This is a genomic window from Actinomadura hibisca NBRC 15177, from assembly GCF_001552635.1.
Taxonomy (GTDB): Bacteria; Actinomycetota; Actinomycetes; order Streptosporangiales; family Streptosporangiaceae; genus Spirillospora; species Spirillospora hibisca.
Genome location: NZ_BCRO01000011.1, coordinates 278,711 through 332,951, shown reverse-complemented (window position 1 = coordinate 332,951; position 54,241 = coordinate 278,711). Strand labels below are relative to the sequence as shown.

Genomic DNA, 54,241 nt, shown 5'->3' with positions numbered 1-54,241 from the left:
CTGGGCCGCGAGTCGTTCTTCAGCGGCATGTCGTCCAAGGACCTCACCCGGCTCGCCAGCGCCGCGCGCCGCGTCGAGTGGGCGGAGGGGCATCGCATCTTCGGCAAGGGGGAGCCCGCGGAGCGCTTCTGGCTCATCGGCTCAGGAGAGGTGTCGCTCGACCTGCGCGTGCCGGGGCGCGGCGACCTGGTGGTGGAGACGCTCGGGCCGGGGACGGTGCTGGGCTGGTCCTGGATGGTTCCGCCGCACCGGTGGCGTTACCGGGCGCTGGTCTCGCAGCCGGGTGGCGCGCTGGAGTTCGACGGCCGGTTGGTGCGCACGCTGTGCGCGGCCGACCCGTCGTTCGGTTACCGGCTGACGACGCGACTCATGTCGGTGCTGCTGGACCGCATGGAGAACGCCCGGGAGCATGCCGTGCCTGGGGTCCTGCGCTGACGTCCCGGCAGCACAGGCTCAAGCCGGGGCCCGGTCACCCCAGGGCGGCGCGGTCGCCGACCGTGATGCGGCCGGGTCGGATGACCTCGGCGTAGGCTCCCGCGCACGCGCTGCGGCCCATGCCGGGGACGGCCTCCACCAGGTTCTCCTTCGCCGGGACGCGCAGCGTCTGCGGCAGCCGGGGCAGGTCGCCATGCTCCAGGGTGGGGACGGCGCACCGTGGTGTCGGGATGATCACCCGGAGCACGGCCGAGCCGACGGTCAGGGTGCGGCCCGCCCAGCCGTTCTCCTCGTACGCCTCGCCACCGGTCTCCAGGACTAGGTTCGGGCGGTAGCGGACGGCCTCGGCCCCGGTGGCGCGCAGCGTCGCGGCGCTGATCAGGTGGACGGGGGCGAAGTCCACGAAGGCACCGGGAGGCGCGCCCTGCCCGAGCACGACCGGTTCGACGGCGACGGTGGCGGTGACGCCCGCGTCGAGGACCTCCTCGGGGACGGCCCGGTCCAGGGTCGCGCCCTCGGGCGGGACGCCGGTGAGCGTGACGGTCCTGCCCAGCCAGTCCGACAGGGAGCGGTCGCCGGTGGCGGCGGTGCCGTCCGGGAGCGTCACCCGGACGCCGTCGCCGTCCCAGGTGGCGCGGGCTTTGAGCAGGTCGCGCCACAGGCGCGGGTTCTTGTCGCTGGCGACCTTCCCGGTCTCGTGGTCGACCAGGGCCCACGCCCGGTCGCCCCGCACACCGCCCGCCGCGATCTCGGTGGTGTCCAGCTCCTCGCCCAGCATCGACTTGACGGGGTAGCGGTACAGGGCCGCCACGGTGCCCAGCGTGTCGTCCATCAGGGGGTCCGGCCCTTCGTCGGTCGTGCGTCCGGGACCGAACCTAGCCGCTGAGATGATCTTCTGGAACGGGCAGGCCGTCAGGTCACATGACATGGTCGGCATCGCTCGCCTGCACAACCTCGCCGTTGCCGAGCGGATGAGCAGAAGCAGAGGTCATACGAGGACACCTCAGGGGATGTCCTGCTCGGAATCAGTTCCCGTTTCAGCGGCCTCCAGATCGGGCTCGTTGAGGATCTCCAGAGCCCGCTTCACGACCTCGGGGTCTCCACGGAAGGGGTGCGCCGCCGTCGGCAGGTTCAGCATCAGCGCGTCGTACGCCGCGAGCTTGCGCGCAAGCTGCTTCCCCTTGGCGCGCTCCGGATCGTCGCTCATGGAAACTCCCGACGGTGGTGGCGCACGGCCGGGACGTCCGAGGGCCACGCGTCAGCCTTATCGGGCCGGTTGAGTCGTGCCTTGGCCGCGCGTCCGCCGGAACCTGGCCAGTCGTGCCACGCCTCCACTTCGCGCATCGCCGCGACCAGTTCGTCCGGGCGGGCCCGTTCGATCAGCGGCACGGCCGCGCCCCGGGCGGGCATCGCCCAGAAGTGCCCGGTCGCCGGTCCCCACCAGATCGTCCAGCCCGGACGTTCGGCGTCGAGACGGCGGGCGATCGCGCGCTGATCCGTCGCGCTCGTCTGCGTCATGCGTCACAGGGTCGCTCTGGAGCGCAACCGAAGGAGACACGAATCGTGTCCCCCTCACACCAGCAGGCCGACCCGCCCGGCAAGGTCGTTGGCCGCCCGTCGCAACGAGCCCGGCCTCTCCGCCAGGTCGAACACCATGTGCCGCGCGTGGCTGTTGTACCGGATCGTCTCCGGGGCGGTGCTGTAGGCGTTGTCGAGCGCGCCGAGTTCGGCCGAGGTGTCGCCGCTGAGCTGCCAGGCTCGTGCGACCTCGATCAGGTGTCGACCGCGCCGGGGTCGTGAGGGGATCGCCGAGGCGCTCGCGCGCCGGGCCTGCCGGGCGCTCTCCCCGCCCTTGCGCAACTCCACCGCGACCGTGACCGCGTGCGCGGGCATGATCGCCTGCGAGAACGACGTCATCGGGTCGTAGTGCGACCGCGGCAGCGACCGGGCGATCGTGTCGGCCTGGTCCCACCAACGCCACGCCACCCCCTCCTGGCCGGTGCGCGCCGCGGTGTAGGCCGCCTCGAAATGCAGGGCGCCCCACATCGCGCGCAGGTCGTCGCCGGCGTCGGCGACGGCCGGACGCAACACGTCCATGCCCTGCCGGTTGACCGACTCGGCGGCGTCGAAATCCCCGGCGTCCCGGTGCGCTTGGGCCAGCAGCCACAGCGACGCCCCGAACGCCTGCGGGTCCTCGGACTCCTCGGCGGCCATGATCGCCCGCTCGGCGACGCGCCACAGCAGGCCCGCGTCGGGCTGGTAGGCCACGAAGAACTGGCACAGGTTGTAGGTCTCGGCGAGCAGCGCCAGCGCTCGCCGCCGCTCGGCGCCCTCGTAGGCGCGCGCCGCGCGCTTGGCGTCGCGGATCAGGTCCGGCAGCAGCCCGCCCAGCACGGTCCGGTGATCGGGGGCCGCATGCCGTGCCCGCCAGGCCGCGGCCAGCCGCGCCTGCAAGTGCGGCAGGGGGGACGGCTCGGCGTCGGTCGCCACCGTCACGACGTTGATGGCGTCCCGGACGGCGGGCAGGGCAGGATGGCCGGGGCCCCTGAACATCGTGGTCGGCATCGCCTGCCCGCCGGTGAGCTGCCCGAGGTCCCGCACCCTGAGGGCCTCGGCGATGCCGATGAGGGCGGTCAGCTTGGGATGCTGGATCTGCCCGTTCTCGACCGCCTTGATCCAGCGCTCGTTCGACCCGATCAGCTCGCCGAGCACCGCTCGGGACATCCCTTGCCGCTGCCGGTAGAACTTGATGCGTTGCCCGGTGGTCAGGGTCGGGTCGGCTGGATCGGTGTGAGCTCCGGACATAGGCCCTGCCCCTTCCGTGGAAGCCTCGACAACTCCCACGGTAGGCGCAGGGCCTCACGCATGGCAGGGCACACGCAAAAGGCGGGGAGACGGGACGCCGGCTCGTCCGGGGTGGGGGTCATGCTGGAGGTATCCGGCTGGTGCCGGGGTGCACGGTGGGGCGGTCGGGCAGGATCGGTTCGATCCGGTAGAGGGACGGCATGCCCGAACGGTGTGCGCCTCGCCTGCGCGGTTCGCCTGCCAGGGCGCCGACCAGGTCGCGGCCGGTGATCAGGCCGCGCAGCGCACCATCCTCCCCCGCGACCGCGACGCTGTCGGTGCCGGACTCCAGCATGGCGCGGGCGGCGTCCGGGATCGGTGTCTCCGGGGCGACCGTCGCCGGTGCCCGGCCGCGCAGCAGGACCGTGACGGGTTTGCGCGCCCGGCCGGGGCCGGTCGTGTCCCACGCCATGGTGATCGTCTGTGCGTCCAGCACGCCCAGGCATCGCCCCCGGTCATCGACGACCGGCAGGTGGTGCATCTCCGCCCGGCACATGAGCTCCCAGGCCAGACGCCGAGCGCGGGCTGACCCCGGCCGAGGCGGGGAAGCGGCTGGCGCGGTACGGACCGAACGCCCTCCCCGCAGCTCGCAGGCGAGGGCCCTTCCTGCGGTTCCTCCTCCAGTTCCACAGCCCGCTGATCTACGTGCTGCTGGCCGCCGCGGTGATCACCGCCGTCCTCGGCGAGTTCGTGGACGCGGCGCTGGCCGACCGCCGCAACATGGCCTACTCCGGCACGTTCGCCCCCTACGGCCAGGGCGCGGGCCTGGTCACCGCCACCGGCGCGGACACCGAGATCGGCCTGGTCCACCGGCTGGTGGACCAGGCGACCGACGTGCAGACGCCGCTCACTAAGAAGATCGCCCACTTCAGCAAGCTGGTCACCGTCGCGATCCTGGGCCTGGCCGCCGTCACGTTCGCCGTCGGGGTGCTGCGCGGGCAGCCCGTCGCGGAGATGTTGACCGCCGCCGTGGCGCCGGCGGTCGGCGCCATCCCCGAGGGACTGCACGCCGTGGTGGCCATCACCCTGGCGTTCGGCGTGGCCCGCATGGTGCGGCGCAACGTCATCATCCGCCGCCTGCCCGCCGTCGAGACCCTCGGCAGCACCACCGTCATCTGCACCGACAAGACCGGCACACCGACCCGGAACCAGATGACGGTCACCGACATCGCCGCCGGAGGCCGCCGCTACGAGGTGACCGGCACCGGCTACGCGCCGCACGGCGACCTGCGCCTGGACGGCCGCCCCGAACCCCTCGACCGGCGGCGGATCGACGAGCTGGTGGAGGGCTACGGCCGCTGCGCCCTGCGCGTCCTCGCCTTCGCCCGCGCCGACCTCGCCCCCGGCACCACCCGCCTCGACGGGCTGCCCCGCCTCACCCTGCTCGGCCTCCAGGCCATGCACGACCCGCCCCGCGACCAGGCCGCCCCGGCCGTCCGCGCCTGCCGGGCCGCCGGAATCCAGGTCAAGATGATCACCGGCGACCATGTCGCCACCGCGCGCGCCGTCGGCGAGCAGATCGGCCTGGAGGGGGCCGTGCTGACGGGGACGGAGCTGGCCGCCTGCTCCGACGACGAGCTGCCCGACGCCGTCGAGCGCACCGCCGTGTTCGCCCGCGTCTCGCCCGAGCAGAAGTTGCGGCTGGTCCGAGCGTTGCAGAGCCGCTCGCACGTGATCGCCATGACCGGGGACGGCGTCAACGACGCGCCCGCCCTCAAGCAGGCCGACATCGGCATCGCCATGGGGCGCGGCGGCACCGAGGTCGCCAAGGAGTCCGCCGACATGATCCTCACCGACGACGACTTCGCCTCCATCAAGGCCGCCGTCGAGGAGGGCCGCGGCGTCTTCGACAACCTGGTCAAGTTCATCGTCTGGGCGCTGCCCGCCAACATCGGCCTGGGCCTGGTGCTGATGGCGGCCGTCCTGGGCGGCGGCGAGCTGCCGATCCTGCCGGTGCAGGTGTTGTGGCTGAACATGACCGCCGTGCTGATCCTCGGCCTGCCCTTCGCCGTCGAGCCCCGCGACGACGACATCATGCGCCGTCCGCCCCGCGACCCGTCCCTGCCGCTGCTGACCCGGGCGCTGACCGCCCGCGTCCTGCTGGTCGCGGCGATCCTGCTCGCGGGCGCGTTCGGCCTGTTCCACTGGGAGCAGGACCACGGCGCGTCCCTGGCCGAGGCCCGGACCGTCGTGGTGAACGTCTTCGCGGTGACACTGCTGGCCTACCTGTTCAACTGCCTGTCCATCGACCGGCCGATGGTGTGGCGCGGCGTGCGCCGCAACCCCTGGGTCGGCGTCGGGGCCCTCGCGCTGCTCGCCGTGCAGGCGCTCTACACCTACGCGCCGTTCATGAACGAGCTGTTCCACTCCGCCCCGCTCGGCACCGACGCCTGGACGCGCGTCGTGGCGGTGGCCGTACTGACCTACGGCGTCATCGAGCTGGCGAAATGGGCACCGCGCCTCCGCCAATAGAGGGGGAAGATGCCAGCGGCCAAGGCTTTAGACGACCTTGGCCGCCGCTGCTGGATCGCCTCCGAACGGCCCGCCTAGCATCGCCGGGATGATCAACGAGCAGGTGCGCACGCCGGACGCACGGGGAGCCGACTGCGCGCTCCACCACCCCGACGGTGAACGGCACCGGCTCCGGCACCTCCTGCTGGTCGGTATGCCCGCGCCCTGCGCGCCGCACGATCGGGCGTCCGATGGAGGGGCCGCTCCCGTCGGGCTGCTAAGTACTTCGCCGTTCCTGGCCTTCGGCGAGGAACTCGCGACCGTCGACCGCTTCATCTCCTACTGGCTGCACCGCTGAGGAACTGATGAGGTTTCCAGGTAGCGGCTCGCGCACCGGGAATGGCGTTCCCGTCGCCGTCGTCACCGGCGGGGCGTCCGGGATCGGGGCCGCGATCGCCGCCCGGCTGGTGCGGCGCGGCTGCGCGGTGACCCTCGCCGACATCGACGCGGACGGCGTCCAGGCCACCGCCGACGAGCTGGGAGCGGCCGCGGCCGTGCTGGACGTCGCCGACGCCGAAGCCGTACGAGCCCTGATCCACGGCGTGCGGGACCGGCAGGGTCGGCTGGACTACGTCGTCAACAACGCCGGGATCTTCGTGGCGGGACGGGCCGAGACGTTGTCGCCCGAGCACTGGGACCGGACCCTGGCGGTGAACCTGCACGGCGTCGTCCACGGGGTGCACGCCGCCTACCCGATCATGATCGAGCAGGGGCACGGGCACATCGTCAACGTCGCGTCCATGGCCGGGCTCGCGCCGGTGCCGTTCATGCTGCCGTACGTGACCGCCAAGCACGCGGTGGTCGGGCTGTCGCTGGCGCTCCGCGCCGAAGCCGCCCGGCACGGGGTGCGGGTCACCGTGGCCTGTCCCGGGTTCATCGACACCCCGCTGCTCGAACGCGTCAATCCCGGGCTGCCCCGCACCGGCATGGAGAACGGCTGGCGGCAGATCGCCCGGCGTTTCCAGCTCGGCCTGTACCCGGTCGACCGGCTCGCCGACGCGGTCCTGGCCGGTGTCGACCGCAACCGGCCCATCATCATCGCTCCGGCGCAGATGCGGCTGCTGTGGCGGCTGAACCGGCTGGCTCCGAGGACGGCGGTGCGCGTCACCGCCCAGAGCCGCCACCTGATGCCTTCCGGAGGACCGCGAGAACACGTCAGGCGATCGCCTTCCTGAGCCCGTCCACCGCTAGACCATCCGGATCATCCGGCGGAACCTGCCCGAGGGCCGCTTCCTGGCCAAGCTTGGCTTCGCGTCACGCAGCCCGGCCGCTGACGGCGGTGTCCCTCACCAACACCGTTGATCTGCTTCTATTCTAGTACTAGAATAGAAGCATGGCCGCCGACCTGACGCCCGCCGAGCTGACTCTGCTCGGCCTGCTCGTGGAACAGCCGCGACACGGCTACGAACTGGACGAAGTCATCACCGCGCGCGGCATGCGCGAGTGGACCGAGATCGGCTTCAGCTCGATCTACTACCTGCTGACCCGGCTCCGCGATCGCGGCCTGATCGCCGAGATCGACCGGTCGCGGCCCGCGCGCGGCAAGGCCCGCCGGGTGTACGGGCCTACCGCCGAGGGGCGCCGGGTGTGCGCGCAGTCGGCCGAGGCGGCGGTGGCCGAACTCCGGCCGGTGTTCCCGCCCCTCCTGGTCGGCCTCGCCAACCAGCCGGTCATCGCGCCCGAGCACCTCCGGGCCGCGCTCGACCAGCGGGCCGAGGCCCTGGCCGAGAAGATCGCCGCCCTCGGCGCGACCCGCGACGCCCAGCCCGGGTTGCCCGGCTTCGTCCGCGCCATCTTCGACTACACGCTGAGCCAGCTGACCGCCGAACAGCGGTGGCTGGCCGACTACCGGGCGGCACTGGCCGAGCCCGGCGACCGACCCCCCGCGAGCCACCCCACCGGAAAGGACGACGGGTCATGACCCGCTACGACATCAAGCGAGAGCTCAAGCCGTACTACGCGCCGAAGAACGCCGACTGGGCGCTGGTCGACGTGCCCGAGCAGCAGTTCCTCGCCATCGACGGCCACGGCGACCCCAACACCAGCACCGACTACGCCCGCGCCGTCGAGGCGCTCTACGCCGTCGCCTACACGGTCAAGTTCGCCAGCAAGCGCGACCTCGACCGGGACTTCGTCGTCGGCCCGCTCGAAGGGTTGTGGTGGTCCGACCGCCCGGAGGTGTTCACCGCCCGCGCCAAGGACGAGTGGTCCTGGCGCATGCTCATCAGCCAGCCCGACTGGATCACCGAGGAGCACATCGACGACGCCAGGAAGACCGCACTGGCGAAGAAGGGCCTCCCCGCGATCGCCGACGTCCGCCGCGAGGTCCTGCACGAGGGGACCAGCGCCCAGCTCCTGCACGTCGGACCGTACGACGACGAGGGCCCCGCGCTGGCCAGGCTGCACGACGAGTACCTCGCCGCCAACAAGTTGCGGATGAGCGGGCTCCACCACGAGATCTACCTCAGCGACCAGCGCCGGACCGAGCCCGCCAAGCTCAAGACCGTCCTCCGGCAACCGGTCCGGACGGCGGACTGATCAGCCGACCAGCAGGACGAGCTTCCCGCGCACGTGACCGTCCTCGCCCGTGCGGTGCGCCTCCGCGACCTCGGTGAGCGGGAAGGTCCGCACGGCAGGAGGCGTGAAGCGTCCGGTCTCGACCAGCTCGCCGATCTCGCCGAGCACGTAGAGCGCACGACCGGCGTCCCCACGGCTGAACAACACCCCGTGCTCCTGCGCGCCACCGAAGTCGGCGAGCGTGACGACGTGTTCCGCGCCCCCGGCAAGCTCGATGAGCTCAGGCAGCACCCCGCTCCCGGCGACGTCGAGCGCCAGGTCGACGCCGCCGGGAGCGAGCGCGCGGACCCGCTCCACGAGGCCCGGCCCGTAGGCGACGGGCTCGGCCCCCAGCGAGCGCAGGTACTCGTGGTTCGCCGGACTCGCGGTACCGATCACCCGCGCGCCGCGCGCCACGGCGAGCTGGACGGCCGCGCTGCCGACGCTGCCTGAGGCCCCGTTGACGAGCAGCGCGCTGCCCTTCCCGACGCCGAGCTGGTCGAGTGCGCGCGTGGCCGTCTCGACGGCGGCGGGCAGCGCGGCGGCCTCGGCGAAGTCAAGCGACGGCGGGACCGGCGCATAGTGGGACAACACCGCCAGCTCTGCCTGAGCCATCCCTTCGGTGGAGAGGCCGAACACACGATCGCCGACGGCCACGTCCGCGACGCCCTCGCCGATCTCGTCGACGACGCCCGCCGCTTCATAGCCCAGCGTCTGCGGAAGGCCCTCGTCCATCAGCCCCCGGCGCTTCTTCCAGTCGCTCGCGTTGACACCGGCCGCGCGCACCGCGATCCGGACCTGGCCGGGACCCGGCTGCGGATCGGGGAGATCCACGATCTCAAGGACCTCCGGGCCGCCGAACTGCTGGAAACGGACTGCCTTCACCCTGTGCTCCGATGCCGAATCAGGACGCCTACCTGCGCCGATGGAACGTCGACGTTCTCGTGGTCCAGCGTAGGGAACGCGCCCGCAGCCCCAGCGGGAAGGGCAGCCGACCGATGCCGGCGGCGGCCTGACCGCCCGATCCGGCGCCGCTAGGAGGCGGCGGCCTTTGCCAGGACGGCGGCGAGTTCGCGGGGACGCGTGACCATCGGCCAGTGACCCGAGTCGAGGTCCGCGTACTCAAGGTGGGCGGCGCGGGCGAGTTCGGGGCTCTCGCCGGCGGCGATCCACTCCGCGGCCTGGGCGGGGGTGAACTCGGGGCAGACGACCACCACGGGAACGTCGAAGCGGCGCTCGTCGGTCAGGCGGACGATCCCCCGGGCGACCCCCTCGGGGACCGGCAGCGCGGCGGCCGCGAAGCGGTCCCGGGCCTGCCGGTCCAGGTCGGCGGCGTCCGCGTCCTCGAAGAGGTCCCAGCCCGGGAAGGGCACGACGCCGTCCTCGATCGCGAAGTGATCGGCGTAGGCCCGCCCGTCAGGGGCGGGGAAGCCGCCGACCAGGGCGACCTTGGCCACCTTCCCCGGTCGCGCGTCGGCGGCCTGCCAGGCCAGGGTCGACGCTGCGGAGTGCCCCACCACCAGTGGCTTCGCGGGCGCCGCATCGATCGCGGCGAGCACCGCTTCCACCTGGTCGTCAAGGGTCGCTGAGGCGGAGCCGACGCCCTGGCCCGGAAGGGTCAGCGGCACGGGACGGTGGCCGAGCGCGGTGAGTTCGGGCACGACGTCGTCCCAGACAGATCCGTCGAGCCACAAGCCGGCGATGAGCAGGATGTCCACGGTGGTTCTCCCGCAGCGGAGTCGGTTCGGGTCGTCGGCACGCTATCGGAAGGCTCTGACACCGGGCTCCGCCCAGAGCACGATCGTCGGAACCGGCCCGACGAACCCGCGCGCTCACAGCACTAGCGGACACGCAATCTGAGGGACTTCGACTTGGCGACGATGGTGTCCTCGTCGCGGCACAGGACGTAGAAGACCTCCGCACCTCCCCGGTACGCGGCAGCGTAGGCCGCGTCCATGTCGAGGGTCCATTCGATCGGCGTGTCCGGTTCGGAGATCGGAGTCCATCGGATGGTGGAAGAGCCGTCGACGACCCACTCCATCTGGACGGTATAGCCCACCACCAGGTCCGGGTGGGCCGGAATCCGGAGGGTGAAACCGTCGATGAGGTCGGTGTCGAGCAGGTCGCCGACGGCCTCCGGTACGACGGGCGCGGGCAGCGTCCCTTGCTCGGCTTCTTGGACGGGAGCCGGAGCGCCGTAGGGATCCGCCATGGAGGAGCCGTCTTCCGTGAGGGCCGTGCAGATCTCCCGGACCTCCCGAAGAAACGCCGGGTAGTCCTCACCAAAGGCGTGCACCGCGTCCCACACCGCACTGAGCGCGGCTTCAAGAGCATCGGGCTGTGCCGCATGAGGCACCGCCGGCAGGGCCATGTGAGGTTGCGAGTACCGCAGGGGCCCCGAGGGGCGTTCGGACTTCGGTGGTACCGCCTCGCCGACCGTGCGGTCCGGAACGTTCGGGTCGGAGCCCAGGGCTTGCGACATGCGGTCCCGGTCGTCGAAGGGGGCCGGGAGCGGACGCCCCTGAGCGAGCGCCGCGAGGGCGGGGGCGACCCAGTCGAGATCGGCGATACCGGCCGCCGTGGCGGCGCTCCGGGCGGCGAACACGGCCACCCCGCGCTGGACGCCGGGCCCTGCGGCGTCGAGCGCGCGCACGAGGTCGGCGTCATAGCGGATCAAGCTCTGCGCGCTCGGCGCCGCACGCAGGGCTTCGGTCGGCGACCGGCCGCCCCACTCGCGCAGTTCACTCTTGCGCCGCTCCTCCTGGTCGGCGCGCTTCCGCTCGGCGCGGGCCTGCCGCTTGGCCTCGGCGCGCTCGGCCGCGGCGCGCTCGGCCGCCGTGGGAGGCGGCGGCAGTTCGCGGGCGTGCCGGTGCCAGTAGGCGGCTGCATCGGACGTCTGCCGGACGACCCGGTCCGGCTCGGGCGGGGCGGGCCAGAACTGGAGCAGGTAGTGGTCCGCCTGCGGTTCGTCCATGCGCGTGTCCAGGTCCCTGGCCTCGTCCATCCCCTGCGCGCAGTAGCGCACCCGGTGGTCGGTCTCTTCGAGACCCAGATCCCAAAACCCTTCTCCGCCCCAGAGTTCGAGGAAGGTGGTGGAGGTCTGCGGCCGGAAGGACACCTCCACGACGTCCTCCCAGGCCGGGTCCAGTTCCGGCGCGTGTTCATGGACTTCGACGGTGAACCCCACGGCCCCGGTGTGGAGCCCGGTCATCAGCCACAGGAAGCCCGGCACCGCGGCCCCGCAGAGCCCTGACGTCTGCCCTGCGAAGGCGGCACTCAGCCCGTGGACGCCACCATCGTTCCCCACGACGTAGAGCTGCCCGTAGTGAACACGCACCTCGCCCTCGACCGGCCTGCGCATCGATCCTCCTCAAATCAACTACCACGGATGCTAGAGCGGACCACTGACAGTGACCGGGCTCCCGCGTCCTTACCGGTCCGGTTGACGGCGGGTGCTGTCGGCGGTCCGCTCCAGGGCGCGTCCGCACGGCGGTGCGGGCACCGATCCGCCGGTGCCGCGCCGGTGTGACGAGCGGCACGGCGAGCCCTTGACCTGCGCACGATCACCCTGTTAGCTTGACCGCATTCTGGAATGTATTTCCGTATTGCGGAAATCATGGCGGAACACCGGAAGGATCCTCCATGAAGAAGATCGTGCCTTTGCTGGCGGCGCTGCTGCTCGCCGTGCCCGCCTGCTCCTCCGGCGGCGACGACGCCGGAACCGGGCCCGTCGAGCTGGTCATGTGGCACGGCCAGGAGCAGGCCGCCGCCAAGTCCCTGGAAGGGCTGGTGGACGAGTTCAACAGGACCCATCCGGGCGTCCGGGTCAAGGCGTCGTCGGCGGGGGTCACCGCCGACGCCATGCTGCCCAAGGTCACCGCCGCCATGGCGGGCAGCGCCTATCCCGACATCGCCTACATGTACGGCTCCTGGTCGGCCAACATCGCGCGCAGCCCCAAGGTCGCCGACCTCACCAAGCTCGTCACCGCCCCCGAGGTGGGCTGGGGCGACTTCTGGCCCAACGCCACCGCGACCGCGACCGTGAAGGGCAAGGTCATCGGCTTTCCCGCCGTGGTCGACAACCTGGTGGTGCTCTACAACGGCAAGCTGCTCGACAAGGCCGGCGCGCCCCGGCCCAAGTCCGACTGGACCTGGGACGACTTCCGCGCGACCGCCGCCAAGGTCAACGACCCCAAGGCCAAGACCTACGGCACGTCCTGGCCGATCAGCGGCGGTGAGGAGACCACCTGGGCCCTGTGGCCGCTGCTGTGGCAGGGCGGCGGCACGATCCTGTCGCCGGACGGCCGCAAGGCGGCGTTCAACGCGCCCGCCGGAGTGCAGGCCCTCACCCGCGTGCAGCAGATGGCCGTCCAGGACAAGTCGGTCTACCTGGACTCCACGCCGGGGGAGAAGGGCCAGAAGCTCTTCGAGTCCGGACGGCTCGGGCTGTTCCTCGCCGGGCCCTGGCTGCTCGGTGACCTGAAGGCGGCGGGCCTCGACTACGGCGTGGCCATGCTCCCGGGCACCAACGGCGACCACCAGACGGTCTCGGGCCCCGACTCCTGGGTCGTGCTGGACCACGGCAAGCGCCGCGTCAAGGCGTCCGCCGAGTTCCTGACCTGGCTCACCGCGCCCGAGCAGCAGCTCAGGTTCATGAACGACACCGGCTCGTTGCCCACCCGCCGCTCCATCTCCTCCCTGCCGGGCTACGCGGGCTACGCGCGCCGCTACCCGGGCATCGAGACGATCACCGAGAACCTGGCCAACGCCAAGCAGATCCGCCCGGTGTCCACCAAGTACGCGCGGGTCTCCGCCTTCGTCGCCGAGGGCATCACCTCGGTGCTGCTGGGGCGGGCGCAGCCGCAGCAGGCGCTGGACGCGGCGGCGGGCAAGTCCGACGCCATCCTCAAGGTGCCCGGCGAGTGAGCGCGCCGACCGCGACCGGCGGGCGCGCCGGACGCCGCGCGGACGGGACCGCCTCCCGCACGCGCGGCGGCCCCGCGCCCGGCGGCGGACCCCGCCGCCGCAGGCTGGCCGAGCACGTGGCGGGCTGGTCGTTCGCCGGCCCGTCCACGCTGCTGGTCCTCGGCTTCTCGTTCCTGCCGATGGCCTGGGCGCTGCGGCTGTCGTTCACCGACTCGGACCTGATGACGGGCGGCCAGAACGTCGGGCTGGCCAACTACCGCACGCTCGCCGAAGACCCGGTGTTCTGGACGTCGTTGCGCAACACCCTCACCCTCGTCGCGATGTACGTGCCCGCCTCGCTGGTCCTCGGGCTGCTGGCGGCGATGTTGCTGAACAAGCCGCTGCGCGGCATCGGGTTCTACCGCGTCTGCTTCCTGGTGCCGTTCGTCGCCTCGGCCGCCGCCGAGGGCCTGCTGATGGGCTACATCTTCGACAGGGACTTCGGCGTGGTGAACGGCGCGCTGTCCATGGCGGGCCTGCCCACCCAAGGGTTCCTCGCGGACCCCGGGCAGGCGATGTACGTGCTCGGCGCGATCTTCATCTGGAAGCAGTTCGGCTTCAACGTGATCATCTATCTGGCGGCCCTCCAGGAGATCCCCGCCGAGACGATGGAGGCCGCCGCGATCGACGGCGCCGGGCCGTGGGCGCGGTTCCGGCACATCGTGGTGCCGTCGGTGAAGCCGATCACGTTGTTCCTGGCGGTGTGGGGACTGATCGACAGCCTCCAGTTCTTCGACCTGATCGTCACCACCACCAAGGGCGGCCCGGTCAATTCCACCGTCACCGTCGTCTACTACGTCTGGCAGCTCGCCTTCGACATGTTCACCGCCGGGTACGGCGCGGCGGTCGCCTACACGCTGTTCGCCGCGAGCCTGGCCGTCATCGTCCTCGCGCTGGCCCTCGGCCGCCGGAAGGGATCGCTCCAGTGACGCTGGCCCAAGACCACCCGACCCGCCGCCCGTCCCGCCCGGTCCGCCGCCGGGCGGGACGGTGGCGGCTCCCCAGCGCCCGGCACGCGGTGCTGCTGCCGCTGTCGTTGTTCATGGTCGCGCCGTTCGTGTACATGCTGGCGGCGTCGGTGATGTCGGAGACCGAGCTGCACCGCTTCCCGCCCGCGATCATCCCGAGCGGCGTCGACCTCGGCGGCTACCGCAAGGTGCTGGCCGAGTCGGACTTCCAGCGCTGGTTCCTCAACAGCGTCATCGTGTCGACCACCGTCGTGGTGTCGCAGGTGGTGTTGTGCAGCATGGCCGGGTACGCGTTCGCGCGGATGCGGTTCTTCGGCGGCCGGACGGTGCTGACGCTGATCCTGGCGACCACGCTGGTGCCGTTCCAGCTCACCGTGATCCCGACCTTCCTGGTGTTCAGCAAGGTCCACCTGGTCGACACGCTGCCCGCGCTGATCGTGCCGCAGCTCGCCTCGGCGCTCGGCGTCTACCTGATGACCTCGTTCTTCCGCGGCTTCCCCCGGGAGCTGGAGGAGGCCGCGCGGATGGACGGCTGCTCGCGCTGGGGCGTGTTCTTCCGGGTGGTGCTGCCGGTCGCGCGGCCCGCCATCGCCGCCCTCGCGGTGATCATGTTCATCTACTCGTGGAACGACCTGTTCTGGCCGCTGGTGGCGATCACCTCGGAGGACAAGTACACGGTGCAGGTCGGGCTGGCGACCTTCCAGGGGCAGCACAAGGCCGACTGGTCGCAGATCATGGCGGGCACGGTGCTGGCGACGGTGCCGGTACTGGTGATCTTCCTGGTCGGGCAGCGCCGGTTCGTGCAGGCCTTGTCCGGAGCCGTCAAGGGCTGACACGACGACGGAAGAGCCGGTCACCGCCTCGCGGTGACCGGCTCTTCCGGTTGTGCCAGGGCTTAGCGGATCCCCTCCGGCATCAGGTCCCCGTGCGCGGCGATCATCTCGTCCACCAGCTCGCCGATGCGCTCCAGCGGCAGCGTCGCCGAGGCGTTCGGGTCGAGCATCGCGGCGTGGTAGACGTGGTCGCGCCGGCCCTCCAGCGCGGCCCGCACCGTCAGCTCGCCCACGTTGAGGAACGTGCGGTTCAGCGCGGCGAGCTGCGGCGGCATCGCCCCGATCCGGGTCGGCTGCACGCCCGCCCGGTCCACCACGCAGGGCACCTCCACGCAGGCGTCCTCGGGCAGGTTGGTGATCAGGCCGCCGTTGCGCACGTTGCCGTGCAGCACGCGCCGGGTGCCCGTCTCGATCGAGTGGATGATCTCCGACGCCAGCTCGTTCTCCGGCTTGACCTCCACGCCCTCCCCGGCGGCCAGGCGGCGGCGCGTCTCCTCGTAGGTGTCCAGGTTCTCCGCCGACCACTCCAGGTAGACGCCGACCGGGATGCGGAACTTCTCCACCTGGTCGTCGTGGCGCAGGAACCACGGCAGATACTCCGAGCCGTGCTCGCTGGACTCGGTGGGGAAGCGCCCGAACCGGCGGTACAGCTCGACCCGCACGGTCCGCTGGAGCTCGGGGTCCTTCTCGATCACCTCGTCCAGCACCGGGTACAGGTCCCGGCCCCGGTGCGAGAACTCCAGCACGAACGCCTGGTGGTTGGCCCCGGCGGTGACGAACGCGACCTCGTCGGCCGGGACGCCGACCAGGCCCGCCAGCCGCGCCTGGGTGTCGCGCACCGAGTGGCAGACGCCGACGACGTTGCGGAACGGCGTGCCCTCGTAGACGGCACGCGGGATCATCGCCATCGGGTTGGTGTAGTTGAGCAGCAGCGCGTCCGGCGCGAGCTCGGCCAGGTCGTTGCCCAGCGCCACCATCACCGGGATGGTGCGCAGCGCGCGGAAGATGCCGCCGACGCCGAGCGTGTCGGCGATGGTCTGGCGCAGCCCGTACCGGGCGGGGATCTCGAAGTCGGTGCGGGTGGCGGCGAACCCGCCGACCGCGACCTCGTTGATGACGTAGTCCGCGCCGTCCACCGCGGCCCGCCGGTCGGTGTGCGCCTCCACCCGGGCGGGCAGCCCGAGGTGGTCGACCATCCAGCGGGCCATCGCCTCGGCCGTCGCCAGCCGCTCGGCGTCGATGTCGTGCAGGACCAGCGTCGACTCCTCCAGTCCCGGCAGGGTGAGCAGGTCCGACAGGATGTTCTTGGTGAACTCGACGCTGCCCGCGCCGATGAACACGATGCGTGCCATGGGGGTTCGCTCCAGATCGTGTGATGCGCTTACATGCGGGCGAGCTGGCCGCCGTCGACGACCAGCTCGGCCCCGTTGACGAACGAGGCGTCGTCGGAGGCGAGGAAGGCGTAGGCCCCGGCGACCTCGTCGGCCAGCCCCGCCCGGCCCAGCGGGATCTGCTCCCGCTCGTAGCCGGACACGAAGCCGGGGTCCAGGTCCGCGGCGATCGCGGAGTTCAGCGGCGTGCGGATGTAGCCGGGGCAGACCGCGTTGACGCGCACCCCGAGCGGGCCCAGCTCGACGGCCATGGTCCGGGTGAGCAGCAGCACGCCGCCCTTGGAGGAGTTGTAGTGGGCGTAGTCGGCCTCGCCGCCGAGCCCGTTGGTGGACGACATGTTGACGATCGCGCCGCCGCCGCGCTCCACCATGTGCCGCGCGGCGGCCTGGCCGACCAGGAACATGCCGCGCAGGTTCACCGCCATGATGGTGTCCCAGTGCGCGGGGGTGATCTCCAGGAACGGTTCGCGCCAGGCGGTCCCGGCGTTGTTGATCAGCACGTCCACCCGGCCGAGCACGGCCACCGCGTGCTCCATCAGCGCGGCCACCTGGCCGGGGTCGCTGACGTCGCAGGCGAGGCCGTCCACCGCGCCGAGCCCGGACAGCTCCGCGACGGCCGCGGCGACCTCGTCCTCGCCGAGCCCGCACAGCACCACGCGCGCGCCCTCGGTCAGGAAGCGCCGCGCGGTCGCCGCGCCGATGCCGCTGCTGCCGCCCGTGATCAGGACGCCCTTGCCCGCGAGCCCGCGCATCAGCGCACCTTCCCGCGCGCCGCGACGGCGATCTCGTGGTCCAGCGCGCCGCCGCGCACGCCGTGCGCGACGTCGAACAGGTTGGACACCGGGCAGACGTGGTGCGGGATCAGTTCGAGGCGCTCGCCGATGGCCGGGCCCGCGCCGGGCTCGCAACCGCCGACGCCGTGCTCCTCGCTGAGGAACCGCATCGCCAGCTCAGGCCGTCCCGCGACGCGGATCCACCCGGGTGTGCCGACGCCGTCGGAGGTGAGCGCCTTGCTCCCGGCGTCCACCACGAAGCGGTCGGGCGCGGGACGGGCGACCACGGTGGTCAGCACGCGCGCCGCGGCGGTCGCCTCGGTGGCCACGCCCAGCCGGATCATGGTGGCGTCGTTGAAGACGTAGGTGCCGGGCCGGATCTCGGTGACGCCCGGCACGGCCGCGACGCGCCGGGCCGTCGGCGTGGAACCGACGCTGATCTCCAGCTCGCGGCCGAGCAGCGCGGCGGTCTCGACCAGCTCGGCGCCTTCGCGCTCGGCGACGGCGTCGCGCTCGGCCGGGGTGGCGGCCTTGTAGGAGTGCCCCGCGTGGGTGAGCAGCCCCACCACCTCGACGCCGGGGACCCCGGCGATCCGCTCGACCAGCTCGACGGTCGGCGCGCCGGGCGGGCGGCCCAGCCGGCCGAGGCCGGTGTCCACCTCGACCAGCACCTCGACGGGCCGCGCCGGGTCGGCCAGCCCGCGCGCCACCTCGACCGAGTCGAGGCTGACGCGCACGCGGGCCCGCTCGCGCAGCGCGCGCAGCCGCGCCACCTTGGCCTCCCCCAGGATGGGGTAGGCCAGCAGGATGTCGGCGCACCCGGCGTCCGCCATGACCTCGGCCTCGCCGGGCTTGGCGCAGGTGACGCCCGTCGCGCCCGCCTTGAGCTGGAGCCGGGCCAGCTCGGGCATCTTGTGCGTCTTGATGTGCGGGCGCAGCGCGACGCCGTGCGCGGCGGCGACCTCGGCCATCTCGGCGATGTTGGCCTCGACGGCGTCCAGGTCGATGATCAGGGCAGGGGTCTCGATCTCGGGGTAGCTCATGCCGGATCCGTCGGCAGGTACAGGATCGCGTCGATCTCCACGCTGATCCCGGCGAGGCCGGTGGCCACGGTGGTGCGGGCGGGTGGGGTTCCCTGGATCGTTGCGGCGTAGGTCGCGTTGAACTCGGCGAAGTCCGCGATGTCGGCCAGGTAGGCGTTGACCTTGACGGCGTCGGCCAGCGACCCGCCCGCCGCCTCGGCGAGCGCGGCGAGGTTCCGCAGCGTCAGCGCCGTCTGCTCGGCGACGGTGCCCGGCACGATCGCGCCGGTCGCCGGGTCGAGCGGGCCCTGCCCGGAGATGAAGACGAAATCCCCGGCGCGGAGGGCGGGGGAGTAGTGGCCCGCCGGGGGCGCGCCCTCGGCGGCGGTGATGACGGTGGTGTTCAACTCTGCACTCCCAGGATGACGGTCCGCCCGACCTTGGGCACCAGGTACTCCTGGTCGGGGAACTGCCGGTCGAGCACGTCCACGAACGTGGCGGCCGACTCGGCGTTGACGGCGAACAGGTCGTGGTGGCTCGGCACCAGCCAGCGGGCGTCGCACAGCCCGGCCAGATGCGCGGCCTCGCGGATGGTCAGGTTCCCGATGATGCCCATCTCCTCGCGGACCCGGTCCCGGCCGTTGATCGGCAGCAGCGCCACCTGGGGCCGCAGCCCGCGCAGCGCGTCGTCGAGCAGCGGGTGCCCGACGGTGTCGCCCGCGTGGTAGACGCTGACCCCGGCGTCGAGCTCGATGACGTAGCCGAGGAAGCGGTGCGCGCCGTCCTCCACGTGCACGTCGTAGCACTCGGGACCGGTGTACTCGACGGCGTGCGCGGCGGGCACCGGATGGATCAGCACGCCGCCGAGGTCGAGCGGGACGCCCGCGTGCGCGGGCACGTGCTCGCCGCCGACGGCGGCGATGTCGGCGGCCAGCACCGGCGGCGCGACCACCGGCAGCGGCCGTCCGGCCAGGGCGGGGGCGAGGGTCAGCGGGTCGAAGTGGTCGGCGTGCTCGTGGGTGACGACGATGACGTCGGCGTCCAGCTCCCCGGGCGTCAGCGGCGGCGGGAACCGTCGTGCCCAGCGGCCGGGCGGCCCGAACTCCGAGTCGTGCGCCAGCCGGTCGCTGAGGTAGGGATCGACCGCCACCACCACGCCGCCCGCGCCCTTGAGCAGGAACCCGGCCTGCCCGAGCGGGCAGATCGCCACCATGCCCGGCGGCACCGTCGCCTCGCGCAGTCCCGCGCCGACGTTCATACGCCCTCCAAGTGGAACGTTCCTAGGGGGTCAGCAGGGCCTTCACCGGCTCGCTGCCGCCGTTCATCAGGCCGGTGAACACGCGCGCGCCGTCGTCCAGCGGGAACGAGCCGACCCAGCCGGTGTCCCAGCCCTCGGCCAGGGTCACCGCCTCGGCGAACTCGGCGTCGCTGTAGGCGAACGAGCCGAGCACGCGCTTCTCCGCGCGGACCAGCTCGGTGGAGTCGATGCCCGCCTCGGCGCTGCCGAGCCCGAGCCACAGCGCGGTCCCGCCCGGCCGCAGCAGCGCGACCGAGTCGTGGTGGGTGACCGGCACGCCCACCGCGTCGAAGATCAGGTCGAACTCGCCGGTCAGCCGCTCGGCCACGGCGTCCGCGCCGAGCGCTTCGGCCTGGGCGCGGCGGCTCGGCGACGGATCGGCCGCCACCACGGTCGCGGCGCCGCGCAGCTTGGCCAGTTGCAGGCAGACCAGCCCGATGGCGCCGCAGCCGATCACGCCGACCCGGACACCGGCGGGCGCGCCCGCCAGGTTCCACGCGTGCACCGCGTTGGCGATGGGCTCGATCACCCCGGCGGCCGTCCAGGACAGGCCGTCGGGCAGCTCGTGGATCGACGAGCGGGGGACCGCGACGCGCTCGGCGAACGCGCCGGGGCGGTGCACGCCCACGATGGCGCGCTCGCGGCAGAGCTGGCGCTGACCGCGCGCGCACAGGTCGCAACAGTCGCAGGACAGGATCGGGTTGACGGCCACGCGGCGGCCGTCGGGAGTGGTGCCGGCGAATTCGTGGCCCATGACCAGCGGCGGGGTCCGGAAGCCCGGGGTGCGGACCCCGTGCAGTTCGCTGCCGCAGATCCCGGCGGCGGCGACCTGGACGATGACCTCGTCCGGCCGCGCCGTCGGCTCGTCCACCTCATGGAGCTCCACCACACTTGGGGCGGTGAAGACGAGTGCTCTCATCACGCCGCGAATGTAGCAGCAATCCGTATCGTGGGCTAGACTTCCGTATGGCGGAAACATGAAGGGACTTCGATGACCGACAAGCAGTCTCCGGTGGGCAGCGTGGACCGCGCGCTCCGGATCATCCAGCTCCTCGCCGACGGCGGGCAGGGGGTGACCCTGGAGGAGCTGGCGGCGCGCTCCGGGCTGCCGCGCAGCTCCCTGCACCGGCTGCTCGGCGCGTTGAAGCACCGGGGGTTCGCGGCGCAACCCGAGCCGAACGGCCCCTACTTCCTGGGCACCGAGCTGCTGGCCACGGCCTTCCGCTACTACGACCGGCTCGACCTGCGCGCGCTGGTGCACCCGGTGCTGCTGCGGCTGCGCCGGGAGCTGGACGAGACCGTGCACATGGCGGTGCTGGACGGCGCCGAGATCGTCTACGTGGACAAGGTCGAGGCCGTGCACCCGATCAAGATGACCTCGGTGATCGGCGGCCGCAACCCCGCGCACGCCACCGGCGTCGGCAAGGCGATCCTGGCGTGGGCCTACCCCACCGACGAGGCGATCGAGCTGTGGGCGACGGCGAACGGCCCGCTGGCGGTGCGCACCAAGCACACCGTCACCGGCCCGGCCGCGCTGGCCGAGGAGATGGCGCTGATCCGCGAGCGCGGTTACTGCCTGGACATGGAGGAGAACGAGCCGGGCGTGCGCTGCGCCGCCGTCCCGGTGTTCCTGGGGCGCTCCACGCCGGTCGCGGGCATCAGCGTGACCGCGCCGAAGGATCGTTTTCCGGTCGACAAGCTGCGCGACGCGGCCGAGACGCTGCGTCACGTCGTCGCCAGCGAGATCGATCGGACGTCGGCTTGAGGGACGAGCGTCAGCGCAGCTCAAGCCATCGTTAACGACCGCCCTGACGCTCAAGACTGCCGATTCCGCTGTTGGTAAGCCACCGAGTCAGGTTATGCGGCAGCGCGTCGAATGACCGCTGCTGTCACTCTCCGTAGATGAACGACACGATTGACAGCCTCGTCGCGCCCCTGCTTGTCTATTGAGTGGAAACGCTTTCCACGATACGGAAAGGTGGCGGACATGCGGAGAAAACGCCTCGCCAAGGCCGGCGGCATCTTCAGCGCGGCGGCCGCGCTGACCACGGCCCTGGCCCCGAGCACGGCCACGGCCGCGACGGCGGCCCCCGGACCGGACGTCCGGCCGAAGACCGTCAAGGCCCTCTGGAAGCCCCCGCTCAACGCCCGGTGGCAGTACCAGCTCACCGGCAACAGCGCCTACCCCCAGACCGGCGGCGTGAACGTGAACGTCTGCTCCCCGCCGCAGGGCGGTGGCGCGTGCGTCCGGCCGCAGGTGTTCGACATCGACCTGTACGCCGACGCGAACGTCGTCGGCAACAACAACACGCTCAACACCGCCGCCGTCCAGGCCATCCACGCCCGCGGCGCCAAGGCGATCTGTTACGTGGACGCGGGCGGCATCGAGAAGGTCCGGCCCGACTACCAGCAGTTCGTGGACTGGCACAACGCCAACGGCAAGTCGCTGATCGGCAAGGCGTACCCGGGCTTCCCCGACGAGAACTACGCCAACATCAACAACGACCGGGGCCAGCGCGACTTCGTCCTGAGGATGACCGAGGCCCGCGTCGCCAAGTGCGTCCAGGCCGGGTTCGACGGCGTGGAGTTCGACGTCGTCAACGCCTACGAGGAGGGCAAGGCCGTCACCGGCTGGAACATCAGCGCGGCCACCCAGCTCACCTTCAACCGCGCCCTGGCCGACCTCGCCCACCGCTACGGGCTGTCGGTGGCGCTCAAGAACGACCTGTCGCAGATCCCCCAACTGGTCTCCTCGTTCGACTACGCGGTCAACGAGCAGTGCCTCCAGTACACCGAGTGCGACGACCTGAAGCTGTTCGTCCAGGCGGGCAAGCCCGTCTTCCAGGTCGAGTACGAGACCGACCCGAAGAAGTTCTGCGGGCCCGCCAACACCCAGTGGAACTTCAACGCCATCAAGAAGGGCGCGGACGCCGCGCTGACCGACCTGCCGTACACGCCCTGCCGGTAACCCCACCGAAAGACGAATACACGCCCATGCGACTGCTCACCTTCCGCACCGCCGGCGGCACCGGCGCCGGCCGTCTCGACGGCGGCGACGTCACCCCGCTGGACGCCCCCGACGTCGGCGCGCTGCTGGCGGGCGGACCGGACTGGCGCGAGCGCGCGGCGAGCGGGACCGGCACGCCGGTCCCGCTCGCCGGGCTCGACCTGGCCCCCGTCGTGCCCCGCCCCAGCAAGATCATCTGCGTCGGGCTGAACTACAAGCTGCACATCGCCGAGACCGGCCTGGACACCCCCGAGTACCCGACGTTGTTCGGCAAGTTCGCCCGCGCGCTGGTCGGCGCCACCGACCCGATCGTGCTGCCGCGCGCCGCGACCGCCATGGACTGGGAGGTGGAGCTGGCCGTGGTGATAGGCCGGACCGTCACCCGCGCCGACCGCGCCACGGCGGCCGCCGCGATCGCCGGGTACACCGTCGCCAACGACATCAGCGCCCGCGACCTCCAGCGGCGCACCACCCAGTGGCTCCAGGGCAAGACGCTGGACGACTCCACCCCGCTCGGCCCGGTGCTGGTCACCGGCGACGAGGTCGGCGACGCCGCCGACCTGGAGCTGACCTGCCGGATCGACGACACGGTGATGCAGCGCGGCCGCACCGCCGACATGTTGTTCCCGCCGGACGAGCTGGTCGCCTACATCAGCGGCGTGACCACCCTGGACCCCGGCGACGTCATCCTGACCGGCACCCCGTCCGGCATCGGCGACAGCCGCAGGCCCCCCGTCAGGCTGCGCCCGGGGCAGACCGTGACCACCGAGATCGAGGGCATCGGCGCCCTGGTCAACCCCACCGTGCAGGGCCCGTGACCACTCTGGACACGCTGATCACCCGGCTTCCTCCCGGCCGGGTGATCAGCGACCCCGCCGTCACCGCGTCCTACGCGGGCGACCAGACGCACCTGACGCCCGGCGTCCCGCTCGCCGTCGTCGCCCCGCGCGACACCGCCGAGGTGGTGGCCGCCGTCCGCTGGGCCGCCGAACACCGGGTGCCGGTGGTGCCGCGCGGAGGCGGCACCGGCCTGGCCGGGGGAGCGGTCGCGACGGACGGCTGCCTCGTCCTGTCCCTCGCCCGCATGAACCGGATCCGCGAGCTGTCCCCGGCGGACGGGCTCGCGGTGGTGGAGCCCGGCGTGATCAACGCCGACCTGGACCGGGCCGCGCGCGAGCACGGCCTGATGTACGCGCCCGACCCGTCGAGCTACGAGAGCTGCACGATCGGCGGGAACCTGGCGACCAACGCGGGCGGCCTGCGCTGCGTGAAGTACGGCGTCACCCGCGAGGCGGCGCTCGGCCTGGAGGTGGTGCTCGCCGATGGCCGGATCGTGCGGACCGGCGGGCGCACCGTCAAGGGCGTCACGGGCTACGACCTGACCGGCCTGTTCGTGGGCTCGGAAGGCACCCTCGGCGTCATCACCGAGGCGACGCTACGGCTGCGCCCGGCACCTGCCGCTCCGGCGACCGTCCTGGCGACCTTCCCCGGCCCCCGTCAGGCCGCGGCGGCGGCCGCCGCGATCGTGGCCGACGGCCTGCGCCCCAGCCTGCTGGAACTGCTGGACCGGGCGACCCTCCAGGCGATCGACGACTGGAAGGGCATCGACCTGGACCCGGGCACCGGCGCCATGCTGATCGCCCAGTCCGACGACGGTCCGGCGACGGCGATGGCGGACCGCTGCGAACAGTCCGGCGCCGATCTGGTCGCAGTCTCCTCGGACCCGGCCGAGGCCGCCGCCCTGCTGGATCTGCGACGCCTGGCCCACCCGGCGGCCGAACGCCTCGGCGCGTGCCTGGTGGAGGACGTGTGCGTGCCGCGCTCCCGCCTGGCGGAGATGTTCCACCGCATCGAAACGGCCGCCCGCACGCACAACGCCACGATCCTGACCGTCGCCCACGCGGGCGACGGCAACCTGCACCCCTTCTTCGTGTTCGACCGTGGCGAACCCGAACCACCACCACACGTGTGGGCGGCGGCCGACGAGGTGTTCACCGCCGCACTGGAACTGGGTGGCACTCTGACGGGCGAACACGGCGTCGGCCTGCTGAAACGCCGCTGGCTGGACCAGGAACTGGACGAGGTGTCGCTGGACCTGCACCACCGGATCAAACAGGCCCTGGACCCGAAGGGCCTGCTCAACCCGACCAAGGCCCTGTGACCGGCGGGGAGCTTCGACGTCGGCGCGTTCGGGTCAGGGCGAAGGCGCGGGCTTTGAGGCGGGTTTGAGCAGGTCTTCGACCAGGGTGTCCACCAGGGCTCGGGGGATGCTCGATCCCCTTAGGGCGCAGTAGACGATCGGGCCTGTGAGGGCGTCTAGCGTGGCTTCGGGGCCGAGACTTGGTGCTATCTCGTCGGCTTCGATCGCGCGCGCGAGCATGTCGCTTTCCTGGGTGCGGCGCGGGTCGAGGTAGCGCTCGTGCAGGCGCTTGGCCGTCTCGGGGTCGTGTTGTGCCTCGGCGATCAACGCCAGCAGTACCTTGCCCGCCGGGTCCCGGGTCAGGAAGCGCGCGAAGTCGCGCAGGTAGCCCCGGATGCTCTCCGCCGTCGGCTGCTCCGCCGGGACGGGGAACCGTTTGCCGCTGTCCTCGATCAGCGTGTCGAGCAGGATCTCGACCTTCGACGGCCACCAGCGGTAGATCGTCTGCTTGGCGACCCCGGCGCGGCGCGCGATCGACTCGATGGTCAGCGCGCCGAAGCCGTGCTCGACCAGCAGGTCGTCGGCGGCGTGCAGCACGGCGAGGCGGGCGGCCTCGTCGCGCCGGTTGCCGGAGTGCGCCCGGCGGGGCTGGGAGTTCGCGGCGGGCATGCGGGACACCCTATCCGCCGGGGGCGGCCTGCTGTAGCTTTGTCGAGACGCCGCGTCTAGACACAACGTCGCGTCTAGACAAATTCTCTCGAAGGAGTGCCCATGCCCGTCACCTCCCAGCGCCAGGCCCTTGTCATCGGCGCCTCTCGCGGGCTGGGGCTTGTCCTCGCCAACGAGCTCGCCCGGCGCGACTGGCACGTCATCGCCACGACGCGCCAGAGCGGCGGCGAGCTGCAAGCCGACGCCGACGCCTGGAACGGGCGGCTGACCGTCGAGACCTTGGAGATGACGAGCCCCGAGCAGCTGGTCGCGCTGCGCGAGCGTCTGGAAGGACGGCGGCTCGACCTGCTCTTCGTCAACGCCGCCATCGACCGGGGCGATCTCCCGATCAGCGAGGTCCCGACCGACATGTTCACCGAGGTCATGGTCACCAACGCGCTGAGCCCGCTGCGCGCTCTGGAGGCCCTCCGCGACCTTGTCGTGCCCGATGGAACCGTCGCGGCCATGTCCTCCGAGCAGGGCAGCATCTCCCGCAACACCGAGGACGGCTACGAGCTCTACAAAGCCAGCAAGGCCGCGCTCAACCAGCTGATGCGCAGCTACGCCACCCGCCATGCCGACGACGGGCACACCAAGCTGCTCATCGACCCCGGCCACAACCAGACTCAGCTCGGCGGGCCCGACGCGCCGCTCGTCCCCCACGAGAGCGTCCCGGCCGTCGTCGACGTCCTCGAAGCGCAGGCCGGTGCGCCCGGTTTGCAGTTCCTGGACCTCCACGGCGAGACCGTGCCGTGGTAGGGCGGTGGCGTCAGGCGGTGCGGCGCTCGCCGTTCACGCTCGCGCGCAGCCGGGCGGTGAACGCGGCGTCGGCGCCCGCGTCGCTGCCGCGCACGGCGTCCAGGTCGACGGCGGCGGCCCGCAGCGCGGCGTAGTCGGGGTGGTCCTCGGCGACGGGCCGGGCGGCGCAACAACCGCCGTCCACGGTGAGCAGGAGCCTGCCGTCCCTGATGACCGGCTGCGCCATGGTCACACCTCCAACCCGTAGTGCCTCACATAGTAACTGACGACCATTTCGGTGACCTGCTCGTGGCCGCCCAGCGTCCGCAACAACCACCCGAACTGCTTGGTGATCACGAAGGCCCACGCCTCGGCCCACCACTCGTGCGGGTCGTGCCAGCGCTCCATCACCAGCAGCGGCCGGCACCGGTACATGATCGTGTCCCACTCGCGGGAGCCGGTCGCGTCCCGGGCGCACGCCAGCACGTGCCCGATCTCGTGGTCGATCAGCGACACCGACACGTGCTCCCCGGTGCCGATCACCACCGTGCGGCGCTCCCACACCGTCGCGCCCGGCACCTGGTCCCAGGTCGCCGCCGCGCCGGGCCGCACCGGGACCCCGGCGAGGTCCCCCAGGTGGTCGAGCGCGGGCACGTTCCCGTCGCCCAGCCACAGGCCGCCGCCGCCGTCGGCCGCCGGGCGGAGCGCCTCGGCGACCTGGGACGCGATGGGGCCCGGCAGCGCCGCCAGCCGGTCCACCGCCGCGACCAGCGACGCCGGGGGCGGCCCGCCCGCCGGGTCCCACTGGCGGCGCACCACCTCCTCCAGCACGCCGAGGTGGCGGCGGCCGTCGCGCGGCACGAGGTCGGTGTGGGCGGGATGCGGATCGCACCAGAACGGAACGCGGGGGGTGCTCATGTCCCGCTCCATGCTGCCAGAACCGGGCCTCCGGCCGTGCCCGGAGCGGCAACGATCGCGTCCGCGTCGGGACCGACACGGTGTTCGTGACCCGGTGGGGGAGCGGCTGGAAAGTGACGGCCGCCGGATGCCGGGCACGCTCCGAGCGGCCCTACGAATGCCAGGTACAGGCATGAGGAAAGAGGTGAGCGCACATGCGGACGATCTTCACGACGACGTTGTTGCTGGCCGTCGCCGCGCTGGTGGGACAGGCGGTCAGCGGGCTCGCGGTCCACAACGACCAGCAGATCGTCCAGGGCGCCCAGCCGGTGACGATGCCGCAGTACCTGACCAGCTCGGCGTCCATCCCGACACGTTGCGCCAGATGCGCTGGGCCAACGCCCACATCAAGCAGGCGAGCCCGCAGATCCCGTTGAGCTGACGCCTTCGCCCGTCCCGCTCAGACCGTCTCGTCGAGCTGCTGCAAGGCTTTGGCCGTGAAGGACCGTACGTACTGGTCGGCGTCCTCCTGCGCCGCTTCGAGGTGCGGGCGCAACGCGTCCTGCTCGTCCGGGGACAGCTCCCGCCGTTCGACCAGTTGCAGGAAGCTCAACGCCGCTCCCTGACGCACGGCGTGGTGGGGATCGTCCAGCAACCGCAGCCGACCGGCGAAGTCGATCTCGTCGAACCGCTCGGCGAGGTGCAGAGCGGTGGAGCGCACCCATCCCTCGGGATGCCGGAGCAGCTCTGGCAGCAGCGGCCTTACCTCCGGGATGTGCCACAGGACACCGTGGTAAGCGTTGGCGTGCTCCACGTCGCGGACGAGCATGCGGGTCAGCCGCTCCGCCGTCCGGCGCGCCAACTCGCGCACCGCCGGGTCGTCGTCAGGCGGCGGGACGGGCAGGTCGGGCGATCCCTCGGCCCGCCACCGCTCCAGCCGCCCGTGCAACGAACCGTCGAACCGCCGGAAGAAGCTGCCCAGCCCGTCGAGCGCGCCCAGCCGCACCGCCTCGGCCGGATCGCTGAGCAGTCCGAACAGCAGCTCGGCGGCAGAGACATCACCGGCGACGCCCAACGCCCGCATCGCCGCGCCGTGCAGCTCGGATCCCCACCCGCCAGGCTCAACGACCGCCTGTCGCAACAGCTCAACGGCTTCGTCCGTACCCGCCGCACCCAGTGCCGCTGCTGCGCTGGGACCACACTCCAAATCGGCCAGCCAAGCAGCCGCCGGTACCACCGCCTCGACCACGCGGCGTGCGGCCAGCGCACCGAACAGCCTGCTGCGCGCGTACGGCTCGGTCTCGGCTTCCAGAGCAGCAAGGAGAGCGTGGACCACCTGCGGCTCGGGCTTCCACAACCGACGCCAGGCCGCCTCGCGCTCTTCGGGCTCGGCGTGCGCCCCCATGCCGGGGATACCGGCCTGCGGACTGGCCAGCATGTCCAGCGCCCGCCGCCGCACCTCGGGCTGCGCGGTGCGCACCAGGTCGGCGAAGACGGCGTCGGCCTCGGGCAGCAGGCGCAGCAGGGACGCGGCGGACGCCCAGAGCCCGGGATCAGGAGCGGCGAGCAGGGACGTCAGCGCCTCGGCCGGTACCGCGACCTCGAACCGCCGCAACCAGGCGAGCACCAGAGGCCGGTTGGGCAGCGCGGCGTCCCCGAGCCGCTGGACGAAGGCGGCGGCGACGGCGGGGCCGGTCGCGCCGAGCCGGTTCAGCGCGTTCACCGCGCGCCGCCGGACCGCGACGTCGGGATCGGAGCACAACGCGAGCAGCGGCTCGACCGGCACCGTCCCGTCCTGCCTGCCAAGACCCAGCGCGACGGCCGCACGCACCTGCGGCGCCGGGTCGTCGGCCAGCGCGACCAGCCGCTCGACGTGCCCGGGAGCACGGCTCAACCCCTTGACCGCCGCCGCACGGCGCCCGGGATCCACCGAACCGATCTCCCGCAGGAAGAACGCGACCTGGTGACCCGCGATCATGACATCCCCCCGATCGTCCCTGTTGAGAAGACGACCCAACCGGGCGCGCGGTTGGCACGGACGATTCCGCTCACCCACCTGACCCTCTCCGTGGACGGTGAAGTCAACGTGGAGGGCGCAGCCCGCGCCCTGTTTTTGCTACGCGCCAAGAGCGCGTAGCAAAGACAGGGCTGGTCACCGGCGTCAGGGCGCGGGGGCTAGACCGGCGCGGTGCAGGGCGGTCCGGATTTGCGTGCCCTGCGGATCGCCGTCGCGGACGAACGCGGCGGGGGTGCCCAACGGCGCGGGGACCGTGAGCTGCTGGGCGCGGGCGGCGTCCCCGTAGGTGCGGCCGGTGAAGACGTTGGTCCAGCGTCCGGCCGGAAGGTGCACCTGCACCGAGGTGGCTCCGGCCTTGAGAACCGGCGCGACCAGCATGGACGAGCCGAAGAAGAACTGGTCGTCCGCCGTCGCGGCCGGGCTGTCGGGGTGGACGAGCCAGGTGTGCCGCAGCGCGGGTATCCCTTGGGCGGCCTGCTTCTCCACGATGCCCCGGTAGTTGGCGAGGGCGGCGTAGACGCGGCTGGTGTGGGCGAACGCCGCGCGGCTCTCCGGCGAGTCGTAGACCTGGGCGTTCTTGGCGGGCCGGTTGCCTTCGTGGGTGCGGAAGAACACCCCGAACGCCGCCAGCTCCGACCACCGGCGCAGCAGTTCGGCGGAGCGGTTGTAGTTCCCGAGCGGGGTGTCGACGCCGGTGTAGCCGCCGATGTCGGTGTGGGTCAGCGTCATGCCGGAAACGCCGCCGGACAACATGCCGCGCAGCGCCGACGCCATGCCGTCCTGCGCGTCGAAGTCCACGAGCTGGTCTCCCGCCCAGAACAGCGGCGTCTTGCCCGGCGAGCCGGTGTAGGCCGAGCGCATGAAGTAGACGCAGCCGGACTTGCCCGCCAGCTCGCACGCGCGCCGGTTGACGTCCGCCCATTCGACCGGCCACCGGTTGTGCAGGTCGGCCGGGTCGCCGGAGTGCAGCTTGGCGTCGAAGGGCAGGCCCTCACCGAAGTCGGCCATCCAGCCGTCGGCCCCGACACCGGCGACCTGGGTGGCGATGGTGCTTGCGTACCACTCGCGCGCGGCCGGGTTGGTGAAGTCGACGAGCGCGGCCGAGAACCCGCTCTGGTCGAGCAGGTTCGGCGATCCGTCGGGCTTGGCGACCAGGTAGCCGCGGTCCCGCGCCTCGGCGAACAGGTTCCGCGGCACCCCGCCGGGCTTGCCGGACGGGTCGACCAGGAACGGGTTCACGTAGGTCAGCACCTTGATGCCGCGCCGGTGCAGGTCGGCGACCAGCCCTTCCCAGCCGGGGTAGCGCTGCCGGTCGAGCTGCCAGGTCCACCACAGCCGCTCACCGAACGAGGTCGTGCGCTGCCCGGACCAGTCCTGCAACCACACCGCCGAGATCTTCGTGCCCGCCGCCGCCATGTCGTCGACGATCTTGCGGACCCGGGCGGTGCCGCCCTGGAGGCCGAGCACGGCACCGTCGCCCGTCCAGGCGGGCAGCGGCCTCATCGCGCCGGTCGACGCGGTGTGCGCGGCGAGGACCTGGGCGGGCGAGGCGCCGGTGTACAGCTCGGCGTCCTGCCGCGCCGCCCACGTCTGGGCGACCACCAGGCCCGGCTGGGACAGGTCGAACACCGAGTACCGGCCGCCGGTCAGCTCGAACCCCCGGCGGGCGCTGGTGAGGTAGAACGGCATCGGCGCGTAGGTGGTGTCCCACGAGCCGCCCTGGCCCGACGCCAGGTTCACCATCGCCGTCAGCGGCTGGCGGCCACGGCCGATGCCCTGTTCGCGGACCAGGATCGGCACCCGCCGCCCGGCCAGGTCGAACGGCGCGAACTGCTCGCCGAACCCGTGGAACCGCTCACCCGGGCCGCGCTCGGAGGTCAGCGCGACCACGTCCGGCTGCCGGTCGACGCCCGGTCCGGTGACCTTGCCGACGTCCAGCCGCACGGCGGCCCGGCCGCCGCTCCGCGCCGACAACCGCCAGGTGAACGGCGCTTTCAACGGTCCGCCGCTGAGCGTCCCCGTCACCACGACGTCCGCGCCGGAACGCGCCACCCGCTCCACGCGCTGGTCCGACAACCGCCAGCCGACCAGCTCGCCCGGCGTGAACATGCCGGTCCGCTCCTGCCACGACAACCGCCCCAGACCCGCGGCGGCGAACGCCCGGCCGGGCGCGGCCGCCCAGACCGTCCGGCCGCTCGCGGTGACCGTCAGCCGGGCGCGCCCGTCCCGCCGGTCCACGCTCACCTGGAAACCACCGGCGCTGACGGTTCCCGCCGCCTTGGGAGCGAGCGTGAGCGCTCCCGGCGACAGCGTGTCCAGAACGCCCGCCTGCGCCGTGGACGCCGTCAACGGCAGCACCACGACGGGCAGCAGCACACCGGCCAGCAGCCGGTAACGGATCTTCACTGCGGCTTTCCTTCCGGGCCGAGGGGAGTGAGATAGCGGTCCAGCAGGCCGCGCAACTGCTCGTCGAGCTCCTCGACGGTGACGCCGTCGGCCATGGTCGCCGCCGACAGCACGAACGACTGCGCGGTCAGCAGCACCGTCCGCGCCATCACTCCGGGCGGCAGGTCCCGGACGGCGCCGCTGCGCCGCCCCTCGGCGAGCATCGACTCGATCCGCTCCAGCATCACGTCCTGGCTGGCGCCGCGCCGGTCGAACAGATACGGCACGAGCAGTTCCGGATCGATCTCGACGATCCGCCGCAGCAGCGGATCGGCGCGCAGCCCGGCCGCGACCGCGACCAGCGCGTCGACGATCTCCGCCCGCCCGCGCAGCGGCCCTTCGCCTTCCAGCACGCCGCTCACCACGCCCAGCCACTGCCGGGTCATCACCTCGGCCACCAGCGACTGGACGTCGGGCCAGCGGCGGTAGATGGTCTGCCGCGAGGTTCCGGCCCGGCGCGCGATGTCGGCCATCGTGGTCCGGCGCATCCCCACCGTGAGCAGGCACTCCAGCGCGGCCGCGAGCACCGCCTCGTCCTCGACGGGCCGCCGCGAGCGGTTCGGCGGGCCGGGCTTCATCGGCTCGTCCTGATCGACATGGAGCGGACACTTTCACGGAAAGTGTCACACCGTCAATGGGCGATGAGAGTGTCAGGCGGTGCGGGCGCGGTACGACCAGGCGGCGAGGAACAGGCCGATGCCCCAGACCAGGAACTGCGGAATCCCGTAGACGACGATCCACGGGCTGAAGACGCCGTCGTCGTTGAAGCTGCCGACTGACAGCCACGCGGCCCATGCCGTGTACAGAAGCAGGAAGGCCGAGACCGCGAAGGCCGTGGTGCAGAGCGTGCGGCGAGGCACCATCCGTCCGGAGAGCAGCGGCACCCAGCGCGGGAAGATCCGGCCCCACGGGCGGACGAGACTCAGCGCCAGGACCCCGGCCAGCGTCGCCATCCCGCTGAGCACGAGGAGATAGGGGCCACCGCCCTGCGCGTACCAGTCCCGGAACTTGGACTCGTCGGCCCAGAGGGGGACGCCGACCGCCCAAACCGCGTGCAGGGGGATGAACCCGACGGTCGCCGAGAACGCGGACGCGCAGGCCGCCCGGACGGCCCAACGCGGGACGGGCACTTCAACTCGCTCATTCACCATGCCGCCAGCCTTTCCGAGCCGCGTCGGCCGGTGCTCACCCGCGCGGGTGAACGTCCTCCCTCGCGCAGGTGATCACGACGTCCGCCGACGGCTCGGACCGGGACGCCGCCGGTCCGAGCGCGACCTCGCCACGTCGACCTCAGCCCGGCGAGTTCGTCTCCACTCCCGTCTGCGACCGGCGGCGGGAGAGCGTCCGGTCGATGAGCGCGACCGGCACGACGCCCGCCGCCAGCGCGGCCCCGATCCAGGTGAGAGAGGTGATCCCCGCCCCGGCGTTCAGGGCGGCCCCGGCGAGGACCGGGACGAGGCTGATGCCGAGCTGGAACGCCGAGACGGTGGTGGCCCCGGCGAGCGTCGGCGCCGCCGACGCGATGGCGAACACCCGCCCGTAGATCGCCGGGTTCAGCACGAACCCGGCCACGCCGAGGAGCAGCACGAGGGGCACGACGGCCAGCGCGTGCCGGGCCAGCACCGCCAGCAGGACGGAGGCGGCCAGGATCCCGAACGCACCGGCCAGCAGCGCCAGCGTGGGCCGCCTGTCGGCGATCCTGCCTCCGATGGACAGCCCGACGAAGGCGCCGATGCCGAACAGCGCGAGAACGGCGGGCACCCAGACCTCGGGGATGCCGGTGACGTCGGTCAGGAACGCCGCCAGGTAGTTGAACGAGATCATGTAGGCGGCGGTGCTCAGCACGGTGGCGGCGTAGACCACCCACAACCGTGGCCGCCGCATCGTGCGTAGCTCGCGCCGCACGCTGGGCTCCGGTCCCGCGCCGGTCGCGGGCATCGCGAGCAGCGTCGAGATCGCACCGGCGGCGGTCAGGGCCGCCACGCCCCAGAAACCGCCCCGCCACCCGGTGAAGTGGCTGAGCAGCGCGCCCGCCGGGCCACCGGCGATCATCGCCAGGCTGAGGCCGCTGACGACGACGCCGGAGGCGCGGGCGGTGCGGTCGGACGTGACGAGCCCGATCGCGGTGACCGCCGCGACCGCCCAGTACCCCGCGTAGGCCAGGCCGCAGACGAAGCGGGTCGCCAGGACCACCGCGTAGCTGTCGGTCAGCAGGCTGACCGCCACCGAGACGGCGAAGACGGCCTGGGTGGCCACCAGCGTCGTGCGGCGCGGCCAGCGCAGCGTCAGGATGGCGAAGGGCGGGCCGCCGATCACGACGCCGATCGCGAACGTCGAGATCAGCGCCCCGGCTGAGGACAGGCTGATCCCGAGGTCGTCGGCGATCTCCGGCAGGACCCCGGCCAGCAGGAACTCCGCGCTGCCCATGGCGAACAGGTTGAACGCGAGCAGGTAGACGCCGAACGGCAACCTCCCGTGGGCCACCGACGTCCGTTGTGCGGTGTCGACGCTCATCGGCCGCCACCCGCCACCATGGCGCGGTGCTGCTCGACGGCGCGGTCCACGTCCTCGTCCAGCAGGTCGGTGTTGATGGCGAAGGCGGCGGCGGACCCCATCCCGGCGGCGGTGACGACCTGCGCGCGCGGATCGACGACGTTGCCGGCGGCCCAGACTCCGGCGACGCTGGTGCGCCCGGTCCGGTCGGTAGTGACCCAGCCGCCGTCGTCCCTGGCGCACCCCAGACCGGTCAGCAGTTCGTCGCGCGCCACCATGCGGGGGAAGAGGAACGCGGCGGCGCGGGGGACGACGCGGCCGTCCGCGAGTTCGACACCGCGGAGCCGGTCGTCGTCGGCGACGAGCTGTTTGACCTCGCCCTCGACGATGCGCAGGCCGCGCGCTTCCAGCCGTTCCCGATCCTGCGCCGTCAACGCGAGCGTGTGCGCGAAGAAAACGACGTCGTCGCTCCACCCGCGCAGAAGAAGGGCCTGGTGCACCGCGTTCGGGTGGACGCCGAGGACGGCCAGCGGCTGGTCGCGGACCTCGTAGGCGTGGCAGTAGGGGCAGTGCAGCAGGTCCTTGCCCCACCGTTCCCGCACGCCGGGGATGTCGGGCAGCTCGTCGCGTAGTCCGGTCGCGACCAGGACGCGGCGGGCCGCGAGCACGGGCCCGCCGACCATGCGGACCTGGTAGCCGTGGTCGATCTGGTCCACGCGTCCCCGGATGAGCCGCACGCCGTATCGGGCGACCTCGGCGCGGCCGAGTTCGAGCAGCGCCGTCGGGTCCGATCCGTCGCGGGACAGGAAACCGTGCATGTGTGCGGCGGGCGCATTGCGCGGCTCGCCCGCGTCGACCACCGCCACCTTGCGGCGGGCCCGGCCGAGCAGCAGGGCGGCGTTCAGCCCGGCCGCTCCGGCGCCGATCACCACCACGTCGAAGACCCCGTCGTCCGGGGCGTCCATCGTCTTGATCATGACGATCACCTCCGCGCCCGATGCTGGGCGCGCCGGTGACGAACCGACAAACTTCGTTGCCGTTTCCGGGACGCGGGCGGTGGAATGGGCGGCATGGACGAGCATTCCCCGATCGCCGCCACGCTGGCCCAGGTCGGCCCCCGCCTCAAGCGCATCCGCACCAAGCGCGGCGTGAGCCTGTCCGCGCTGGCCGAGGCTACCGGCATCTCCAAGAGCACGCTGTCCCGGCTGGAGACGGGCCAGCGCCGTCCCAGCCTGGAACTCCTGCTGCCCATCGCGCAGGCGCACCAGGTGCCGCTGGACGAGCTGGTCGGCGCGCCCGCGACCGGCGATCCCCGGGTGCACGCCAAGCCCCGAGTCCACAACGGCCGCACGGTGGTCCCGCTGACGCCGCACCCGGGGCCCCTCCAGGCGTGGAAGTCGATCATCCCAGCCGGGCAGAACCGGCCCGACCCGTGCACCCACGAGGGCTACGAGTGGCTCTACGTGCTGTCCGGGCGGCTGCGGCTCATCGTGGCCGAGCACGACATCGTTCTGGAGCCGGGGGAGGCCGCCGAGTTCGACACCCGCCTGCCCCACTGGTTCGGCTCCACCGGCGAGACTCCCGTCGAGGTCCTCAACCTGCTCGGCCGCCAGGGGGAGCGCATGCACGTCCGCGCCAAACCGCGCGCACGCTCCGAACCGGCGAAGCCCGCGCCAGAGACCTGACGCGGGCTACGCCGAGGATGATCAGAAGCGGGCGCAGGTGAAGCTGGCGGCGTTGTTCGGGTCGCCGGAGCCCCGGTAGCGCGGCCAGGTCGGGTACTCGCACAGCGGGCGGCTGCGTCCTGCGGCGGCCGGGTTGGTGTCCGTCACGACCGGGCGTTGGGGAGCGGCGGAGTTCTCGACCCACTTCTCCAGCGCGGTGAGCGAGTCCCATCCGGCGGTGAAGGTCGCCTTGACGTTGGCGTGGTTGGCTCCGGGCACCGTGTAGAAGCGGGCGAAACGTGCCGTCGCCGAGGCTCCCATCGTCGCGCGCACCCTGGCGAAGTACTGCGCCGTGGACCGGTGGCTGACCAGCTCGTCGGCCAGGCCGTGCACGATGAACAGGCGGCCGCCCGCCTTGGCGAAGCGGCTGAGGTCCGGGTCGTTGACGTCCTGCAACGCCGACAGTTCGCTGATGCGGGAGCGCCACTTGCCGGGCCGGAGGGGATCGACCGCCAGCGAGTTGTAGGCAGGGTCCCGGGTGACGGCGTAGCGAATCCACTGGTCCCAGAACTGGACGCCGTAGCCGCTGGTCTTGGGCATGGGGTCGGCCGGGGCCGTGGTGCCCATGCCGAGCAGGGGCGTGGTCATCGCGGCGCCCGACAGGAACGGGAAGCCGGGGTAGCCGGTCTCGCCGCTGGCGAGCCGGTAGGGCAGCCGCAGCGGCGACGACAGTTCCCGGACGGCGCGGATCTGCCGGTCCGTCAGGCAGGTGCCGTCCTCGGGGTGGTCGGCGGCGCAGCGCAGGACGCGGGGGTCGAAGCGGCAGCCCTGCTCGTTGGAGACGACGCCGTCGCGGAGGCCGTCGCGGCCGTCGCAGGCGTTGATCACGCTGCGGTGCAGAAGCTCCTGCTCGGCCGGTCCGGGGAACGCGCCCGGCTGCGACAGGACCTTGGCTTGGTAGCCGAAGAACAGGTCCAGCGTCGCGGCGTTCCAGGCCGGGTAGACCGCGATGACGCCGTCGAAGTCGCGGGGCCAGCGCTGCGCGACCGCGAGCGCCTCGCGCCCGCCCGTGGAGCCACCGGCGAAGTAGCTGTGGACGGGCCGGGCCCCGCCGTACCGTTTGCCGACGAGGTAGAGCGCCGCGTCGCGGGTCTTCTTGAGCGCGTCGCCGGAGAAGTTGCGCAGCGCCTCGTCGTTGGCGGCGAACGAGCCGTCGAGCGACGTGGCCGGCTGGAAGTCGGGGGCCGCCTGGTGCCCGGAGTCGCTCGCGAAGGTGGCGTAGCCGCGCCCCAGCGGGACCGGCTGGTCGGCCGGGCCGTAGGGCACGTTGCCTGCGACGTTGGGAATGGTGCCGTCGTATCCGCCGCCGCCGAACATCATGGCCTTGCCGTTCCAGACCGTGGGCAGGGCGATCCGCATCAGGATGTCGGGCGCGGCGGGGTCCACCGGGCGCAGGGCGGCGTCCACCCGGCAGTGCTCGCCGACGGCCGAAGCACCCTGCCCGGAGGCCGGGACGGGCGTCGCCTGCCGCACGTGCCCGCCGCCGGTCGCGAGGCCGATCGCCGACGCGGGGATGGCCACCCCCGCCAGACCCGTACAGGCTTCGCTGGCGGACGGAGACGCGGCCTGGGCGGGGACGGCCGTGAGCCCGGCCAGCGCGACGGCGCTTCCTGCGAGCAGGATCGTGTATCGATTCATGACGGCCTTTCCGGACGCGGTCTTGGCGGGGACCGGTGTGCTCGGTGGACGGCTCGGACACGCGCCCGAAGTGACCTGCGCCACTCGAACGGCTGTGACAGGGAACGCTAGGTGGTGACCAGACCCGGAGCTACGTGGCCGGAACCCACATTTCGGCGGCGAGCCGGTGTCCCGCCCACACACTGCCCACGCCCGTAGAGCCTCCGCGTGCAAGTGGGGGCCTGAGGTGGGGCGATCCGGCCCGTAGCCGGGGACCCATGGGGGAGGCTTCCTTCGCGGACAAGGGCGACGGCAAGCGGGGGAAGTGATCGGCTGATGGGAGACGTCATGCGGCGTGTCGAGGCGCTGATCGAGCGGCTGGCCGTCGCCGGGTGGTTGACGCAGGATCCCGTCAGAGCGGCGCTGCATGACGTCCCCCGGCACGTGTTCGCGCCGCCGACGGCCTGGACCGGCGACGGCGATCCGGTGAGCGAGAAGGTCGACCCCGAAGGCTGGTTCGACCTGGTCTACGGCGACGATGCGATCATCACCCAGCTCGATGACGGCGCTACCGACCTTGCCGCCGGTGCAGGGCGCTTCACCTCGTCGTTGTCTGCGCCGAGCACCGTCGTCTCGCTCCTGGAGCTGCTGGACGTCGAGCCGGGGCATCGTGTCCTTGACGTGGGCACCGGTACCGGCTGGACCGCCGCCCTGCTGGCGCATCTGGTCGGCTCGCAGAACGTCACGACGGTAGAGGTCGATCCTGCGGTGTCGGGGCGGGCCGCCGCCAACCTCAAGCAGGCGGGCTGCGCGCCTCGGCTGGTCGTCGGGGACGGTGCCGAGGGTTGGGCGCGGGGAGCGCCCTACGACCGTGTGCACGCGACTTGCGCGGTCGCGCGGGTGCCCTACGCGTGGGTGGAGCAGACCCGCCCCGGCGGTGTGATCGTGACGCCCTACGATCCGGGGTTCGGCTCCAGTCACGAACTGCGGCTTGTGGTGATGCCGGACGGTACGGCGGTGGGCCGGTTCACCGGTTACGCCTCCTACATGATGATGCGGGCGCAGCGTCACCCCGAATGGGACACTTCCGGCCGACGCGGTGAGGTCTCGACGACCGACATCGACCCCCGGACCATCGGCTATGCCCCAGCAGGCGCGGACCTGGCGATGGGAGCCGCGCTGCCGGGCGTATGCGCCAGAGGTGAACGCGACGCGGACGCCTACGTTTTGCGGCTGTGGGGGCCGGACGCGTGGGCCAGTGCTCGCTACGAGCCGGGTCGTGAGTCGTTCGAGGTCGAGCAGGGCGGAGACCGGGCTCTGTGGGACCTGGCGGTGACGGCCTATTTCGGCTGGATCACCCGCCGGAGTCCCGGCCGCGACCGGTTCGGCCTGACCGTGACGCCCACGGGTGATCGCGTCTGGCTGGACCGGCCCGGCGTCATCGGTTGACCCTCGCGACGGTGCGTGTCTTTGTGGTTCGCCAGGAGGACAGGGCGAGACCGGCGTCCAGCGCGTCGTGGACGCGCTCGTTCTGGAGGTAGAGCATGCCGTAGTAGCCGAGGTTCCCCGACCAGCCCGGTTCCTACGGCAGGCAGGCGATGTACCAGCTGACCCCCGAAGGAGCCGGGCGGTTCACCGCGTTCGGCGTCGACGTGGACGCGCTGGTCCCTGGGCGACGGCCGCTGGTGCGCCACTGCGTCGACTGGAGCGAGCGGCGGCACCATCTCGCCGGAGCTCTGGGCGCTGCGGTGGCCGCCCGGTTCTTCGACCTGGGCTGGTTGCGGTACGGCGCTTCGCCGCGCGTCGTCCATCTCACCGACGCGGGCAGGGGCGGGGCACGGGACGCTTTCGCGATCGAGGTCGCCGACTGAGGCCGTGCGCGTCAGGCCCGCTCGGGGACCAGGATCGGCGCGCCGGTCGCGGCCCGCACGTCGTCCCAGGTGACGCCCGGCGCGGTCTCGACGAGCCGCAGGCCATCCGGCGTGACGTCCAGGACGCCCAGGTCGGTGATGATCCGCTGCACGCAGCCCCGGCCGGTGAGCGGCAGCGTGCACTCGTCGACGATCTTGGGGCTGCCGTCCCGGGCGGTGTGGTCGGTCAGCACCAGCACGCGCCGCGCGCCGTGCACCAGGTCCATCGCGCCGCCCATGCCCTTGATCATGCTGCCGGGGATCGTCCAGTTGGCCAGGTCGCCGCGCGCCGACACCTGCATCGCGCCGAGCACGGCGGTGTCGATGTGCCCGCCGCGGATCATCCCGAACGACAGCGCCGAGTCGAAGAAGCCCGCGCCCGGCAGGACGGTCACCGTCTCCTTGCCCGCGTTGATCAGGTCGGGGTCCACGGCGTCGGCGGTCGGGTAGGGGCCGGTGCCGAGGATGCCGTTCTCCGAGTGCAGCACGATGTGCACGCCCGCCGGAACGTGGTTGGGGATCAGCGTGGGCAGCCCGATCCCGAGGTTGACGTAGCTGCCGTCGGTCAGCTCGGCGGCGGCGCGGGCGGCCATCTGGTCGCGGGTCCAGGGCATCAGAACGAGGTCCTCTCGGTGACGGTGCGGCGTTCGACGGCCTTGTCGGCCGCCTGCTCGGGCGTCAGCGCGACGACGCGCCGCACGAACACGCCGGGCAGGTGGATCTCGTCGGGGTCCAGCTCGCCCGGCTCGACGAGCTCTTCGACCTCCGCGACGGTGACGCGCCCGGCCATCGCCGCCAGCGGATTGAAATTGGCGGCCGAGCGGCGGAAGACCAGGTTGCCGTGCCGGTCGCCGCGCGCGGCGTGCACCAGGGCGAAGTCGCAGGTGATCGCCTGCTCCAGGACGTGCTCGCGGCCGTCGAACACGCGGGTCTCGCGGGGCGGCGAGGCCAGGGCGACGCCGCCGTGCGCGTCGTAGCGCCAGGGCAGGCCGCCGTCGGCGATCTGGGTGCCGACGCCCGCCGGGGTGTAGAAGGCGGGCACGCCCGTCCCACCGGCGCGCAGCCGCTCGGCGAGCGTGCCCTGGGGGATCAGCTCCACCTCCAGCTCACCGGCCAGGTACTGCCGGGCGAACTCCTTGTTCTCGCCGACGTAGGAGGCGGTGACGCGCTCGACCCGCCCCGACGCCAGCAGGATGCCGAGGCCCCGGCCGTCCACGCCGCAGTTGTTGGAGACCAGCCGCAACCGGCCCGCGCCCTGCTCGTGCACGGCGCGGATCAGCGTCTCGGGGACGCCGCACAGGCCGAAGCCCCCCACCGCCAGCGAGGCCCCGTCCCCGATGTCGGCCACCGCCTCGGCGGCGGTCGCGATCACTTTGTCCATGCGGGCCCTCTCCATGTTCCGGCTGGTCGGGCCGCTCCGACGGCCCCGTGGCACCGGCAATTAGAAGTCCTCGCCCGCAGCGCCTTCCATGGTCTTCGACCACACAATCCGGAATTCTGGATGGCCTTCCGCCACACCCCTCAGGTGGCGGGATCAGTCGTCGGAGCCCACACCCCGGCGGCGGTGCCCTCCCGGACATGCCGCTCGTAGACGGAGACCTTCGTCCGGATGATCTCCAGGTTGGCCTGCAACCCGGCGATCCTCTCCTCGACGCGGCGCTCGTGCCCGCGCAGCAGCGCCAGCCGTTCCGGCTCGTTCCCCGGCCCCGAACGAACGAGCCCGGCGAACTTCTTCAGCACGGCGATCGGCATCCCGGAATCGCGAAGCCGGTTGCACAACAGCAGCCATTCCACATCGGCGGGACCGTAGACCCGCTGGCCGCCGCCGGAGCGGGGAATGGGGCGCAGGAACAGTTCCTCGCGCTCGAAGAAGCGCAGCGCGTGCACGCTCAGTCCGGTCGCCTCCGCCACCTGCCCGATGGACAGGCCCTCCGCATCCCTGGTCATGCCCGTGATCGTAGAGCTTGACCTAGATCGCACTCTAGCTCCTAGCGTTCCCGGCATGACGGCACAGCAGAAGATCAATTCGGGGTTCGGCGCGCGCAGCACGGCGGAAGAGGTGGTGGCCGGGATCGACCTGACCGGCCGGACCGTCCTGGTCACCGGCGGCTACTCCGGGCTCGGCCTGGAGATCACGCGCGCGCTCGCCGGGGCCGGTGCCCGCGTCGTCGTGCCCGCGCGCCGGACCGGCACGGCCGACGAGGCGTTGCGCGGCGTCCCGGGCACCGAGGTGCACGCCCTGGATCTGGCGGACCAGGAGAGCGTCCGCAGGTTCTGCGACCGTTTCCTGGAGTTCGGTCGCGCCCTCGACGCGATCATCAACAACGCCGGTGTCATGGCCTGCCCCGAGACGCGCGTGGGGCCGGGCTGGGAGGCGCACTTCGCGATCAACCACCTCGGGCACTTCGCGCTCGTCAACCGCCTGCTCCCGGCGCTGGTACCCCGGTCGCGGGTGGTGGCGGTGGCCTCGTCGGGGCATTTTCTCGGCGGCGTCCGGTGGGACGACCCGCACTTCCGCGACGGCTACGACCGCTGGCTCGCCTACGCCCAGTCCAAGACCGCCAACGCCCTGTTCGCCCTGCATCTCGACGCCCTGGGAGCAGACCGCGGCCTGCGGGCGTTCTCGCTGCACCCCGGCAGCATCCTGACCCCCTTGCAGCGGCACATCCCGCACGAGGAGCAGGTCGCCCAGGGATGGATCAAGCCGGACGGCGGCCCGGCGGACGGGTTCAAGACGCCCGGGCAGGGCGCGGCGACGGCCGTGTGGGCGGCGACCTCGCCGCTGCTGGACGGCCTCGGCGGCCTGTACTGCCAGGACTGCGACGTCGCCGTCCCCGCCACCACCGACGACATGCTGATCGGCGGCGTCAAGCCCTGGGCGACCGACCCGGACGGCGCGGCCCGCCTGTGGGAGCTCTCCGCCGAGCTGACCGGCCTGGACGCCTTCACCTGACCCCGCAACGCGCTGGCCGCGCCCCGCGCCGTCCACCTCCCGAACGACGTGGACGGCGCGCAGGCGCGGCCACCTGCGTCCGGGCGGCCGGTACCGGCCGCCCGGACGCGTTCGTGCACCGCCCCGCCAACGCCGCGGGTCAGCGCTCCAGAGCCTCCTCAAGGGAGTCGGTGCGCGGCAGGCGATCGGCCAGGCCGGTCACCCACAGCGCACGCGCGCTCCGGTAGCTGGCCCCGACCAGCACCATGTCGCCGCCGCCGCGCTGCAGCCGCTTCCACAGGTTCAGCAGCGCGCCGAGGCCCGCCGAATCCAGGAACTCCATGGTCGTGAGGTCGACGATCGCCCGCGCGCCGCCGGGCACCTGCTCCGCGGCCAGCGCGGTGAACCGGGCGGCGTAGGTGATGTCGAGGTCTCCGGAGACCGTGATCACGATCCGTCCGTCCGTCTCCGTGACCGAGAGTGATAGCTCGCTCATCACGACCTCTCCGAGCTGGGTATGGGCGTTTCCCACCGTTCGAGACGCTAGTCTCCTAGACACCACGAGTGGTGGATGACGAAGTGAGGGAAACTCAGTGACCCAGCCGGGCTCAGCAGGACAAACCCGAATCGCGCAGCTGCTCACCGAGCACCGGGACGACGTGCTCGGGCGCTGGGTGGCCGCGGTGGCGGGCACGGTGCGCGGCCGCATCACCGAGCGTGAACTGCGCCACGAGTCGGAGGAGCTGTACGGGCTGCTCGTGCGGCAGGCCGCCGACGGTCCCGCCGGCACCGCGGCCGACGAGTTGCGGTCGATGCTCGCCGACCTGTCGCGCTCGCGCGCCCGCCAGGGATTCACCCCGTCGGAGACCGCCGTCAGCGTGTTCGCCCTCAAGCAGGCCCTCTTCTCCCTCCTGGAGGAGAAGGCCGACGTCGACGCCGACGCCAAGACCTACCGCGAGTTCGTCCTGTTCTCCTCGGTCCTGGACGACCTCGGCCTGCACACCTTCGAGACCTTCGCCGCCGCCCGCGAGCAGGTGATCGCCGACCAGGCCGAGAGCCTGCTGGAGCTGTCCACGCCCGTGGTGAAGCTCTGGGACGGCATCGTCGCGGTGCCGCTGATCGGCACGCTGGACTCCGCCCGCACCCAGGTGGTGATGGAGAGCCTGCTCCAGACGCTGGTCGACACCGGCTCCCGGTACGCGGTGATCGACATCACCGGCGTCGCGGCCGTCGACACCGAGGTCGCCCAGCACCTGCTGAAGACCGTGGTGGCGGCCCGGCTGATGGGCGCCGAATGCGTGATCTCCGGCATCCGGCCGCAGATCGCGCACACGATCGTGACGCTGGGCATCGAGTTCGCCGACATCGTCACCAAGGCCACGCTGGCCGACGCCCTCGCGCACGTGTTGCGGCAGAGCGGCGTGCAGATCATCAGTGGAGGCCAAGCCTGATGGACCGGGTCCCCGTTCTCAAGATCGGCGACATCCTGCTGGTGTCGATCCAGATCGACCTGCAGGACCAGTCGGTGCTGGCGCTCCAGGAGGACCTCGCCGAGCGGATCGTGAGCACCGGCGCCCGTGGCGTCATCATCGACATCACCGCCGTGGAGATCGTCGACTCCTTCATCGGCCGGATGTTCGCCACCATCGCCTCCATGTCGCGGCTGCTGGACGCCGAGACGGTCGTGGTCGGCATGCGCCCGGCGGTGGCCATCACGCTGGTCGAGCTCGGCCTGTCGCTCGGCGGCGTGCGCACCGCCCTGGACCTGGAGAAGGGCCTGGCCCTGCTGAACGCCGACGGCGTCAGCCAGACGGCCAGGGCACTGCGGGACATTCGGTGACCACGTCCGACGACGTCGAGATCCCCATCGCGACCGGCGACGACGTGGTGCGCGTCCGCCAGGCGACCCGCACCGCCGCCGGCGCCGCCAGGTTGTCGCTGGTCGACCAGACCAAGGTGGTCACCGCCGCCAGCGAGCTGGCCCGCAACACCCTGGTCTACGGCGGGGGCGGCGAGGCCCTGGTCAGCCAGGTGACCGACGAGCGCGGCCGCGCCGGCGTCCGCATCGTGTTTCGCGACGAGGGCCCGGGTATAGCGGACGTGGATCTCGCGCTCACCGACGGCTGGACGAGCGGCCAAGGGCTGGGCCTGGGACTCACCGGCGCACGGCGCCTGGTGGACGCGTTCGACTTGGAGACAGCGGTGGGACAGGGCACCACGATCACAGTGACCAAATGGCGCCGCTGACCGATACCGGATGGTCGGTCAGCCCGCCCGCCGAAGAGACGATGTGGCTCCGGGTCGAGGAGCTCAGCGCGGTCGCCGGGGTGCGCCGCCGGGTGACGGCCCTGGCCGGCCGGCTCGGCTTCCCCGAGGACCGGCTCGCCCGGCTCGAACTGGCGGTCAGCGAGGCCGCCTCCAACCTGCACAAGCACGCCGTCAACGGCGTGATCGGCGTCTGGGTCGCCCGGACCGGCGGCGTCGCCGCGATCGAGTTCGTCTGCCTGGACAGCGGCCCGGGGATCACCGACGTGTCCCGGTCGATGCTCGACGGCTACTCCACCAGCGGCACCCTCGGCGTCGGCCTGGGCGCGATCTCCCGGCTCGCCGACAGCAGCGACCTGCACTCCATCCCCCGGCGCGGCTCGGTGCTCACCGCCCGGTTCGCCGTCGAGGCCGAGCGCCCGCTCACCGCCGCCCACTGCGGGCTGACCAGGCCGAAGCCCGGCGAGCAGGTGTGCGGCGACAGCTACGCCGTCCACACCGGCGAGGGCGTCACCCACGTCATGCTCTGCGACGGCCTCGGCCACGGCCCGCTCGCCCAGCGCGCCTCCCAGGAGGCCGTCCGGGCCGTCCACGGGCGCGACCTGGCGGCCGGGCCCGCCGGACTCCTCAAGGAGATCCACCGCAGGCTGGCGCCCACCCGGGGCGGCGCGGTGTCGGTCGCGGAGATCGACTTCGCCGCCGGGCGGGTGCGGTTCGCCGGGCTCGGCAACGTCTCGGGCTGGATCGTCACCCCCGACGGCCGGCGCGGCATGATCTCGACCCCCGGCATCGCCGGGCACGAGGCCCGCACGATCCGCGAGCACCACTACGACCTGCCGCCGGACGCCACCGTGGTGCTGCACTCCGACGGCCTCACCGAACGCTGGAACCCGAAGGACTACCCGGGGCTGTTCACCCGGCGGCCGGTGCTCGTCGCCGCCACCCTGCTGCGCGACGCCGGGGTGCGCAACGACGACGCGTCGATCGTCGCGGTCCGGGCCGGGTGAGCCGGCCGTGGAACACCGGCTGCGGCGCTTCGAGATCCGCGACGTCGACGACATCTTCACGGTGCGGCGCGCGGCGCGCGAGACGGCCGCGGCGCTCCGGCTGGACACCTCCGACCAGGTGCGGATGGCCACCGCGGTCAGCGAGCTCGGCCGCGAGCTGATCGCCTCCGGCGCGCCGGTCGTCAGCTTCGTCGTCGTCACCGCGCCGCGGCCCGCGCTGGTCGTGGAGTTCGAGTTCGGCGCGCCCGCGGGCGCGCGCCCGCCGGGGGAGGGCACGGCCGCGGCGGCGCGCCTGGTCGACTCGGTCGAGGAGCGGACGGCGGGGCAGGGCGACGGGCGGCGCACCGTCGTGCGGCTCCGCAAGGAGACGCCGCCCGAGGTCCCGGCGCCGGACGAGGCCGCCCTGACCGGCATCCGGGCCACGCTCACCAAGCTCATGCCGGTCTCGGCCATCGAGGAGCTGCGGGCGCAGAACGCCGAGCTGATCGACGCGCTGGAGGACATCCGCCGCCAGCGCGAGGACCTGCGCGTCCTCAACGCCGAGCTGGAGGAGACCAACCAGGGCGTGCTCGCCCTGTACAACCAGCTCTCCGACGAGCTGGAGGAGACCAACCGCGGCGTCGTCGCCCTCTACGCCGAGCTGGACGACAAGGGCCAGCAGCTCCGCGAGGTCGCCGAGGCCAGGACGCGCTTCTGGTCCAACGTGAGCCACGAGCTGCGCACGCCGGTGAACTCGGTCATCGGCCTCGCCCGGCTGCTGCTGGACGGGTCGGCCGACCCGCTGAGCGGCGAGCAGCACCACCAGGTCGAGATGATCGCCGACTCGGGCCACACGTTGTTGTCGCTGGTCAACGAGCTGCTGGACTTCGCCAAGGCCGAGCGGGGCGGGCTGGTGCCCCAGCTCGCCGACACCGACCTGCGGGCGGTGCTCGACCAGATCGCCGCCCAGCTCGGCCCGGCCGCCGCCGAGGCCGGCATCACCCTGGACATCGGCCTCCCGCCCGGCGCGCTGTGGCTGATCAGCGACGAGATGATGCTGACCCGCATCCTGCGCAACCTCATCGGCAACGCCATCAAGTTCACCCCCGAGGGCGGGGTCCGCGTCACCGTCCGGACCGGGGACGACGGCCTGGCCGTCGAGGTCGCCGACACCGGCGTGGGCATCGGGCCCGAGCACCAGCAGCGGGTGTTCGAGGAGTTCTACCAGACGCCCGGCACGCGGGGCGGGACCGGACTCGGCCTCCCCTACGCGCTGCGGCTCGCCAAGCTGCTCGGCGGCGACCTCGACCTGGAGAGCGCGCCGGGCGAGGGCACCACCGTGACGCTGCTGCTCCCGCCCGGCCCGCCGCCCCCGCCCAGCCGCGAGCTGAACGTCGGGCACGTCCTGATCGTCGACGACGAGGACGGCGACCGCCGCCGGCTGCGCGAGCTGCTGGCCGGGTCCGCGTCCCGCGTCAGCGAGGCCCCCGACGGCCCCGCCGCGCTCGCCCGCGCCGAGGCCGACCCGCCGGACCTGGTGCTGCTCGACCTGCGGATGCCCGGGACCGACGGCCTCGACGTGCTGGACCGCCTGCCCCCGGAGACGCCGGTCGTCCTGATGACCGACGTGGACCTGCGGGCGCTCGGCGACCCCCGGGCGGACCGGGCGAACGCGACACTGGACAAGGCACGGCTGGACTCCGACGCCCTGCGCGAAGCGGTGCAGCGGGCGATGGAGTCCACGGAAGGAACGAATGCGGACTGAACGGGCGACGGTCCTGGTCGTCGACGACACCGCCGCCAAGCGTTACATCATCAGCAGCTGGTTGCGCCGCGCCGGGCACACCGTGATCGAGGCGGGTTCGGCCGCCGAGACCTGGCAGCGGCTGGCCGAGCACGAGGTCGGCCTGGTGGTCCTGGACGTGCGGCTGCCCGACATGAGCGGCATCGAGGTCTGCGAGCGCATCAAGTCCGCGCCCGCGACCGCGTCGCTGCCCGTCATCCACATCTCCGCGACCGCGATCGCGACCTCCGACCGCACCTACGGCCTCCAGCAGGGCGCCGACGCCTACCTCACCGACCCCATCGACCCCGAGGAGTTCCTCGCCACCGTCGAGGCGGTGCTGCGCTACTACGTGGCCCGGCGGCGGGCCGAGCGCATGGCCGAGCGGCTGGCCAGCCTCACCCGCACCACGCTGGCGGTGAACTCCGCCGAGACCTTCGACCAGCTCGCCAGCGCCGCCGCGGTGGGCGCCGCCGAGCTGTTCGGCGCGCCCGCGGCCTCGTTCATCCTGCCGGTGGACGGGCGGCTGCGCCGCACGGTGTGCCGCGACCCCCGCGTCCCGCCGACGCCGAAGACGAGCCCCGCCGACACCCTGGAGCAGCTCGGCGGGCTCGTGCCGCTCGGCGCGCGCACCGGCTCGGCGGTGGCCACCGTCACGCAGGAGGCCCTGCGCGCGATCCTGCCCGACAACGAGGCGGGCGGCGACGTGGCGCTGGTGCTCTCGCGCACCAAGGCCGGCCGCCCGCCGATCTGCCTGAGCGTCCGATGCCGGGACGCCCTGGGCGAGGACGAGGGCAACCTGCTGCGCCAGCTCGGCCAGACCGTCGCGCTGGCCGTGGAGGCGCTGCGCTCCTACGTCGAGGAGCACGCGATCGCGCTGACCCTCCAGCGCAGCCTGCTGCCGACCCGGCTGCCGCCCGTGCCGGGCTGGACGATCACGGTCCGCTACGAGCCCGCCAGCGACCAGGCCGAGATCGGCGGCGACTTCTACGAGGTGCTGGACTTCGGGGACCACCTGCTGATCGCCATCGGCGACGTCCAGGGCCACTCGCTGCGCGCCGCGACGGTGATGGCCGAGGTGCGGCACGCGCTGCGCGCCTTCGCCGACGAGGGGCACGACGCCGAGACGATCCTGGTCCGGCTGAACAGCGTGTTCGAGCGCTACCACGACGACCAGTCCGCGACCGTCTGCATCATGACGCTGGACCCGGCCACCGGGGCCCTGCGGGTCGCCAGCGCGGGCCACCTGCCGCCGCTGTTCCACCAGGGCGGCGCGTCGTGGTTCGGCGAGGGCGGCGGGGTGCTGCTGGGCTTCCCGTTCAGCGACGTGCACGTCGAGCGCACGGCCGTCGAGCCCGGCGGCGTGGTCGCGCTGTTCACCGACGGCCTGATCGAGGACCGCGGCGTGCTGCTGACCGACAACCTGGAACGGCTGCGGCTCATGCCGCCGGAAGACGACGTGGAGAAGTACAGCGACCGGGTGCTGGACGAGTTCGGCCACCGCGAGGACGACGTCGCCCTGATCGTGCTACGCCGCGACCCGTCCTGACCCGGCGTCGGAACGCGCCGATGCCACACTTCTCAACCGCCGGTCGACCTTGAAGGACCCTGCTGGTTCTCGGGACCGAACCGATGTCCGATCCGTCGCCTGGAACGGTGGCCCGATCCAGCCATAAGAACAGTTGCGTCTATTTATCTGTTCGATCTTGGGGTAGGCAGGACCCAGACCTTGCCAGCAAATGGCGGCAAGATCACATCAGGGATCACCTGACCGTTCGGGAGGCTTCATGCCAGGACATCCGGTTCTCCGCGTCACCGCCGGGACCGCCGCCTTCGCCGGCCTGCTGCTCGTGCCTACCACCGCCACCGCGGCGCCCCCGCAATGGGAGAACGTCCCCACCCCGTCCCTCACCGGCCTCGGCGTGCTGACCGAGGTGGCGGCCGCCGGGCCGCAGGCCGCGTGGGCGGCCGGGATCGAGAACGCGACCTCCAGCGGGACGCCCGTCATGCTGGCCTGGGACGGCCGGCAGTGGAAGCGTCAGGCGCTGCCGCCGGGCACGGGCCAGGTCGTCGACCTCGCCGCCGCCGGACCCCGGAAAGCCTGGGGCATCTACCTGAACGAGGAGGGCTCGCCCGCGCTCCACTGGGACGGCGCCAAGTGGCGCAGGGTCGGGTACCCGGCCGGGGTCCGGCCGACCATGCCCTCCCCGCTGCCCACGTACCTGCAGATCGTCTCGGCCGCGCCCGGCGCGCCGGCCTGGTCGGTCGGGTACGACACGCGCGCGAAGAAGGCCGTCGCCCTGCGCTTCCAGAACGGCCGGTGGACGCGCCGGAGCACCCCGGTGCCCATGGTCAGCGCCTCCACCGTCGCCGTCCGGTCGGCGAAGGACGTCTGGATCGCCTGCACCTGCGACGTCCCCGGGACCGGCCCGACCGAGGCCATGCTGCACTGGGACGGCACCAGGTGGCGCACGATCCGCTACCCGGCCAAGGAGAACACCTACATCGCGAAGATCGTGCCGGTCTCGGCCACGAGCGTCTGGGCCTACCGCGCGAACACCGGCTACACGTCGACGCCCCCCGAGCTCATGCACTGGAACGGGAAGACCTGGACGTCGGTGGCGATCCCGGTGAACCCGCAGGCGTACAACTTCCCCACGCTCGCCGACGACGGTGACGGGGGCGCCTGGGTCTCGGTGAGCACGGTCGACGACGACAAGAGCTACCTGCACTACAGCGGCGGCCGCTGGACCACCGAGAGCGGCGAGGGACGCCCCGGCACCGCCGTCTGGATCCGCGACCTGGCCCGCGTGCCGGGAACCCGCTCGATCTGGTCGGTCGGCCTGGACAGCTCCCTCGCGGGCCGCTACTTCATCGAGCGCAGGCGCTGACCCCGACGTCGGCGCGCGCCGCGTCCTGGACGAGAACACGAGACCAGGCGACGCGGCGCGCGCCGACGTGCGGCAGCACGTTCGTGGAAGCGCGGCCACCGGCACTCCCTCCATGATCGCTCCAGATCCACCGGACAAGGAGACGATCATGGAGCAGGCGGCCGTTGCCGGCATGGCGGTGTTCTTCCTCGCGATGGGGGTGTACGGCCTGGTGGCCCCGGCGGCGCTGGTCGGGCCGTTCGGGCTCCGGGCGGCGACGGCCGACGCCCGCAACGAGGTGCGCGCGGTGTACGGCGGCTTCGGCATCGCCGTCGCCGCCGTACTGGTCCTGGCCGTGGCCCGCACGGAGATGCGCGACGGCATCGCGCTGGCCATCGGGACCGCCCTGGCCGGAATGGCGTTCGGACGGCTGGTGGCCCGATGCGTGGAACGACCCGGCGGGTTCTACCCGTGCTGGTTCTACTTCTGGGTGGAGACGGCGGGAGCGGGCGTGCTCGTCGCGTGCGCCCTCTGACCGCGCACCCACGAGGAGAATGCCCGCATGGCCTCACCCGACGAGCTCACCGCCGACCACGTCGCCACGTTGATCCAGTCCGCTCTGGAGACGGACCGCCCACCACGGCTGAGCCCCATCGGCGAAGGAGGAGAGCATCACTCGTGGTGGGTCGACGACCGCTACGTGGCACGGTTCGCACCGGACGAGGCGGCCAGCCTCCGCCAGCGGCGCGAACTGGCGTTGCGCGACCTGATCCGCACCCGCACCGATGTGCCCCTTCCGCGCTCCGTCGCCCATGGCCGGTGGGCTCCCGGCTGCGGCTTCACCGTCGACACCCGCCTGCACGGCACGTCCGGCGAAAGGCAGGCCCTTTCCACTGCCGGGAGAAAGCAGCTCGCCGCCCTCCTGCGGGCGTTGCGCTCGATCCCCGTCGCCGACGCGGCGGCGCTCGACGTGCCCGCCGGGCAGCCGATTGAATGGGAACGACTGGCGGCCTGTGCCGAACAAGCCCGGCTTCGCCTTCTCGGCACCGAAGCGGTCGCCGCGACACCGCTGCGACCGCCGCTACAGGAAACCGCGCCCCCGGTCCTGGCCCACGCCGATCTGAAGGGCGAACACCTGATGGTGCGCTCCGACGGTGCGCTGGCAGGCGTCCTGGACTGGGCCGACGCCGAGCTGGCCGACCCGGCCCGGGACGTCGCCGGGCTGGCGATCTCGGTCGGTGCCCCGGCCGCCGCCCAGATCGCGATCGAGGCCGGTCACACGCACGCGACGGCGCTGGCCGGGGTGTTCCTGGCCCGCTGCGAGACGCTGCTCCGCCTCGACGAGCGCCTGCGCGACGCGAGCGACAGTCCACTGCCACTGCTGCGCGCGCAGACGGCCAGGGCGTGGCAGGGCTGATCGACCTCCGCGCGGAAAACTTGGGGTGCGTCGTGGGGCTGCTGGGGTAGGAGTAGCGCATGGCGTGCCGTATTACAGAACTCGTGTTGGATTGCCGTGAGCCCGAGAAGCTCGCCAGTTTCTGGTGCGAGATTCTGGACTTCGTAGAGTTGGAGCGGGAAGACGGCGATATCGCGATCGGGCCCCGGGAAGGGGGGTTCGGTGGCCTCCAGCCCATCCTGATCCTCAGCCGGACCGACGAGCCCAAGAACGGCAAGCTGCGCCTGCACCTCGACGTCAGCGTCACCGACCGCGACCAGGAAGCCGAGCTCGAACGCCTCCTCGCCGCAGGCGCGCAACGCGCCGACGTCGGGCAGAGCGGCGACGAGTCCTGGTACGTGCTCGCCGACCCGGAGGGGAACGAGTTCTGCCTGCTCCAGGAGCGCGTCTCTTAGGGGTGGTCCTCGGCCAGCAGCCGGTGCGTGGCCTTTGACGCGAAGTCGGCCACCGTCGCCAGGTCGTCGCCCTGGTCGATCCGCCGGATGCACGCGTCGACCACGGCCTGGAGCACGGCGACGGTCAGTTCCGGCTGCGGACGTCCCAGCTCGTCGATGACCTCGGCGAGCGCCCGGTGCAGCGAGCCGTGCAGATCCTTCACGCGCTCCCGCGCCGACTGCGACAACGAGCCGCGCGAGAGCGACGCCCGCCAGCCGTGGGTGCCGCGCGCCGCCTGTTCGAGGTTGGCCCGCACGTAGGCGGCCGCCCGCTCCTCGGGCGCGCTCTCGGCCGCGATCGCCCGCTCCACGGAGTCGATCCACGCGGGGAACTCCCGCGTCACGACCAGCTCCAGCAGGTCCTCGATCGAGTCGAAGTAGCGGTAGATGCTGTTGCGCGCGATGCCCGCCCGCGCGGCGACCGCGCCGGCGGTGAGGGCCTCGACGCCGCCCTCGTTCAGGATCGCCTCGGCCGCGTCGATGAGCTGCGCGAGCCGCTGGGCCCGGTGCTCGCGGAGGCTGCCTGCCTGGATCTTCGGCATGTCCTCCGCTCCGTCCGGGCGCCGCGCCGTCCCGCGCCAATCTACCCCGCGTCCGGAGCACGGGCGGCACCGTGTTAGCTTGACGCCATCTTAGCGACACCCCTGTCGCTAAGTTTCATCCGTGCCCCCTGCCGAAGGCCGCCCGATGCAACCGATGTACTCCCGCCTGCTCCGGGGACTCCTGGGATCGAGAAGACGCGCCGCCGCCGTGGTCGCGTTCTGGGTGTTGGCGGCGGGCCTGCTCGCCGGTGTCGCCCCCGACCTGAAGTCCGTGGAGGACAACGCCTCCGCCAACCTCCCGCCCGCCGCCTCCGACTCCATGAAGGCCCGCGACCTCGTCCGCACGCAGCTCCCGGGCCAGGACACGACGCCCGCGATCATCGTGGTGCGCGGCGAGGGCCCCGACGCCGCCGCGAAGGCCGTCGCGGACATCACCTCGGCGCTGTCGGGCACCGCCCGGCCCCGCCAGGTCGCAGGCGTGGTCTCCACCGTGACGGCCCCCGCCGCCGCGGCCGAGCTGGTCTCGCGGGACCGTGGCGCGCAGCTCGTCATCGTGCCCATGACCGGCAGCCCCTCCGACAAGTCCTTCCAGAAGGCCGTCGACGACGTGCGCGCCCTCGCCGCCGACCGCGCCGGACCCGCCGAGGTCGCCGTGACCGGTCCGGCCGGGATCGCCACCGACACCGTGAAGGTCTTCAGCGGCGGCGACAAGGTCATGCTCCTGGCGACGATCCTGCTCGTCCTGGTGCTGCTGCTGGTCATCTACCGCTCGCCGCTGATGGCGCTGGTGCCGCTGCTCGCCGTCGGCGTCGCGATGCGCGTGGCGGAGGCGACCGGCGCGCTCCTGGCGGACGCCGGAGCCATCACCGTCAGCTCCCAGACCGCCTCGATCATGACGGTCCTGCTGTTCGGCGTGGGCACGGACTACGCGTTGATCATCACCGCCCGGTACCGCGAGGCCCTGCTCGACGAGCCGGACCGCCCGCGCGCGATGCAGACGGCGGTGCGCCGGACGGCCGAGTCCGTGCTCGCCAGCGCGTCCACCATCGTGCTCGCCATGTTCGCCCTGCTCGTGGCGGCCTCCCCGGCGCTGCACGGCTTCGGGCCGTACCTCGCGCTCGGCGTCGCGGTCATGGCGCTGGTGGCGTTCACCTTCATTCCGGCCCTGGTCCTGCTGCTGGGCGGAAGTGTCTTCTGGCCGGGCGGTGTGGCCAAGGCCGCCGAGCGCAGCCGTGGCGCGGGCGTCTGGCACCGCGTCGCCGACCTCGTCGCCCGCGCCCCGGTCCGGGTGGCCACGGGCGTGATCGCGCTGCTGCTGGTGATGAGCGCCGGGTTGCTCGGCTACCAGGAGAGCTTCAACTCGCTCAGCGGCTTCCGCGCCGCCACCGAATCGGAGCGCGGGCAGCAGCTCATCCAGGAGGAGTTCGGCCCTGGTGAGATCGCGCCCAGCACCGTCATCGTCCGGTCCCAGAACGACCTGCGCTCCGGCCCCGTCCCCGCAGGCATCGTCACCGCGCTCGCCGACGCCGACCACGTCTCCCGCGTCGGGAAGCAGCCCCGTTTCGGCCCGGACGGCAAGACGGCCTTCTACGACGTCGCCCTCGACCTCGATCCCTACAGCTCTGAGGCGCTCGACGCCGTCGGCCCGCTCAAGAAGACCGCACGGGACGCGGCCCAGGCCG

At 72.4% G+C, this 54,241-nt stretch carries 58 protein-coding genes and 2 pseudogenes (2 of these 60 cut by a window edge); 31 read left to right on the top strand and 29 right to left on the bottom strand.

Annotation, left to right across the window (positions count from 1 at the left end; genetic code table 11):
* Positions 1-435, top strand: partial view of a cyclic nucleotide-binding domain-containing protein gene (locus AH6_RS05895; protein ID WP_067474764.1) — the 3' portion only. 24 nt of this gene lie to the left of the window's left edge; 435 of the gene's 459 nt are visible here — the last part of the coding sequence; its start codon lies off the left edge, out of view; it ends in the stop codon at positions 433-435.
* Positions 436-469: 34 nt separating this feature from the next.
* On the opposite strand, the gene AH6_RS05890 is transcribed toward AH6_RS05895, so the two are convergent.
* The 5 genes from AH6_RS05890 to AH6_RS05870 all read right to left on the bottom strand — a co-directional run bounded on the left by AH6_RS05890 (position 470) and on the right by AH6_RS05870 (position 3,775).
* Complete coding sequence (locus AH6_RS05890) at positions 470-1,267, bottom strand: MOSC domain-containing protein (RefSeq protein WP_067474761.1); 798 nt, start codon at positions 1,265-1,267, stop codon at positions 470-472.
* A gap of 171 nt (positions 1,268-1,438) precedes the next feature.
* On the bottom strand, positions 1,439-1,642 hold the full coding sequence (locus tag AH6_RS05885; RefSeq protein WP_067474758.1) for a hypothetical protein: 204 nt from the start codon (positions 1,640-1,642) through the stop codon (positions 1,439-1,441).
* A complete protein-coding gene (locus AH6_RS05880) occupies positions 1,639-1,953 on the bottom strand; it encodes a hypothetical protein (RefSeq protein WP_067474755.1) in 315 nt (104 codons plus the stop codon). Before AH6_RS05880 ends, AH6_RS05885 begins: the two co-directional genes overlap by 4 nt.
* A 54-nt stretch (positions 1,954-2,007) precedes the next feature.
* Positions 2,008-3,240, bottom strand: a complete 1,233-nt coding sequence (locus AH6_RS05875) for a helix-turn-helix domain-containing protein (RefSeq protein WP_067474752.1) — start codon at positions 3,238-3,240, stop codon at positions 2,008-2,010.
* Positions 3,241-3,358: 118 nt separating this feature from the next.
* The gene (locus AH6_RS05870) at positions 3,359-3,775 is read right to left on the bottom strand and encodes a CBS domain-containing protein (protein ID WP_067474748.1); all 417 of its coding nucleotides are present in this window, start codon (positions 3,773-3,775) and stop codon (positions 3,359-3,361) included.
* 26 nt (positions 3,776-3,801) lie between these two features.
* On the opposite strand from AH6_RS05870, the pseudogene AH6_RS46520 reads away from it, so the two are divergent.
* From AH6_RS46520 to AH6_RS05845, 6 genes and pseudogenes are all read left to right on the top strand, one after another.
* Positions 3,802-3,936, top strand: a pseudogene (locus AH6_RS46520) (cation-transporting P-type ATPase); the annotation flags it as partial.
* Between the two features lie 63 nt (positions 3,937-3,999).
* Entirely contained in the window at positions 4,000-5,751 is a 1,752-nt protein-coding gene (locus AH6_RS05865) for an HAD-IC family P-type ATPase (protein ID WP_281180195.1), read from the top strand.
* 88 nt (positions 5,752-5,839) lie between these two features.
* Entirely contained in the window at positions 5,840-6,088 is a 249-nt protein-coding gene (locus tag AH6_RS05860; RefSeq protein ID WP_067474741.1) for a hypothetical protein, read from the top strand.
* 7 nt (positions 6,089-6,095) lie between these two features.
* Positions 6,096-6,965 (top strand): SDR family NAD(P)-dependent oxidoreductase, encoded by an 870-nt coding sequence (locus AH6_RS05855; protein WP_067474737.1) that lies wholly within the window; start codon positions 6,096-6,098, stop codon positions 6,963-6,965.
* A 158-nt stretch (positions 6,966-7,123) separates the two neighbouring features.
* Positions 7,124-7,711, top strand: a complete 588-nt coding sequence (locus tag AH6_RS46515; RefSeq protein ID WP_067474735.1) for a PadR family transcriptional regulator — start codon at positions 7,124-7,126, stop codon at positions 7,709-7,711.
* Complete coding sequence (locus AH6_RS05845; RefSeq protein WP_067474732.1) at positions 7,708-8,328, top strand: GyrI-like domain-containing protein; 621 nt, start codon at positions 7,708-7,710, stop codon at positions 8,326-8,328. The genes AH6_RS46515 and AH6_RS05845 overlap by 4 nt, the downstream gene beginning before the upstream one ends.
* Here AH6_RS05845 and AH6_RS05840 read toward each other — a convergent pair whose 3' ends face one another.
* From AH6_RS05840 to AH6_RS05830, 3 genes are all read right to left on the bottom strand, one after another.
* Positions 8,329-9,231 (bottom strand): NADP-dependent oxidoreductase, encoded by a 903-nt coding sequence (locus AH6_RS05840; RefSeq protein ID WP_067474729.1) that lies wholly within the window; start codon positions 9,229-9,231, stop codon positions 8,329-8,331.
* A 149-nt stretch (positions 9,232-9,380) separates the two neighbouring features.
* A complete protein-coding gene (locus tag AH6_RS05835; protein WP_067474726.1) occupies positions 9,381-10,064 on the bottom strand; it encodes an alpha/beta fold hydrolase in 684 nt (227 codons plus the stop codon).
* A 122-nt stretch (positions 10,065-10,186) separates the two neighbouring features.
* The gene (locus AH6_RS05830; RefSeq protein WP_067474723.1) at positions 10,187-11,707 is read right to left on the bottom strand and encodes a hypothetical protein; all 1,521 of its coding nucleotides are present in this window, start codon (positions 11,705-11,707) and stop codon (positions 10,187-10,189) included.
* Between the two features lie 281 nt (positions 11,708-11,988).
* Between AH6_RS05830 and AH6_RS05825 the strand changes: the two genes are divergently transcribed.
* Genes AH6_RS05825 through AH6_RS05815 form a run of 3 tightly spaced genes read left to right on the top strand, consistent with a single transcriptional unit; the run spans position 11,989 to position 15,112 of the window.
* Entirely contained in the window at positions 11,989-13,272 is a 1,284-nt protein-coding gene (locus AH6_RS05825; protein ID WP_067474719.1) for an ABC transporter substrate-binding protein, read from the top strand.
* Positions 13,269-14,240, top strand: coding sequence for a carbohydrate ABC transporter permease (locus AH6_RS05820; protein WP_218005722.1), 972 nt, complete (start codon positions 13,269-13,271; stop codon positions 14,238-14,240). Before AH6_RS05825 ends, AH6_RS05820 begins: the two co-directional genes overlap by 4 nt.
* Positions 14,237-15,112 carry a carbohydrate ABC transporter permease gene (locus AH6_RS05815; protein ID WP_218005721.1) on the top strand — a complete coding sequence of 292 codons (876 nt, stop codon included), beginning with the start codon at positions 14,237-14,239 and terminating at the stop codon, positions 15,110-15,112. Before AH6_RS05820 ends, AH6_RS05815 begins: the two co-directional genes overlap by 4 nt.
* A gap of 62 nt (positions 15,113-15,174) precedes the next feature.
* Here AH6_RS05815 and AH6_RS05810 read toward each other — a convergent pair whose 3' ends face one another.
* The 6 genes from AH6_RS05810 to AH6_RS05785 are packed head-to-tail and all read right to left on the bottom strand — an operon-like array spanning position 15,175 to position 20,514.
* Positions 15,175-16,464: an alpha-glucosidase/alpha-galactosidase gene (locus tag AH6_RS05810; protein WP_067474717.1), complete on the bottom strand. Its 1,290-nt coding sequence runs from the start codon at positions 16,462-16,464 to the stop codon at positions 15,175-15,177.
* 29 nt (positions 16,465-16,493) lie between these two features.
* Positions 16,494-17,255: an SDR family NAD(P)-dependent oxidoreductase gene (locus tag AH6_RS05805; protein ID WP_067474714.1), complete on the bottom strand. Its 762-nt coding sequence runs from the start codon at positions 17,253-17,255 to the stop codon at positions 16,494-16,496.
* A complete protein-coding gene (locus tag AH6_RS05800; RefSeq protein ID WP_067474695.1) occupies positions 17,255-18,319 on the bottom strand; it encodes an alanine racemase in 1,065 nt (354 codons plus the stop codon). Before AH6_RS05800 ends, AH6_RS05805 begins: the two co-directional genes overlap by 1 nt.
* Positions 18,316-18,705: a RidA family protein gene (locus tag AH6_RS05795; RefSeq protein WP_067474680.1), complete on the bottom strand. Its 390-nt coding sequence runs from the start codon at positions 18,703-18,705 to the stop codon at positions 18,316-18,318. The genes AH6_RS05800 and AH6_RS05795 overlap by 4 nt, the downstream gene beginning before the upstream one ends.
* Positions 18,702-19,556: an MBL fold metallo-hydrolase gene (locus tag AH6_RS05790; RefSeq protein WP_067474677.1), complete on the bottom strand. Its 855-nt coding sequence runs from the start codon at positions 19,554-19,556 to the stop codon at positions 18,702-18,704. The genes AH6_RS05795 and AH6_RS05790 overlap by 4 nt, the downstream gene beginning before the upstream one ends.
* 22 nt (positions 19,557-19,578) lie before the next feature.
* Positions 19,579-20,514 carry a zinc-binding dehydrogenase gene (locus AH6_RS05785; protein ID WP_067474674.1) on the bottom strand — a complete coding sequence of 312 codons (936 nt, stop codon included), beginning with the start codon at positions 20,512-20,514 and terminating at the stop codon, positions 19,579-19,581.
* A gap of 72 nt (positions 20,515-20,586) precedes the next feature.
* Between AH6_RS05785 and AH6_RS05780 the strand changes: the two genes are divergently transcribed.
* The 4 genes from AH6_RS05780 (at position 20,587) to AH6_RS05765 (ending at position 24,763) form a co-directional block, all read left to right on the top strand.
* A complete protein-coding gene (locus AH6_RS05780) occupies positions 20,587-21,360 on the top strand; it encodes an IclR family transcriptional regulator (protein ID WP_067474671.1) in 774 nt (257 codons plus the stop codon).
* Between the two features lie 222 nt (positions 21,361-21,582).
* Positions 21,583-22,563 carry an endo alpha-1,4 polygalactosaminidase gene (locus AH6_RS05775; RefSeq protein ID WP_067474668.1) on the top strand — a complete coding sequence of 327 codons (981 nt, stop codon included), beginning with the start codon at positions 21,583-21,585 and terminating at the stop codon, positions 22,561-22,563.
* A 26-nt stretch (positions 22,564-22,589) separates the two neighbouring features.
* Positions 22,590-23,420: a fumarylacetoacetate hydrolase family protein gene (locus AH6_RS05770; RefSeq protein WP_067474664.1), complete on the top strand. Its 831-nt coding sequence runs from the start codon at positions 22,590-22,592 to the stop codon at positions 23,418-23,420.
* Positions 23,417-24,763, top strand: coding sequence for an FAD-binding oxidoreductase (locus AH6_RS05765; protein ID WP_067474661.1), 1,347 nt, complete (start codon positions 23,417-23,419; stop codon positions 24,761-24,763). The genes AH6_RS05770 and AH6_RS05765 overlap by 4 nt, the downstream gene beginning before the upstream one ends.
* A 33-nt stretch (positions 24,764-24,796) precedes the next feature.
* Here AH6_RS05765 and AH6_RS05760 read toward each other — a convergent pair whose 3' ends face one another.
* Entirely contained in the window at positions 24,797-25,411 is a 615-nt protein-coding gene (locus AH6_RS05760; protein WP_067474658.1) for a TetR/AcrR family transcriptional regulator, read from the bottom strand.
* Positions 25,412-25,513: 102 nt separating this feature from the next.
* Here AH6_RS05760 and AH6_RS05755 point away from each other — a divergent pair, with 102 nt between their 5' ends.
* Positions 25,514-26,209 (top strand): SDR family NAD(P)-dependent oxidoreductase, encoded by a 696-nt coding sequence (locus AH6_RS05755; protein ID WP_067474655.1) that lies wholly within the window; start codon positions 25,514-25,516, stop codon positions 26,207-26,209.
* Positions 26,210-26,219: 10 nt separating this feature from the next.
* On the opposite strand, the gene AH6_RS43465 is transcribed toward AH6_RS05755, so the two are convergent.
* Both AH6_RS43465 and AH6_RS05745 read right to left on the bottom strand, forming a co-directional pair.
* Positions 26,220-26,435 (bottom strand): hypothetical protein, encoded by a 216-nt coding sequence (locus AH6_RS43465; protein ID WP_067474652.1) that lies wholly within the window; start codon positions 26,433-26,435, stop codon positions 26,220-26,222.
* A 2-nt stretch (positions 26,436-26,437) separates the two neighbouring features.
* Positions 26,438-27,106: a hypothetical protein gene (locus AH6_RS05745; protein WP_067474649.1), complete on the bottom strand. Its 669-nt coding sequence runs from the start codon at positions 27,104-27,106 to the stop codon at positions 26,438-26,440.
* A gap of 194 nt (positions 27,107-27,300) precedes the next feature.
* Here AH6_RS05745 and AH6_RS47015 point away from each other — a divergent pair, with 194 nt between their 5' ends.
* On the top strand, positions 27,301-27,522 hold the full coding sequence (locus AH6_RS47015; protein ID WP_373861736.1) for a DUF6766 family protein: 222 nt from the start codon (positions 27,301-27,303) through the stop codon (positions 27,520-27,522).
* A gap of 23 nt (positions 27,523-27,545) precedes the next feature.
* Here the strand turns inward: AH6_RS47015 and AH6_RS05735 are convergent, their stop codons facing one another.
* From AH6_RS05735 to AH6_RS05710, 6 genes are all read right to left on the bottom strand, one after another.
* Positions 27,546-29,063, bottom strand: a complete 1,518-nt coding sequence (locus AH6_RS05735; protein WP_067474642.1) for a HEAT repeat domain-containing protein — start codon at positions 29,061-29,063, stop codon at positions 27,546-27,548.
* A gap of 183 nt (positions 29,064-29,246) precedes the next feature.
* A complete protein-coding gene (locus tag AH6_RS05730; protein ID WP_067474640.1) occupies positions 29,247-31,508 on the bottom strand; it encodes an alpha-glucosidase in 2,262 nt (753 codons plus the stop codon).
* The gene (locus AH6_RS05725) at positions 31,505-32,125 is read right to left on the bottom strand and encodes a TetR/AcrR family transcriptional regulator (protein ID WP_067474637.1); all 621 of its coding nucleotides are present in this window, start codon (positions 32,123-32,125) and stop codon (positions 31,505-31,507) included. Before AH6_RS05725 ends, AH6_RS05730 begins: the two co-directional genes overlap by 4 nt.
* 72 nt (positions 32,126-32,197) lie before the next feature.
* The gene (locus AH6_RS05720) at positions 32,198-32,677 is read right to left on the bottom strand and encodes a hypothetical protein (protein ID WP_067474634.1); all 480 of its coding nucleotides are present in this window, start codon (positions 32,675-32,677) and stop codon (positions 32,198-32,200) included.
* A 160-nt stretch (positions 32,678-32,837) separates the two neighbouring features.
* A complete protein-coding gene (locus AH6_RS05715; protein ID WP_067474631.1) occupies positions 32,838-34,061 on the bottom strand; it encodes a Cmx/CmrA family chloramphenicol efflux MFS transporter in 1,224 nt (407 codons plus the stop codon).
* Complete coding sequence (locus AH6_RS05710; RefSeq protein ID WP_067474985.1) at positions 34,058-35,017, bottom strand: NAD(P)/FAD-dependent oxidoreductase; 960 nt, start codon at positions 35,015-35,017, stop codon at positions 34,058-34,060. The genes AH6_RS05715 and AH6_RS05710 overlap by 4 nt, the downstream gene beginning before the upstream one ends.
* 93 nt (positions 35,018-35,110) lie before the next feature.
* Here AH6_RS05710 and AH6_RS05705 point away from each other — a divergent pair, with 93 nt between their 5' ends.
* Entirely contained in the window at positions 35,111-35,725 is a 615-nt protein-coding gene (locus AH6_RS05705; RefSeq protein ID WP_067474628.1) for a helix-turn-helix domain-containing protein, read from the top strand.
* A gap of 21 nt (positions 35,726-35,746) precedes the next feature.
* Here AH6_RS05705 and AH6_RS05700 read toward each other — a convergent pair whose 3' ends face one another.
* On the bottom strand, positions 35,747-37,402 hold the full coding sequence (locus tag AH6_RS05700) for a tannase/feruloyl esterase family alpha/beta hydrolase (protein ID WP_067474624.1): 1,656 nt from the start codon (positions 37,400-37,402) through the stop codon (positions 35,747-35,749).
* Positions 37,403-37,729: 327 nt separating this feature from the next.
* Here AH6_RS05700 and AH6_RS05695 point away from each other — a divergent pair, with 327 nt between their 5' ends.
* Both AH6_RS05695 and AH6_RS45725 read left to right on the top strand, forming a co-directional pair.
* Positions 37,730-38,830: a methyltransferase domain-containing protein gene (locus AH6_RS05695; RefSeq protein ID WP_067474982.1), complete on the top strand. Its 1,101-nt coding sequence runs from the start codon at positions 37,730-37,732 to the stop codon at positions 38,828-38,830.
* Between the two features lie 149 nt (positions 38,831-38,979).
* Positions 38,980-39,252: a hypothetical protein gene (locus tag AH6_RS45725; protein WP_067474621.1), complete on the top strand. Its 273-nt coding sequence runs from the start codon at positions 38,980-38,982 to the stop codon at positions 39,250-39,252.
* 11 nt (positions 39,253-39,263) lie between these two features.
* On the opposite strand, the gene AH6_RS05685 is transcribed toward AH6_RS45725, so the two are convergent.
* The 3 genes from AH6_RS05685 to AH6_RS05675 form a co-directional block, all read right to left on the bottom strand.
* The gene (locus tag AH6_RS05685; RefSeq protein ID WP_067474618.1) at positions 39,264-39,905 is read right to left on the bottom strand and encodes a CoA transferase subunit B; all 642 of its coding nucleotides are present in this window, start codon (positions 39,903-39,905) and stop codon (positions 39,264-39,266) included.
* Complete coding sequence (locus AH6_RS05680; protein ID WP_067474615.1) at positions 39,905-40,672, bottom strand: CoA transferase subunit A; 768 nt, start codon at positions 40,670-40,672, stop codon at positions 39,905-39,907. The genes AH6_RS05685 and AH6_RS05680 overlap by 1 nt, the downstream gene beginning before the upstream one ends.
* 140 nt (positions 40,673-40,812) lie before the next feature.
* Positions 40,813-41,238 carry a MerR family transcriptional regulator gene (locus tag AH6_RS05675; protein ID WP_067474603.1) on the bottom strand — a complete coding sequence of 142 codons (426 nt, stop codon included), beginning with the start codon at positions 41,236-41,238 and terminating at the stop codon, positions 40,813-40,815.
* Positions 41,239-41,293: 55 nt separating this feature from the next.
* On the opposite strand from AH6_RS05675, the gene AH6_RS05670 reads away from it, so the two are divergent.
* Positions 41,294-42,244, top strand: coding sequence for an SDR family NAD(P)-dependent oxidoreductase (locus AH6_RS05670; RefSeq protein ID WP_067474600.1), 951 nt, complete (start codon positions 41,294-41,296; stop codon positions 42,242-42,244).
* Between the two features lie 139 nt (positions 42,245-42,383).
* Here the strand turns inward: AH6_RS05670 and AH6_RS44575 are convergent, their stop codons facing one another.
* The gene (locus tag AH6_RS44575; RefSeq protein ID WP_067474597.1) at positions 42,384-42,719 is read right to left on the bottom strand and encodes an STAS domain-containing protein; all 336 of its coding nucleotides are present in this window, start codon (positions 42,717-42,719) and stop codon (positions 42,384-42,386) included.
* Positions 42,720-42,816: 97 nt separating this feature from the next.
* Between AH6_RS44575 and AH6_RS05660 the strand changes: the two genes are divergently transcribed.
* The 10 genes from AH6_RS05660 (at position 42,817) to AH6_RS05615 (ending at position 51,978) form a co-directional block, all read left to right on the top strand.
* Positions 42,817-43,674, top strand: coding sequence for an STAS domain-containing protein (locus tag AH6_RS05660; protein WP_067474594.1), 858 nt, complete (start codon positions 42,817-42,819; stop codon positions 43,672-43,674).
* Positions 43,674-44,063, top strand: a complete 390-nt coding sequence (locus tag AH6_RS05655; RefSeq protein ID WP_169807802.1) for an STAS domain-containing protein — start codon at positions 43,674-43,676, stop codon at positions 44,061-44,063. The genes AH6_RS05660 and AH6_RS05655 overlap by 1 nt, the downstream gene beginning before the upstream one ends.
* Positions 44,060-44,470: an anti-sigma regulatory factor gene (locus AH6_RS05650; protein ID WP_067474592.1), complete on the top strand. Its 411-nt coding sequence runs from the start codon at positions 44,060-44,062 to the stop codon at positions 44,468-44,470. Before AH6_RS05655 ends, AH6_RS05650 begins: the two co-directional genes overlap by 4 nt.
* Complete coding sequence (locus AH6_RS05645; protein WP_067474589.1) at positions 44,458-45,495, top strand: ATP-binding SpoIIE family protein phosphatase; 1,038 nt, start codon at positions 44,458-44,460, stop codon at positions 45,493-45,495. The genes AH6_RS05650 and AH6_RS05645 overlap by 13 nt, the downstream gene beginning before the upstream one ends.
* A gap of 7 nt (positions 45,496-45,502) precedes the next feature.
* Complete coding sequence (locus tag AH6_RS05640) at positions 45,503-47,239, top strand: ATP-binding response regulator (protein WP_067474586.1); 1,737 nt, start codon at positions 45,503-45,505, stop codon at positions 47,237-47,239.
* Positions 47,229-48,806, top strand: a complete 1,578-nt coding sequence (locus tag AH6_RS05635) for a fused response regulator/phosphatase (RefSeq protein ID WP_067474583.1) — start codon at positions 47,229-47,231, stop codon at positions 48,804-48,806. Before AH6_RS05640 ends, AH6_RS05635 begins: the two co-directional genes overlap by 11 nt.
* A gap of 238 nt (positions 48,807-49,044) precedes the next feature.
* Positions 49,045-50,148: a hypothetical protein gene (locus AH6_RS05630; RefSeq protein ID WP_067474581.1), complete on the top strand. Its 1,104-nt coding sequence runs from the start codon at positions 49,045-49,047 to the stop codon at positions 50,146-50,148.
* A gap of 148 nt (positions 50,149-50,296) precedes the next feature.
* Positions 50,297-50,662: a DUF4345 family protein gene (locus AH6_RS05625; RefSeq protein ID WP_067474578.1), complete on the top strand. Its 366-nt coding sequence runs from the start codon at positions 50,297-50,299 to the stop codon at positions 50,660-50,662.
* 27 nt (positions 50,663-50,689) lie between these two features.
* Complete coding sequence (locus AH6_RS05620; RefSeq protein WP_067474575.1) at positions 50,690-51,544, top strand: phosphotransferase family protein; 855 nt, start codon at positions 50,690-50,692, stop codon at positions 51,542-51,544.
* Between the two features lie 59 nt (positions 51,545-51,603).
* A complete protein-coding gene (locus AH6_RS05615) occupies positions 51,604-51,978 on the top strand; it encodes a VOC family protein (protein ID WP_067474573.1) in 375 nt (124 codons plus the stop codon).
* On the opposite strand, the gene AH6_RS05610 is transcribed toward AH6_RS05615, so the two are convergent.
* Entirely contained in the window at positions 51,975-52,559 is a 585-nt protein-coding gene (locus tag AH6_RS05610; protein ID WP_067474570.1) for a TetR/AcrR family transcriptional regulator, read from the bottom strand. The genes AH6_RS05615 and AH6_RS05610 overlap by 4 nt on opposite strands.
* A 145-nt stretch (positions 52,560-52,704) precedes the next feature.
* Here AH6_RS05610 and AH6_RS45230 point away from each other — a divergent pair.
* Positions 52,705-54,241, top strand: a pseudogene (locus AH6_RS45230) (MMPL family transporter) (its annotated part continues 554 nt past the right edge of the window); the annotation flags it as partial.

Coding starts and splice junctions, on each gene's coding strand:
- AH6_RS05890 (WP_067474761.1), bottom strand. CDS start 1,267: ATGGACGACACGCTGGGCACCGTGGCGGCCCTGTACCGCTACCCCGTC.
- AH6_RS05885 (WP_067474758.1), bottom strand. CDS start 1,642: ATGAGCGACGATCCGGAGCGCGCCAAGGGGAAGCAGCTTGCGCGCAAG.
- AH6_RS05880 (WP_067474755.1), bottom strand. CDS start 1,953: ATGACGCAGACGAGCGCGACGGATCAGCGCGCGATCGCCCGCCGTCTC.
- AH6_RS05875 (WP_067474752.1), bottom strand. CDS start 3,240: ATGTCCGGAGCTCACACCGATCCAGCCGACCCGACCCTGACCACCGGG.
- AH6_RS05870 (WP_067474748.1), bottom strand. CDS start 3,775: ATGTGCCGGGCGGAGATGCACCACCTGCCGGTCGTCGATGACCGGGGG.
- AH6_RS05865 (WP_281180195.1), top strand. CDS start 4,000: ATGGCCTACTCCGGCACGTTCGCCCCCTACGGCCAGGGCGCGGGCCTG.
- AH6_RS05860 (WP_067474741.1), top strand. CDS start 5,840: ATGATCAACGAGCAGGTGCGCACGCCGGACGCACGGGGAGCCGACTGC.
- AH6_RS05855 (WP_067474737.1), top strand. CDS start 6,096: ATGAGGTTTCCAGGTAGCGGCTCGCGCACCGGGAATGGCGTTCCCGTC.
- AH6_RS46515 (WP_067474735.1), top strand. CDS start 7,124: ATGGCCGCCGACCTGACGCCCGCCGAGCTGACTCTGCTCGGCCTGCTC.
- AH6_RS05845 (WP_067474732.1), top strand. CDS start 7,708: ATGACCCGCTACGACATCAAGCGAGAGCTCAAGCCGTACTACGCGCCG.
- AH6_RS05830 (WP_067474723.1), bottom strand. CDS start 11,707: ATGCGCAGGCCGGTCGAGGGCGAGGTGCGTGTTCACTACGGGCAGCTC.
- AH6_RS05825 (WP_067474719.1), top strand. CDS start 11,989: ATGAAGAAGATCGTGCCTTTGCTGGCGGCGCTGCTGCTCGCCGTGCCC.
- AH6_RS05810 (WP_067474717.1), bottom strand. CDS start 16,464: ATGGCACGCATCGTGTTCATCGGCGCGGGCAGCGTCGAGTTCACCAAG.
- AH6_RS05805 (WP_067474714.1), bottom strand. CDS start 17,255: ATGCGCGGGCTCGCGGGCAAGGGCGTCCTGATCACGGGCGGCAGCAGC.
- AH6_RS05800 (WP_067474695.1), bottom strand. CDS start 18,319: ATGAGCTACCCCGAGATCGAGACCCCTGCCCTGATCATCGACCTGGAC.
- AH6_RS05790 (WP_067474677.1), bottom strand. CDS start 19,556: ATGAACGTCGGCGCGGGACTGCGCGAGGCGACGGTGCCGCCGGGCATG.
- AH6_RS05785 (WP_067474674.1), bottom strand. CDS start 20,514: ATGAGAGCACTCGTCTTCACCGCCCCAAGTGTGGTGGAGCTCCATGAG.
- AH6_RS05780 (WP_067474671.1), top strand. CDS start 20,587: ATGACCGACAAGCAGTCTCCGGTGGGCAGCGTGGACCGCGCGCTCCGG.
- AH6_RS05775 (WP_067474668.1), top strand. CDS start 21,583: ATGCGGAGAAAACGCCTCGCCAAGGCCGGCGGCATCTTCAGCGCGGCG.
- AH6_RS05770 (WP_067474664.1), top strand. CDS start 22,590: ATGCGACTGCTCACCTTCCGCACCGCCGGCGGCACCGGCGCCGGCCGT.
- AH6_RS05760 (WP_067474658.1), bottom strand. CDS start 25,411: ATGCCCGCCGCGAACTCCCAGCCCCGCCGGGCGCACTCCGGCAACCGG.
- AH6_RS05755 (WP_067474655.1), top strand. CDS start 25,514: ATGCCCGTCACCTCCCAGCGCCAGGCCCTTGTCATCGGCGCCTCTCGC.
- AH6_RS43465 (WP_067474652.1), bottom strand. CDS start 26,435: ATGGCGCAGCCGGTCATCAGGGACGGCAGGCTCCTGCTCACCGTGGAC.
- AH6_RS05745 (WP_067474649.1), bottom strand. CDS start 27,106: ATGAGCACCCCCCGCGTTCCGTTCTGGTGCGATCCGCATCCCGCCCAC.
- AH6_RS47015 (WP_373861736.1), top strand. CDS start 27,301: ATGCGGACGATCTTCACGACGACGTTGTTGCTGGCCGTCGCCGCGCTG.
- AH6_RS05735 (WP_067474642.1), bottom strand. CDS start 29,063: ATGATCGCGGGTCACCAGGTCGCGTTCTTCCTGCGGGAGATCGGTTCG.
- AH6_RS05725 (WP_067474637.1), bottom strand. CDS start 32,125: ATGAAGCCCGGCCCGCCGAACCGCTCGCGGCGGCCCGTCGAGGACGAG.
- AH6_RS05715 (WP_067474631.1), bottom strand. CDS start 34,061: ATGAGCGTCGACACCGCACAACGGACGTCGGTGGCCCACGGGAGGTTG.
- AH6_RS05710 (WP_067474985.1), bottom strand. CDS start 35,017: ATGATCAAGACGATGGACGCCCCGGACGACGGGGTCTTCGACGTGGTG.
- AH6_RS05705 (WP_067474628.1), top strand. CDS start 35,111: ATGGACGAGCATTCCCCGATCGCCGCCACGCTGGCCCAGGTCGGCCCC.
- AH6_RS05700 (WP_067474624.1), bottom strand. CDS start 37,402: ATGAATCGATACACGATCCTGCTCGCAGGAAGCGCCGTCGCGCTGGCC.
- AH6_RS05695 (WP_067474982.1), top strand. CDS start 37,730: ATGCGGCGTGTCGAGGCGCTGATCGAGCGGCTGGCCGTCGCCGGGTGG.
- AH6_RS45725 (WP_067474621.1), top strand. CDS start 38,980: ATGTACCAGCTGACCCCCGAAGGAGCCGGGCGGTTCACCGCGTTCGGC.
- AH6_RS05685 (WP_067474618.1), bottom strand. CDS start 39,905: ATGCCCTGGACCCGCGACCAGATGGCCGCCCGCGCCGCCGCCGAGCTG.
- AH6_RS05680 (WP_067474615.1), bottom strand. CDS start 40,672: ATGGACAAAGTGATCGCGACCGCCGCCGAGGCGGTGGCCGACATCGGG.
- AH6_RS05675 (WP_067474603.1), bottom strand. CDS start 41,238: ATGACCAGGGATGCGGAGGGCCTGTCCATCGGGCAGGTGGCGGAGGCG.
- AH6_RS05670 (WP_067474600.1), top strand. CDS start 41,294: ATGACGGCACAGCAGAAGATCAATTCGGGGTTCGGCGCGCGCAGCACG.
- AH6_RS44575 (WP_067474597.1), bottom strand. CDS start 42,719: ATGAGCGAGCTATCACTCTCGGTCACGGAGACGGACGGACGGATCGTG.
- AH6_RS05655 (WP_169807802.1), top strand. CDS start 43,674: ATGGACCGGGTCCCCGTTCTCAAGATCGGCGACATCCTGCTGGTGTCG.
- AH6_RS05645 (WP_067474589.1), top strand. CDS start 44,458: ATGGCGCCGCTGACCGATACCGGATGGTCGGTCAGCCCGCCCGCCGAA.
- AH6_RS05635 (WP_067474583.1), top strand. CDS start 47,229: ATGCGGACTGAACGGGCGACGGTCCTGGTCGTCGACGACACCGCCGCC.
- AH6_RS05630 (WP_067474581.1), top strand. CDS start 49,045: ATGCCAGGACATCCGGTTCTCCGCGTCACCGCCGGGACCGCCGCCTTC.
- AH6_RS05625 (WP_067474578.1), top strand. CDS start 50,297: ATGGAGCAGGCGGCCGTTGCCGGCATGGCGGTGTTCTTCCTCGCGATG.
- AH6_RS05620 (WP_067474575.1), top strand. CDS start 50,690: ATGGCCTCACCCGACGAGCTCACCGCCGACCACGTCGCCACGTTGATC.
- AH6_RS05615 (WP_067474573.1), top strand. CDS start 51,604: ATGGCGTGCCGTATTACAGAACTCGTGTTGGATTGCCGTGAGCCCGAG.
- AH6_RS05610 (WP_067474570.1), bottom strand. CDS start 52,559: ATGCCGAAGATCCAGGCAGGCAGCCTCCGCGAGCACCGGGCCCAGCGG.